The organism is Blautia pseudococcoides, from assembly GCF_001689125.2.
Classification (GTDB): Bacteria; Bacillota; Clostridia; order Lachnospirales; family Lachnospiraceae; genus Blautia; species Blautia pseudococcoides.
This window is the reverse complement of sequence record NZ_CP015405.2, coordinates 849387-907057: the sequence shown is the minus strand read 5'-3', so window position 1 is coordinate 907057 and position 57671 is coordinate 849387. Positions and strand designations below refer to the sequence as shown.

The window sequence follows — 57671 nt, the reverse complement described above, 5'->3', positions numbered from 1 at the left end:
ATGGAGATGATATGTGTTTGACAATTCTATCTGCGTTCCTATTTCATGCAGGTCCGTTGTGGCAACTGCTCCCTTGATCGCAGCCACTGTGCCCACGTTCATAAAGACAGGGGTCTCCACCGTGCCGTGCACTGTCTCAAAATGGGCGCGCTTTGCCATGCCTTCCTGTTTCAGTATCTTGTACATATAACAATTTCCTCTTTCTAAACGTAATCCTTTTGCCCGTAACTGTATATCTGATAAATGTTACGTCTGGCTTATTCTACCATAAGGGAAATGTAAACGCAACCGGCTGGAATATTTTCTTTTCCTCTTATTATATTTAACTAAAATAATCCAATTTCAAATTAGCAATTGTATTTTTAGGAATATTGTCGTATAATGTTAAATGATTTTCTATCGCACCATATAAATAAGAAGAAACGCATATATGACGGCATAAAATCCGTCCATTTATTATGAAGGAGGTCTCCTGACCATGTCAGCAGATAATAAAAATACTGCAGATGTATACCGTCTTGGAATTGATATTGGTTCCACCACAGTAAAAATCGCAGTTCTAAATGAAGAAAAAGAAATCCTTTTCTCCGATTATGAACGCCACTTTGCAGACATTCAGAATACACTGGCTGGACTGCTGGATAAGGCATATAAAAAATTAGGAGAATTTTTAGTCCTTCCGGTGATCACCGGTTCCGGCGGACTTACACTTGCAAAACATCTGGAGGTTCCCTTTGTGCAGGAGGTTATCGCTGTATCCTCCTCCCTACAGGAACTGGCTCCCAGAACCGACGTAGCCATTGAGCTTGGCGGGGAGGATGCAAAGATCATTTATTTTGAGGGCGGAAATATTGAACAGCGTATGAACGGCATCTGTGCCGGTGGAACCGGCTCTTTTATTGACCAAATGGCCTCCCTGCTGCAGACGGATGCCGCGGGCCTGAATGAATACGCCAAAAATTACAAGGCGCTTTATCCTATCGCTGCCCGCTGTGGTGTGTTTGCCAAGACAGACATCCAGCCGCTGATCAACGAGGGCGCTACCAAGGAGGACCTGGCAGCCTCCATTTTCCAGGCTGTGGTCAACCAGACCATAAGCGGCCTGGCCTGCGGAAAGCCAATCCGCGGCCATGTGGCATTTCTGGGCGGCCCGCTTCACTTTTTGTCTGAACTGAAGACAGCGTTTATCCGGACACTGAAGCTGGATGAGGAGCATACCATTGTACCTGACAATTCCCATCTGTTCGCAGCTATCGGCTCTGCGCTGAATGCGAAAAAGGTTGCGCCCGGCGTATCCGTAACTGCCATGCGTGACAGGCTGTCAGCCAATATACATATGGAATTTGAGGTCAACCGTATGGAACCTCTGTTTGCCTCCAGGGCGGATTATGACAAATTCAATGAGCGCCAGAGTCATTACAATGTGAAAACCGACGATCTCTCCGGCTACAGCGGAAACTGCTATCTTGGCATAGACGCAGGCTCCACCACAACAAAGGCAGCCCTGGTCGGGGAGGATGGTTCCCTGCTCTACTCCTTTTACAGCAACAACAACGGCAATCCCCTGGCAACCAGTATCCGTGCCATTCAGGAAATTTACAGCCACCTTCCCCGGGAAGCCAAAATCGCATACTCCTGTTCCACCGGCTACGGGGAAGCACTGATCAAGGCTGCCCTTCTTTTGGATGAGGGGGAAGTGGAGACCGTGTCCCACTACTATGCAGCCGCTTTCTTTGACCCTGAGGTGGACTGTATCCTGGATATCGGCGGTCAGGATATGAAATGCATCAAAATAAAGAACCATACTGTGGACAGTGTGCAGCTAAACGAAGCCTGCTCCTCCGGCTGCGGCTCCTTTATCGAGACCTTTGCCAATTCTCTGAATTACAGTGTACAGGATTTTGCAAAAGCCGCTCTCTTTGCAAAAAATCCCATTGACCTTGGAACCAGATGTACTGTTTTCATGAATTCCAAAGTAAAACAGGCACAAAAAGAAGGTGCGGAGGTATCAGACATCTCCGCAGGACTGGCATATTCCGTTATAAAAAATGCATTATATAAGGTTATCAAGGTTTCCGATGCCTCTGAGCTTGGAAAACACATTGTCGTACAGGGCGGAACCTTCTATAATGACGCTGTTTTGAGAAGCTTTGAGCGCATTGCCAACTGTGAAGCCATACGTCCGGACATTGCCGGAATCATGGGGGCTTTCGGTGCTGCCCTCATCGCAAGGGAGCGCTATACGGCAGGCCAGGAAACCACCATGCTTCCTATTGAAAAGATCAACAGTCTCCAGTATAAAACCACCATGGCAAACTGCAGGGGCTGTACCAATAACTGCCGTCTGACCATCAACAAATTCTCAGGCGGACGCCAGTATATTTCCGGCAACCGCTGCGAGCGGGGAATCGGCAAAGAGAAGAACAAGGAACATATTCCCAATCTGTTTGAATATAAATATAAAATGCTGTTCTCCTATGAACCGCTGACAGAGGATAAAGCTTCCCGAGGAAAGGTGGGCATTCCCAGAGTCCTGAACATGTTTGAAAACTATCCCTTCTGGTATACGTTCTTTACCAGGCTGGGATATCAGGTGGTACTCTCCCCCACCTCAACCAGAAAGATATATGAACTCGGCATTGAGTCCATTCCCAGTGAATCAGAGTGCTACCCAGCCAAACTGGCACACGGACATGTATCGTGGCTGATCAAACAGGGGGTCAAATATATCTTCTACCCCTGCATTCCGTACGAGAGGGAAGAATTTGAGGATTCTATTAACCATTACAACTGCCCCATCGTCACTTCCTATGCGGAGAATATAAAGAATAACATTGACGAACTGAATGATCCGGAAATCCAATTCCACAATCCGTTCTTAGCTATGACCAATGAGGATACCATCACAGAGCGGCTGCTGGAAGAGTTTAAAGACATTTCCTCCTCAGAAGTATCTGACGCCGCCCATGCCGCCTGGAAAGAAATGGCCAAGTGCAGAGAAGATATCCGCAGGAAAGGTGAGGAGACTCTCCGCTATCTGGATAAGACAGGAAGACGCGGCATCGTGCTGGCCGGAAGGCCATACCACATTGACCCGGAGATCCATCACGGTATCCCGGACTTGATCAACTCCTACGGTATTGCCGTACTGACAGAGGATTCTGTCTCTCATCTGGCACCTATCGAACGTCCCCTGCGTGTCAATGACCAATGGATGTACCACACCAGACTTTACGCTGCCGCCAACTTTGTGAAGGAAAAAGAGAATCTGGATTTGATTCAGTTAAACTCCTTCGGATGCGGACTGGATGCCGTGACCACAGACCAGGTAAATGAGATCCTGGCAGACAGCGGCAAAATTTACACCTGCCTGAAAATAGATGAAGTGAACAACCTGGGTGCAGCCCGCATCCGTGTCCGCTCTCTGATAGCTGCCCTCCGGGTCAAGGAAGAACAGCATATCAAACGGAAAATATCACCATCCTCCATCAAAAAGGTGGTATTCACACCTGAGATGAGAAAAAAATATACGATCCTGTGCCCGCAGATGTCACCCATCCATTTTTCCATCCTGCAGGCAGCGTTCAATGCCAGCGGGTACAATCTGGAAGTGCTTCCCAATGACAACAAGGAAGCTGTGGATGTGGGCCTCAAATACGTGAACAATGATGCCTGTTACCCCTCCCTGATGGTGGTGGGCCAGATTATGCAGGCACTCTTGTCCGGCAAATACGATCTGCACAAAGTGGCGATCATTATGTCACAGACCGGAGGCGGATGCCGTGCCTCCAACTATATCGGATTTATCCGAAGGGCACTTGCCAAGGCAAATATGTCCTACATACCGGTTATTTCCATTAATTTAAGCGGGCTGGAGGAAAACCCCGGATTTAAAATCACCGCAAAGCTGGCCTCCAGACTGGCGTTCGGCGCGGTGTTTGGAGACATACTTATGAAATGCCTCTACCGTATGCGCCCCTATGAAGCCGTCAAAGGCTCCGCCAACGCCCTGCACCGCAAATGGGAGAAGCGCTGCATCCGTTTCATAAGCGCCAAACACATTACTTTCGGGCAGTTTAACCGCATCTGCCGACAGATGATCCGGGAATTTGACACTCTGCCTATCACCGGTGAGAAAAAACCGAGAGTGGGGATTGTAGGTGAAATTCTGGTAAAATTCCTGCCTGCTGCCAATAACCATCTGGCAGAGCTTCTGGAAAAAGAAGGGGCAGAACCTGTCTGCCCGGATTTGATCGACTTTTTATGCTATTGCTTCTATAACCAGAATTTCAAGGCAAAATATTTAGGATTCAAAAAAACATCTGCAAAAACTGCCAATATGGGCATCAAAGCCATCGAATTTATCAGAGGAGCAGCCAACAAAGAGTTTGCCAAAAGCAAACATTTTACTCCATCTGCCAATATTAAAGACTTGGCAAAGATGGCAGCACCTATTGTATCCATCGGCAACCAGACCGGAGAGGGATGGTTTTTAACCGGAGAGATGATGGAACTGATCCACAGCGGAGCGCCTAATATTGTGTGTACACAGCCTTTTGGCTGTCTGCCCAACCACATTGTGGGCAAAGGTGTAATCAAAGCCATCCGTAAGGATTATCCGGATGCCAATATTGTTGCCATTGACTATGACCCAGGTGCCAGCGAGGTAAACCAGCTGAACCGCATTAAGCTGATGCTATCCACTGCATTCAAAAAGATGCAGTGACAAAAAGAAAAAGCCAGCGGGCTGCCATTCTGTGCAGCCCGCTGGCTTTTCTTACGATCTTGTCAGATGATCCTCAGTTTCTGGGCCAGCACTATAAGCTTTGTCCCTCCCGGCAGGGACAGAAGTTCCTGTCGGGATGGTTTTGCAATAAAGAGATAGGCAATGAAATACACAGCAGCAGCCAGCGCGATCGAAGGGATCAAGGCCAGCAGATTGGAGTGCGGCAGTGATTTTGCCAGTAATCTCACACCTTTGTACACGGCAAACGCAACGATCCCCATGGGAATCGTTGCCAAAAACGGAGGCAGGTAAGCATATTTCCACGGATTCTGATATCCCAGGTATTTCTTCAGGGCCCTGTCATTGAGTACACACATAACAATGGCATATACGATCATGGCAATGACCACGGCATAGATTCCCGCATTGGTAAAAAACAGCAGAACCGCCAAAAATACAATATCCACAGCCAGAGAAATTGCCGCGTTGATCATAGGGACATTAGCCCTTCCGATTCCCTGCAGAACCCCATTTGATATATTGGATGTACTGTTCAGGATAACTGTGATCACCCCAAGCACCATCAATTGTCCCGCTACGCCTTCTGTGGAAGGGAAAAGCAGAGCGGTTACCGGCTGTGCCAGTACGGCAAGCCCCACGGAAGCCGGCATGGAAATCAGCATACTGATCCATGTGGCATTATTTATTTTCTCAATGGCGCCTTTCACATCCCCTGTGGCATAATGGGCGGACACCTCCGGAATCATGGAGGTAGGAGCCGTACTAGCCAGTGTCAGGGGGATATTGATCAGTGTCATGAAAAATCCAAACTCTGCATACAGCACTTTTACCTGGCTGTTATCCATACCTCTGAAATCTGAAATGCTGGTGTACATCACACCATTGATATAACCATTCACATTATAAATAAAGGCGCTGAGAATGATAGGCGCCACGATCAGCACAATATTTCTCATGACCTGCTGATAGCTCTCATCCACAGAAACCTTGTCCCTGGCAATCCTGCGGTTGATCGTCTTCCTATTCACGCTGTACACGAACAGCATAAAAAGAAGCGCTGCCGTAACACCGGCTCCCGTACCAATGGTTGCCCCGGCTGCGCTCCATCTCTGCAGCGTATCTTCCCCTGCACCTGCAAAATGGTGAACCATAAAGTTTGCCATCAACAGTGCCACAACCGCAACCGCTATCTGTTCTACGATCTGAGAGATAGACGTGGGCATCATATTCCTGTAGGCCTGGAAATATCCTCTGAACACCCCAAGAATACCTGATATGAAAATAGTAGGGGCCAGCATCTGAAGCGCCAGTCTTGCATTTGCCACGCTGTCCGGTACCAGGATCGAAGCACCGAACACACATATAAGGGCAACAGCGCCTCCGGCTAACACTGCATATAAAAGAGCGCCCTTAAACACCCTCTGCGCGTCTCTGTATCTTTTAAATGCGATCCGCTCCGACATGATCTTGGATACAGCCTGCGGAATACTGAAGGATGCGATCATCAGCAGAATAAAATATACATTCTGCGCGAACTGGAAACAGGCAAAGCTCTCTCTTCCCAGGAGCGAAGACAGGGGACTTTTGTATATCATTCCGATAATCTTTGATATCAGCGCCGCAACCATTAAAAAAGACGCATTTTTCACTAATGTATTACTATTCTTTTTACCCATTTGTCCAAATTCCTTTATCTGTTTTCTATCTGCCAGTCAATTGGCTCCAGGCCATGTTCCTGCAAAAAGGCATTTGCCTTGCTGAAATGACGGCATCCGAAAAATCCGCGGAATGCAGACAGCGGGCTGGGATGAGGTGCTTCCAGGATCAGGTGGTTTGGATTGTGCAGCATACTCTTTTTCATCTGCGCCGGTCTTCCCCACAAAAGGAATACCATGGGACGGTCCTGTTCATCCAGAATACGGATCGCCGCATCCGTAAACTCCTCCCAGCCGATTCCTCTGTGAGAATTGGCCTGGTGTGCCCGCACAGTCAGAACTGTATTCAAAAGCAAAACACCCTGTTTTGCCCATTTCTCCAGATATCCGTTGTTGGGTATATAACAGCCGCAGTCTTCCTGCAGTTCCTGGTAAATATTCACCAGAGAAGGGGGGATTTCCACATCCGGCTTGACAGAAAAACACAGGCCGTGAGCCTGTCCGTCATTGTGATAAGGATCCTGTCCCAATATGACCACTTTTACCTGGTCTAAGGGGGTAAAATGAAATGCATTAAAAATATCATCCGGTGCGGGGAATACCTTTCTCATCTGGTACTCCTGCCCCACCTTGGCGAACAATTGTTTATAATATGTTTTTCCGAATTCCGGCTTCAAAGCCTCCAGCCAATCTCCCTGTAAAGGCGGCATAATCATCCCTCCTGCATTTTTATCATGTTCTCTAGTTTAGCAGAATCTATCGAAAAATGCAAGGAGGTGTCGCCAGTCATCATCTTTCTGTCATCACTTTGTTACTGTTCACGCGCCACTGTCCCGCGAGGTATTTTCAGACCGAAGGCATAAAAATCCCGAAGCAGCCAGCGCGATATGGAGCAGAATGCTTCATATCTGTGCATCGGGAAGCGTGTTGCTGAGAACGGAATGAACAGTAATATCACTTTTCTTCCAGTTCAAACCAGAATTCCACACCGTTGTCATAGTTGACCACGCCGAACTTCTGATGCATGCTCTCCATAATGGCCTTTACAATTGACAGTCCAATACCGCTTCCCCCGTACTCCCGGGTCCGTGCCTTGTCCACCTTATAGAATTTTATCCAGATTTTATCCAGTTCCTCCTCCGGGATGGGGCTTCCTGTGTTGAAGACAGAGAGACGCACATGATTTTCCCCTCTCATCATCTTCACCTCAATCTTCATTGCTCCATCCACATGGTTCAGTGCGTTGGACACATAGTTAGTCACCACTTCCTCCACCTTAAATTCATCTCCCCACACATACACAGGCTCAGACTGAGGGAAGGAGATCTGGGCACCTTTCTGGTCTGCCAAGAGCTGTGCAGACTGCACTACGCCTCTTACCAGGTCTGTCAGGTCGAACCGTTCCATGGCAGCCTGGTCATTGCCGAATTCCAGATGGTTGAGGGTCAGCAGTTTTTTTACCATATTGTTCATTTTAGCAGACTCATCCATGATCACATCACAGTAAAACTCCCTGCTCTCCGCATCGTCATTGATACATTCTTTCAATCCCTCAGCATACCCCTGGATCAGCGCAATAGGGGTCTTCAGCTCATGAGAAACATTGGAAAGGAATTCCTTGCGCATCTCATCAATCTGTTTCTTCTGCTCAATATCCTCCTGCAGTTCATTGTTGGCAGTTTTCAGTTCAGATATGGTATGCTCCAATTCCTCGGACATCTTGTTGAAGTTCTGGCCCAGCGTGCCGATCTCATCCTCGCCTCCTCCTTCATATCTGGCCTCAAAATCCAGATTACTCATACGCCTTGAGATTTCCGTCAGTTCCAGCAGTGGTTTCGTGATCCTCTTGCTCATAAACCAAATTGCGGCGCTGCTGATCATAATCACAAGAAGTCCTATATAAATATAGAATATATTCGAGATTTCCACACTGTCCCGGATACTTGCCATGGGCATACGGATCAAAAAGGCACACTTTCGGTTCTTCATCACGCCCCACATGTCCAGATAAACTACATTCTCTTTGTCGTCTGTATTCTGCTCCAGCGTGTAAGAATCATTGTCTGTAATGACTTCCCTGTTTTCCGGCATCATTCCCCAGATATATCCAAAAAGAAGCCTGGTAGCCAGCAAATCGGGATTTCGCCCGTCATTGGCTATGATAGTCCAGTCCTGTGTGCTCACATCCACAAGTACCCAGGAAATGTTTTTCTCAATACAAAGTCCCTGCAGGTGCGTCCTGCCCTCCGGGTCATTATAAGCCTGCTCATTTAATGCTTTATATACGGTTTCCAGAGAATCCGCCTTTCTGGAAATATAATATTTCTCCAAAAACAAGCGGTTCACCGCCGTAATAGATAAGAGCGATAAAAGCATAATTCCGATAAAAGATAATGCCAGACGCACCTTAATTGATTTTCTCATGTTTTATACCTCGAACTTGTATCCCATGCCCCAGATTGTTTTAATGTATTCACCCTTATCTCCCAATTTGCTGCGAAGCTTTTTTACGTGGGTGTCAATGGTACGGGCATCTCCAAAATAATCGTAATTCCATACAGAATTCAGAATTTTCTCTCTGGAAAGTGCTATTCCCTGGTTTTCCAGGAAATACGTCAACAGTTCAAATTCCTTATAGCTCAACTCCATGGACTGCCCGTCAATAGTGGCAATATGGGAAGCTTTATTCACCTCAATACCACCCGCCGACAAAACATCACTGTTTCCGCAGATATTGGTTCTTCTCAGAATAGCCTCCACTCTGGCAACCAGTATCTTGGGGCTGAAAGGCTTTGCAATATACTCATCCACCCCCAGCTCAAATCCCAAAAGCTCGTCCCTCTCATCCCCTCTGGCAGTCAGCATGATAATGGGAACCTTTGACTCCCTGCGGATCTCCCTGCACACTTCCCAGCCGTCCATCTTAGGCATCATCACATCAAGGATCAAAAGGGCAATATCCTTTGTAGCATAAAAAATATCCAGTGCCTCCTCACCGTCGCCGGCCTCCAGCACCTCAAAATCTTTCTTTACCAGGAAGTCCCGCACCAGCTTGCGCATCCTGCTCTCATCATCCACTACCAGTATTTTGCATTTTTCCATATCGGTTCCCTCTTTCTATCTCTGCAGACTTATCTGTCCGATTTACTCTATGATAACGGTACAGTTCCATTACGATCACTGACAAAAATCCATTTAAAAACCTTTGGCCATGGAATTTCTGCCTTGGAGCTGAATAGTTACATTCTATAATATTTAAATATATCAGAAAATTTTGTTGAATTTGTGAACAGTAGCACGTTTCGCGATACACAGAAATGGCATTTCATGGGCAGGCACCTACACAACAGCTCTGCCGCAGGTGATCAAAACGGCATTGACCCCGAAAACAATCTTTCCCACTAAATTGCTGCGGGATGAAAAACGGCCGCTGTGGTAACTGCCTCCGCCGGAGCTGCCACTGTATCCGCCCCTTTTATTTCTTTTTAATAAGTCTATCCCAGACATAAATATCTGTCAAGACTGGTAAACTTTTTTCATTTCTCCTTGACAAAATCATAATAAAGTGATATTCTATAATACACTTCCACAGTGAAGTCCAGAAATGGGCTTGTACTGGTTTCGACGGGGGTTTTGAAGTTGGGGAAGCCATCCGCAGACTCCGGGACTGCGTACCAACCTGGAACTTAAATATAAACGCAGACAATAATAATTTAGCGTTAGCTGCCTAATTGCAGCTTGTCGGCCCCAGGTCACCTGCTGCCTGGGAATCCGGCATCGACTTTGCAGGGCCCTTTACTTTCAAAGCTTTGAGAAAGTAAAAGATTTATGAAGCTACTAAGTACATCAGCCTGTCATCCGGCGGTTGTATAAGGGAATGTTAAAAGAATGACTGTGATGGGAGATGCCTCAAGGGATAGACTTTCGGACGCGGGTTCGATTCCCGCCAGGTCCACTATTTGTAAGCCGCCGTAAGCGGCTTGCCTGCACAGAGCCATTGAATCCGAATGAAGTTTGGATTCAATGGCTCTGTTCTACTTAAAACTTTAAATCCGAACTTTTCACAGCATTCGGGTCCCTTACATTTTACACTAATGACAAAGGGGTCCCCCGTGCGATGTTCACCGGAATATCTGGCTGCTGTTGATATCATATACAAAATGCGGAACCAGCCGATTGTCCACTATAGATTTTGACTCTCCATTCTGTACGGCACCCATTTTTTCATAAAATCCTGTGGCCTGATGGCTGGTGACAAAATGTATTGTTAGAATACCCTGTGCCTTGCACCAGCCAGTCATATGGTTCCACATCTGCTTTCCGTATCCTCTGCCAAGCTCCTGCTCCGCCACATAAAAGTATTCCAGCTCCCATTGGTCTGCATTCCGCCTCAGGCCCCAAAATGCAGCTGGGCTCCCGCCTTCCCGGCACACATAAACCGGATTTTCTAAAATAAACTGTTCTGTGATATTAAACTTATGGTCAAATACCTCCATAAATTCTTTTTTATATCCCCAGTGAGCTTCTGACTTCCACGCAAGGAGACGCAGACCCCGTGTATCTTCCGGCTTCGCCGGTACAAAATCTATGACCCTTTTGGCTGCTGCCATAATATCCCGCCTTTCCGCATTCCATAGAATACATGATGTACTTTTTTAATTCGATGATGCTACAAGGCCAATTTTACTATTGTAGGGTTCACCTGTCAAACACCAGCCGGTGCCTAAACGGTCCGGCAGGGTGCAAAAAAAGGGACCAGAGGTCTTTTTTTGTATTATAATGTCGAACTTTCCTTCCTTGACAGCTTTCTCCTCTATAATATTATAGAAAATATGAGGAGGGTAAATAAATATGCATACAAAGGATAGAATCATACGACAATTCGGCATCACATCAAAATATAAGGGGTACCGCTATCTGCTGGACGCCATTCATATTGCCGCCGAGAATTATGATGAGTGTCTTAAAGTGACAAAGGATATCTACCCTGTCATTGCCCATAAATATGGGGTTACCAAAGTCAGTGTGGAACGCGACATCCGGACTGTAATAGAAAAATGCTGGGATAATAATAAAGCATATCTGCAGGAACTATCCGGGTATAAACTCTCCAGATGCCCTTCAAACAGCGAATTCATTGACATTATTGCCTACAAAGTGTACTGTAGTAAATGAAATACCGCTGATTTCTCCATAACTAAAATAGTCCTGAATGCAAAAATAAATCTCACACCAATGCACATCACCTAAAAAGGGCTGTCTGCCGGATGATATGTGGTCTAATGCATCCTAAGTGGACAGCTCCCTTTCTGTTTGCATTCCCTTTTAGAACGTAATATAATGAAATCGAATCCAGCGGATTTCATAGCCGCTGACACAGGTAAGTCCCTGTCCGACACCTATTCTACAATATTTTGACAAGTCCTTACAGGATAAAGATAAATACAAATACAAAAGGAGGCAAAAATGGCTCTCATATTAATAGCAGAGGATGAAAAAGGTATGCAGGAAATCCTTACGGACTATATGCGCCACGGCGGACATACCTGCATAACGGCCGATGACGGTATAGACGCTGTGACAATTCTGAAAAACAATCCTGTAGATTTGGCAGTGCTAGATATTATGATGCCCCATCTGGACGGCCTCACTGTATGCCGGATCGCCAGGGAAATGTGTAATATTCCCATCATTTTTCTCACAGCAAAAGACAGCGAGACAGATAAATTAAAAGGCTATGAGTACGGAGCTGACGATTATATCACAAAGCCCTTCAGCCCTAAATTACTACTCGCAAAAATCAATGTCCTTCTGCGCCGGGCCATGTCCGTCAATCCCCATGATATTGTCACAGCCGGCGAAATTGTGATGCAGCTCTCCTCCCACACGGTCACCGTCTGCGGCAGGGACACAGTGCTCACTCATAAAGAATTTGAACTGCTGCGCCTCTTTATGCTGAATAAAAATCAGGTCTTTTCCCGTGAACAGCTTCTTAACCGTATCTGGGGATATGATTTTGAGGGAAATACCAGAACAGTGGATACCCATATGAAAACCCTGCGCCAAAAACTGGGCAGTGAAGGGCAGCATATTGTGACCCTTATCCGCTCCGGTTATAAATTTGAGGTATGACTATGGAAAAAATAGTGTCTGCATTTCGTTTGAACACCGTCCGTAAAAAAACCCTTCTGCTTTCAAAATTGGTGGGAGGAATCATTGTTTTATTCTACCTTTTTACTTCAGAGCTTTCTACAAACCGCAGCTTTGCTTTTCTGATATGGTTTTTTCTTATGGCAGCCGTTATCACAAGTATAGATCATCTACTGGGTCGTCTGATCTCTAAACCTTTAAATGAAATTAACCGGGAGGCCGAACGAATGGCTTGTCTGGATCTTACTGCCCGCTGCCAAATCAAGTCTAATGATGAGTTTGGCAGACTTTCACAGAACCTGAATACCATGTCCTCTAATCTGCAGGATGCTCTGCAGAAACTGGAGTATGCTAATATCCAGCTTGAAAAGGATGTACAGAAGGAACGGCTCCTGCAGGCTCAGAGAAAAGAGCTGACAGATAACCTGTCTCACCAGATGAAAACGCCCTTGGGACTTATACGTGCCTATGCAGAAGGATTAATAGACGTGGTGGATGATACAAAAAAACAGCAGTATATCCATGCCATATTATCTGCTGAGGACCGGATCAACCGTATGCTCGTATCACTGCTGGATCTATCTGCAATGGAAGCTGGTTCCGCAGAACTCTTAGATGAAACCTTTGATTTCATTGAACTGGCAGAGACATCGGCAGGCCGCCTTCTTCTTGACACCCCGGATGGTGATCACCGTTTTACTTATCAGCTTCCCGATCATCCAGTTCTGGTTCAGGCAGACCCCAAACGCCTGGAACAGGTACTGGACAATCTCTTTGAAAACGCCAGAAAGAATGTCCAAAAAAAGGGAGAAATCCGTCTTACAATAAGCTGTACGGAAAAAGAACTGCTCTTCTCCCTATATAATCAGTGCTGCCCGATCCCGGAAGCGGATCTCCCCAAAATCTGGTCCAAGTTCTACCGCGGACAAAATACTGCCGGCAGCGGCTCTGGCTTAGGTCTGGCAATTGTTGCTCAGGTTCTCTCTCTCTATCAGGCTCCTTATGGAGTACAAAATCTGGATAACGGGGTAGAATTCTATTTTTCTTTTCCCTTTATCACATAACCATCTGCAAGGCATAATTTCACATGAACTTCACAGCAGCCTCATACTGACTTCACCTTCCCTGTATAGACTCTCTTATACAAGGGAGGTGATTTTATGTTTTTAGGACTTGAATGGTATTGGTGGCTTATACTCTCTGTAATTTTCATACTCTCTATACCTCTTAAAGTTAAATTTATGAAATGGTGGAGCAAACGCCGTCCGGAACAAGAAAGACAGCAGAAAGATAAATGGGGGAAGGATCATGATTGACGTGAAAGACTTGCGCTTTTCTTACAAAAAGGCCCGGGAAACGCTGCATGGCCTTACATTCTCTGTGACTGGCGGAGAAATTTTCGGATTTTTGGGACCAAATGGTTCCGGCAAATCCACAACGCAGAAGATATTAACAGGAATCCTTGGCGGTTACCATGGTAAGGTGCTGCTATTCGGACAAAAACCAAATGAAGGCCAAAAGGACTTCCGGAATGAAATTGGTGTTCTTTTTGAATTTCCATATCTTTATACTAATTTGAGCGCTCTCGATAACCTGAATTATTTTGCCTCTTTCTTTCCGGCGGATAAACGAAGAGATGCAATGGAACTTTTAGAGATGTTGGAATTCAAAAAGGATTTTTTGAAAAAACCGGTATCCTCTTATTCAAAAGGAATGAGACAGCGTGTCAGTATGGCCAGGGCTTTGATGAATCACCCCAGGCTGCTGTTTCTGGATGAACCAACCAGTGGACTTGACCCCTCAGGGGCAGTTCTGTTTCGGAAGATCATTGAGGAGGAACGCCGAAAAGGCACTACGGTCTTTCTGACCACCCATAATATGATGGACGCTGACCTGCTATGTGACAGGGTGGCTTTTATTGCCGACGGTGAGATCAAAGCGCTGGACACACCTAAAAGGTTGAAAGAGCAAAAGAGCTGCAATATAGCGGAAATCGTATATACCTATGAAAACAAACGCTGTTCTCTCAGTCTTGAACTGCCCCGGCTGACCCAGGCTTTTCCATTTCCCCATGATAAGATCATAAGTATCCATACAAAAGAACCCACTTTAGAGGACATCTTTATCCAATATACAGGAAAGGGGCTGATATAATGGGACATGCTCTGTTGTCTTTGGTAAAAAAAGATCTGCGTCTGATGATGGCATCAAAGTTTTTCCTGCTGGCGCTTGGTTCCCTAATCCTCTATTCCTGCTATATTCATCTGGTCTATGTGCGCCTGGACCAGGGAATATACCCGGTATACCTCTATGATCCTCACAGCCTTCAATCTGTGGCCGCACCAAAAACCGTGAAAGCGGATACCCTAAAACAATTGCATGAGGCCTGTTCGGACGGCTATTCCGTGGGCATCGACGCTTCAGGCCAGATTCCGCGGATTTATATGGTATCTTCCGGTTTGGAGAGCACGGACAACAGCCGGGCGGCTTACGCAGTGTCACTGCTTTCTTCTACAGACCCAACAAAAGCTGAAATTATAGGATCTCATGACAAAGAGATGAAAAGCCGGCGGGAGATCACCTGCGAGTTTCTCTTTTTTGAATTGTCCGCTGTAGGTTTTCTTGGTCTTGCCTCAACACTTTACAAAGAAAAACAGATGGGTGTGATCCGGGTACACAGTACACTGCCGGTAAGCCGGGCAGCCTTTATTCTCACAAAACTGACACTCTTCGTTCTGGCAGACTTAATCTTCTCCGTTTTACTCACACTGATAAACCTGGGACCTTTGGAGGGATTTTCTGTACTGCCTGCAGTTATGGTCCAGGCAGGTATTCTTTCGGCTGTCATGGCACTTACAGGCTTCTTCTCCGCTATATGCCTGCAGGGTTTCCGACAATTTTCTCTTCTGTATCTTGTATTCGCCGTATTTATCACAACGCCTGTATTTCTCGCAGGACAGACGGGTATTTCCTGGGACTGGATCGTGTACCATCCTATGTATCACTTGTTTATGGCTATGAAATACGCATACTTCGGTGTAAAACCGGCGGGAATTCTTTACTATACTGCCTGTACAGCTGCCATTATCCTATTGTTTACAGCCGTTCGCCAGGCACTGGTTCGGGAAATGGCAAAGGAGGGATGACATTGCTTGGAATAAAATTTCAGTTAAAAAACATTCGCCGGGACAAAATGTGTATTCTGACCTTTCTCCTTCCTATCCTGGCCGGATCAGCTATCAACCTGCTGTCAGGCATTGGCTTTACCTCTGTCAGTGAAACTGCTTTCGCTGCCGTCAAAGGAAATCTCAGACCTGATACTGCCTCTTGGCTTCAGAGCATAGGCCGGGTGGAAACTTTTGAGAACATGGGGGATCTGAGGATTGCAGTCAATGAACCCTCCACACAGCTTATTGGAGTAATACAAAAAGGAAAAGACATTACAGCTATTCTTTCCGGTGACGAACTGGAAGTAAATACTGTTATAGGAAATACCCTCCCACAGCTATATAAGGAGCGCATAAAACTGTCCTCATATGAAAGGGATATTCAGCCGGGCAAAAGCAATGATAGTTTAAAATCACTTTTGACCGCCATTACATTGGTAACTGCACTGTTCATGGGGTGTACGTTCAATGCTATGAATATGATCAGTGAAAAAGAAGAAGGAATTGGATTTGTTAATGAAGTGATACCTATGACTAAGATGAACTATATGGTTCAGAAAATTTCTCTTGGGTATATGGGTGCCGTGCTGTCCGCTGTTCTCACAGTATTAATCTGTACACATATACAATCCAACATGATGCTCCCCTTGGTCTTGATCATTATTTTGTCCGCTTTCTTAGCTGCTCTTGTGGGATTATTCATTGGACACTTTTCAGATGGGCTTATGTCCGGGATTGTGTGTATCAAGATAATTATGATACTGTTTCTCGCACCTCCGGTGCTGTTTTATTTGATTCTTTCAAAAAACAGCGTTCTGTATACCTTAACGTATCTGCTGCCATCCAGTGCGGCTTTTTACGGAATTCTGGATCTCATAACCGGGTCTGCCAGACAAATACCAAAATACATCTGTGTGCTTCTGTTTCACTGCATTGTCTGGCTGACCGTATATCTTTTTATAAATCACCGCAAAAGTTCCTAGACAGGAAAACTTATATGCTTTACAGCGGCCGGGACAATCCCCGGCCGTTTCTTTTATCTGAAAATATCTTTTCTTAATTTATCTACTATTTCCTGGATACACCCATCCTCAAAGGGGGAACGCAGACCGGCTTTCTGAAGAAGATTTTCAAAATAATCTGAGGCTGATAGTCTGCAGAGCTTTAAATAACTCTTCCAAGCCTCCTCATAATTTTCCTGCATTTTATTTTTATATTCAAAGGCACAGAGCTGTGCGATCACATAGTCGATATAGTAGAGAGGAAAACTGTATATATGATGCTGTCTCTGCCAGTAACCTCCATCCGCATAGAACTGCAGGCTGCCGTAATCCAAATGAGGCTTATAGACATGTTCCAGTTCCTTCCAGACGGATTTTCTTTCAGCCGGCGTCATATCCGGTTTGTCATAAATCCGGTGCTGGAATTCATCCACCATGCATCCGTACGGGATAAATAGAACCGCATCCTCCAGATGCATTTCCTGATATGCCTTTGCCTCTTCTCCTGCAAAAAACAGTGAATACCAGGGCTCTGCAAAGAATTCCATAGACATGGAATGGATCTCTGCAGTCTCCATGCCGATATCTGCGTGTTCACGAATGAGGTCTTCGGATGCCAGATATCCCTGAAACGCATGACCACACTCATGGGTGATCACATTCACATCATCACTGGTTCCGTTAAAGTTGGCAAAAATGAACGGAGACTTATAGTCCGGTATATATGTCATATATCCGCCTACTGCTTTTGTCTTTCTTCCAAACACATCCAGCAATTCATTCTCTATCATAAAATCAAAGAATTCTCTGGTCTCTTTGGAAAGCTCCCCGTACATTTTCTGTCCGGCTTCCAGAATCTCTTCCGGTGTACCAAAAGGCTGGGGATTCCCTTCCGTTCCATACACCTGCTCATCTGAAAAATACATCTTTGTAAGCCCCAGACGCTTTCTCCTCTGCTCATACAGGCTTTCCGCGAACGGAACAAATACTTCCTTTACCTGCCGCCTTAAATTCTCCACCTGTTCTCTCTGGTAACTGTTCCTCTGCATGCGCAGATATCCCAGTTCTGTATAGGTTTCAAATCCCAGCTCTTTTGCCTGAAGCGCCCTGTTCTTTACCAGCTTATCATACAGTTCATCCAACCGGTCCCCAATACTCATAAAAAATGCATTCTGTTTTTCATAGGCCTTTCTGCGGACTTTGGGGTCTTTGTGCTTGAGGTAAGGACCTAACAGAGACAGATTTAAAGTCTCCCCATCCCAGTCTATTTTTGCACCGGCCAGCAGTTTTTCATATTCTGTCACCAGGGCATTTTCCTCCTGCATGAGGGGAATCACCGATTCACTCACAGAGCGGAAGGAAAGTTCCATATTTTTAAAAGCCACAGGCCCGATTATCTGCTCCAGTTCCTCCCGGTACAAAGAATGATACAACAGTTTCAAATATTCCACAGACAAGTTGCTGTAGGCAGGAACCTGCTCATCATAATAAGCCTTTTCTTTTTCATAAAAAGCATCTGTGGTATCCATACTGTGCCGGATGGATGCCAGGGTCACCTGTGTGGACACTTTATCTGAGAGCCGATAATACTTTTTATGGATTTCAAACTGTTCCTGTGCGCTTTTCGCCATTTTAAAGGCCTCCATCAGTCCCAGCAGTTCCTCTTTTACCTTATCAAAAACAATTCTCTCATAGGGCATGTCACAAAATTTCATATTGGTCTCCTCGCTTTTCACTGGATTTATTACTATGCGGTTCTTACAGGTTCTTTACTTTGAATTCCCGCTCAGCTTCTCTTTTCTGGTCCTTCTTGGCAATATCCTGTCTCTTATCGTACAGCTTCTTGCCTTTTGCGATTCCGATCTCCACTTTCACAAGGCTGCCTTTAAAGTAAACTTTAAGCGGTACCAGAGTATATCCTTTCTCTGCTATTTTTCCCGCGATCTTGCGTATTTCATACTGATGCAGCAAAAGTTTTCTGGTTCTGAGAGGGTCTTTATTAAAAATATTTCCCTTCTCATAAGGACTGATATGCATGCCATAAACAAAGACCTCACCCCGGTCAATCTGGATAAAAGATTCCTTGATGCTGCATTTTCCCATGCGCATGGACTTTACCTCTGTGCCTGCAAGCTCGATCCCCGCCTCATAGGTATCCTCTATAAAATAATCATGATAAGCTTTTTTGTTGTTTGCGATCAGACGAATCCCTGATTCTTTTCCCATAATTTTATTCCTTTCCTCTCACCATTTCTTCACTCTCCCCGGTTACTGGCGAAAAATCCACCGTCTTTGTGACAATATCCGCATTCTCTACCCGTATCTTTATCTTTTGTCCCATAACATATTGTCTCTTGGTGGTTTCACCGGTCAGACTGTAATGTTCCCTGTCAAAGACATAATAGTCATCTGTCAGGGTGTTGACATGTACCAGCCCTTCCACAGTATTGGAAAGCTCCACATATAGTCCCCACTCCATAACACCGGATATGGTCCCCTCAAAGATCTCTCCCAGATGGGCTGCCATATATTCTGCCTTCTTCATTTTCACCGTTTCCCGTTCCACTTCCTCTGCCCTGCGCTCCAGGGTACTGGACTGGTTGGCCACTGCATCCAAAAAATCAGCATAATGCTTTTTCTTCTCCTGGGTCATCCTTCCGTGAATGGTCTCTTTGATGATCCGGTGTATCTGCAGGTCAGGATATCTCCTGATAGGGGAAGTGAAATGGCAGTAATATCTGGCCGCCAGTCCAAAATGCCCGCTGCAGTCTGTGGTGTATTTTGCTTGTTTCATAGAGCGCAGAAGGAGTCTGGAAAAGAACGGCTCACAGTCCCTCCCCTCAATCTCATCCAGAATACGCTGTACTTCTTTTGGGTGTATCTCCTGTTTTGCCTTTTTCACTTTAATTCCCGTTCCGCGTACCATGCTAAGCACTGCTTCCATCTTTTCAGGGTCCGGATCATCATGTGTTCTGTATACAAACGGAATATCCCTGAAATAATACTCTTCCGCAACCGTCTCGTTTGCCAGCAGCATAAAATCTTCGATGATCTCCGTGGCCACGTTCTGTTCATAAGAATATATCTCCGTGGGCCTGCCATTCTCATCCAGTTTGATCTTGCTTTCCGGAAAATCAAAATCAATGGCTCCCCGCTTTCCTCTTCTCTTTCTCAAAATTCCTGACAGTTCCTGCATGAGAAAGAACATGGGCGCCAGCTCCGCGTATTCCCTGGTAACCTCCTCATCTTCATGAAGAAGGATCTTTTTCACATTTGTATACGTCATACGCCTGTCCACATGGATGACTGTCTCGGCGATCTTATGGCCGATCACATTGCCCTTTTTATCAATATCCATCAGACAGCTCAGTGCCAGGCGGTCTTCACCGGCATTCAGGGAACAGATACCATTGGACAGTTTCTTTGGCAGCATGGGAATGACCCTGTCAACCAGGTAGACACTAGTGCCTCTTTTCAATGCCTCTCTGTCAATCGCGCTGTTGTACTGCACATAATTACTTACATCTGCAATATGCACTCCCAGATGGTAAAACTCCCCTTCCTTGGTAACAGAGACCGCGTCATCCAGGTCTTTTGCATCTTCACCGTCAATGGTCACCATGGTCCAGTCTCTCAAATCCATGCGTCCGTAATAGTCCCCCTCATTGAGGATTTCTTTGATTCTCTCCGCCTGGTTCAATACCTTTTCCGGAAATTCCATGGGCAGGTCATAACTTCTGGCCACTGACATAACATCCACGCCTTTTTCGCCCTGATGTCCCAGGATCTCTTTTACTTTCCCTTCCGGATTCCTGCTTCTGGTGCCATAATTACGGATAGACGCAATCACCTTATCACCGCTGACAGCCCCCATAGAATGTTCCATGGGAATAAAGATATCCCTGGAGAATTTTCTGTTGTCAGGAACCAGAAAGCCGAAGCTGTCACTTTTCTCATATGTGCCCACAACCTCTTTCATTCCACGTTCCAAAACCTTGACCACTGCGCCTTCCCTGCGGCGTCCGTCACGCTCCTCTTTTAAGATACGCACCTGCACGGTGTCCTTGTGGAGCGCGTCGCCAGTGTGTTCCTCCGGAATATAAATATCTTCCGCCTCACCTTCCACTTCCACAAAGCCAAACCCCTTGGCATTGCCCACAAAAGTTCCAGTCAGATAGAATTCCCGTTTTCCTCTATTCTTTTTTTCATATTCACGGGTAGGTTCTTTTTCTTTCTTCACGCTTTCTTTTCTCACCGCCTCATAGCGGCCCCGCTTGTTGATGCTTATTTTGCCTTCCTCCAGCAGCATGTCCAGGGTTTTATGAAGCTCATCCCTTTTTCCTGCCGGAATCTGCAGAAGCACTGCCAGGTCCTTTGCCCGCATGGGCGTATACTCTTTGCAGCACATGATCTCATACAGCATCTTTCTGCGTTTTTTTACTTGTGCATTTTTTTTCAAATATTTACTCCTAACTTAAGGCGTGTTCCGCCTATAAAAATATGACACCCTTGCGTGACTGCAAGAGTGCCATCTCTTAAAATTTCAGATTCAAAACCAGTGCCAGAACGAAGAACAAAATCCCCATGATTTTTGTGGCTTTTACCAGTGCCCCTTCCATGGAACGGCCCTTGTTTTTACCCCAATAGGTATCAGCCATACCAGCAATTGTGCCCAGTCCCTGAGATTTTCCTTCCTGCATCAGAATAATAACGGTCAACCCAATACAATCAATAACGAACAAAATCGTCAGTACAATTCTCAAAATTTCCATGATTACACCTCCTAATCGTCAAACAAAATTAGTGTATCACAGTATTTCCGAGATTTCAACTGTTTTTCGGCGATTCCGACCTGTTTCTGGAAATATTTTGTTACGGTTCACAAGCATCTGCCACGGGAAAGGTTTTCTCCGGGGTGAACTGCCTCTTATCTCTCAAATGGTGTCTCGTAGCAGGCCTGTGCGTCGAGAGAATCCTCAATTCTAAGAAGCCTGTTATATTTTGCTGTACGTTCTGAGCGGCACGGGGCCCCTGTTTTGATCTGTCCTGCATTCACTGCTACCGCCAAATCAGCGATAAACGTATCTTCACTCTCACCGGAACGGTGTGAGATCACTGCTCTGTACCCTGCTTTCTGTGCCATCTCCACAGCATCCATGGCCTCTGTCAGTGTACCGATCTGATTTACCTTGACAAGTATGGCATTTCCCGCATTTAGCTTTATACCGCATTTAAGCCTTTTAACATTTGTGACAAACAGATCGTCTCCCACAAGCTGTACTTTTTCACCCAGTTCCTGGGTCATGAGCTGCCATCCATCCCAGTCATCTTCATTTAAACCGTCTTCGATCGAAACAATGGGAAACTGATCCAGCAGTTCCCTGTAGTATTCCACCATCTCCCTGGAACTCCTCTGTATTTCACTGCCGCTCATCTGGGATTCTCCAGGGAAATAATAACTGTCTTTTTCCTGGTCATACAGTTCGCTTGCTGCAGCATCCATGGCATAACAGATTTGTTCTCCCGGTGCATATCCGCACTTTTCCACAGCCTGATTCAGGATTTCAAAAACTTCCTGGGCACTGCTTAAATTTGGTGCAAAACCACCCTCATCGCCTACACCTGTAGACAGATCTTTATCTTTCAGTATTTTTTTCAATGCCTGATAAATCTCAGTACACATGCGCAGCCCTTCATGAAAACTTTCTGTTCCCACGGGCATGATCATAAATTCCTGAAAATCTACCGTATTATCTGCATGTTTTCCACCATTTAAAATGTTCATCATAGGTACTGGCATTCTTTTTGCATGGCAGCCTCCCAGATATTGATAGAGAGGAAGCTTCAGCGCTTTGGCAGCCGCCTTTGCTACAGCCAGTGATACGCCCAGAACCGCATTGGCGCCTATATGCTCTTTGTTGTCTGTTCCGTCTGCCTCCAGAAGAAGGCTGTCAATATGGCACTGCCTCAAAGCATTTTCTCCCAGAACCGCATCTGCCAGTTTTACATTGACATTGTTCACGGCCTTCTGGACACCCAGGCCTCGGTACCTCTTTTCTCCGTCTCTCAGCTCCACAGCTTCAAATCTTCCCGTGGATGCACCGGAAGGAACGATTGCCCTGCCTGTCACCCCGTCTTTTCCCACTATTCCTTCACCGACTGTCACTTCAACTTCCACGGTCGGATTTCCTCTGGAGTCTAATACTTCTCTGGCGTATACCTTTCGTATTGGTAAATAACGATACATGGCATTACCTCCTGCAATTTCTTCATACAAAACTAGTATTGTCTGGCTGAAGTAAAAATATGCCTTGACAAATTACTTTACGTTGTCAGGTTTTATTCTGTGTTTCAAAAATTTTCCATACATTTGCCGGGTCTGTCACATCCTTTTCCGTAAGATCTGTGGTCTGGATCGCAAAAGCCTTCAGATCAATATCCGTCTCCGCCTCCTCCATGGAAGTTCCGTCCGGCATCTTTTCACCTTCAATCACATTGGCAAATGTCACAGAACTGAATAGCTCCGGTGTTGTTACTCCTTTTGCCAGTGCAGTACAGACTGACTCTGTTCCATATACATATTTATACTCATGAGCCACAACTAAATTACTCTCATTTTTTACGTCTGCAGCAATTCCCATTTTTGTCCAGCCGCTGTTGACAGTCCAGGAATAGAGTTCCGTAAGTGCCTTTGGGTTTCTGCTGCCATCCTGATTTGCAGTGATAACATTGGCAACAGGCACCTGGACTGTGACAAAGACAAAGGCGTCATTTATTCCTACGTTTGTCACTTTTGGGTCCTTTATCAGTTTTTTATTGGGAGTAATATCCTGTTTTTCTTTGTCCGGTACTGCGTCCCACTTGGGTTCTGTCAGTGTGATATCCACTTTACCGATTGTGAGATGATTTTTCACCTGTTCTGTATCCGTAAAATATGCTGCTGCACTTCCAATCAGAAATATAGCTGCCAGTGCCAGGCATAAGATCACTGCTTGTTTCTTATTTTTCATTGTTATTTTTCTCATGGTATTTTCCTCCTGAAAATTTCGCTGTTTTTAGTAATATAAATAAAACCACACTGCCCACTGTAAAAAATACGGCAAACTCTCCTGCATTTCTCATAAATGCTTTTCCCACATACGGAACCGTAAACAAAACCCGGCCTTTTATCTGGTGTTCTCTCACCAAAGCCGGATCCGGCGTTTGATTGGCATCCCCCTTAGTCACCATTCCTGCTTCTGTCTTTCGGACGATCCGATGCAGGACTAATTCCCCGTCATTTCTCTTAAAAGCCAGAATATCCCCCTGTTCCATGCAGCTTGCATCTGCATGGAGATTTACCCAGGATATACTTCCTGTTTTTATAGCCGGTTCCATGGAACCGCTGACCACGACAAAAGGGCGTATCCCCATAATGCATAATAGAAGGTTAAGTATCAATACCAGGCATAGTGCCCAGTAAACGATCTCCCCAGCCAGATAACATGCCCTTTTCATGGCTTTCTCCATTTCCAGGCTGCAAAAGCTCCGGCTAAAGCCCCCAGACACAGAACTGCTGCCAGAATGACCGGTGCATCATCCCCTGTTTTCGGAGCATGTACAGTCTGTACCTCTTTTGACCAGTCCCCGTCTCCCACAGCCTCCACCGTCACTACGATATCCAGACTGTTTTCCGTATAATATTTTCTGATATTCCCTTTATCGTCATATTTTGTATTCCATTCCGGAGGGATCGTGAAAGAACGGAAGATATCTGTCTTCTCACCTTTTTTTAATTTTTTCTCATAGTAATACCAGCCGTCCTCACGCTTTTTCCAGCCTTTTGGCATTCCCTTTATCATATCCTCCGTGACAGGAATCTTCACTTTCTTACCCATGGAAACTTCAATCTTAGCTCTGATCTCACATGTATTCTGCAGATTGGTAACTCTGGGGATCTTCACGATCTCCTGTCCCGGCATCACAGCCTCCAAGTCTTGCCATGGCACCTCCCGGCCTTTTTTATCCAGGGTAAACTCTTCAAGCCTAATGTCCACTTTTCCCTTTGCCTTCTCCAATCCTGTCTGCCCGGCAAAGACAAGGCGGGGCAGGCTTAATCCCAAAAGCAGAAGGAAGAAACAAGATGTCTGAAAATATCTCTTTCTTCTCATACAATCCCCTCCTCTTTTCCCGCCTTCTGATTCTTTTCAAAATGTTTCCACGCTTCCTGCCAGGCCTCTTTTAAAAACTGCCCCTGCTGGTAGGATTCCGCATAGACATTCAGGGAGAAACCACGCTTTAGAAGTTCTTCCGGGGCATCTTTTGCCACTTCAATTTGTTTCAGCAGTTCTGTTGTGATCTCACCTATCTCCAGCGCACTTTTATAATAATAATATCCATCTTCCGCTTTTACCCAGTTTTCTGTGTCCGGTCCCAGGTTCAGATAGGGCAGGATTCCCTCATCATCCAGAAGAAGCCTGCACCGCACAAAGCAGCTTGATTTACCTTTATTGGTGATCTGCACACTTTTTGCTATGACCTCACCGGGCTTCAGTTCATCCGGTGGATGGAATTCCTCCGTTATCTCCAGATTGCTGTCTCCTGGCTTGATCCGGTTGCTGCGCGCGTCCTGGTCACTGAAATAGGCACTCCCCACGCCCACAGCTAACCCGGCTGCTGTCAGCAGAAGGATCAGCAGCAGCAGTGCCGCAGCTTCTCTCAGCATCTCTCTTTTCCTGACTTCACTCATTTTCTACCTTTTCCCTCTTCAAAATAATATTTTCACAGACAGATGTATCGGACCAATCCTGCCATTCATCTTTCTGGTTGATAAAGACTGCGTGACCAGCATCGTTTTGGATCAGATCAAATTCCACGGTATCCAGTGTTCTGACACCTCCTGATATTTCTGTAATATCTTTCAGTGAATACCGCATAACTTTCATCTCATGGGCAGTATATGTGCCGGCTGGCAGTTCCAAAAATGTGATGGTTCTGCGGACTTTGTTATCATTGTTTTTCTCCTGTTCCACATATTCTTCCGTAAATTCCGTAATGCCGTGAAGAATATGGGAGTTTCCTTCCAAATCCACCCCTTCTACTTCAAACAGAAAAATAGGATTGCCGTTTGCAAAATTTATTTCATCGGCATTTATCTCCTTCTCCAATACGATCTTTACTGTCCTAGGCGTATTTTCTGCGGTAAGCTCCACTGTTTTGCCTAAGGATTCCTTATTTATGGCAAACTCAATTTTTTTGTCAGACAGCTCATACCCATCCGGTGCCGTCTGTTCAATAAAGAAGTAACTGTTCCAGGGTAAATTATTGACGGTAATACACCCCTCCTCGTCCGTGGTATACTCTCCTACTTTTTGGTTTTTGCCTGTATACAGATAAAAAACCGCCCCTTTTAAGGTTTTGCCAGACTCTGAAGATATTTTTTTCAGCGTCACACTTCCCTTTTTCACAGGCTCCTCTGAGCGGACGCTTTTACGGTACACACTCTGATTCAAATCTGTATTTGTAAAGGTCACTGTGTAGGTTTTTTTATCCAGTTCATACCCTTTTGGGGCAGTGATCTCCTTTACCGTATAGGTTCCTGTGGCAAGGGGAACACTGGTCGCTTTTCCTGAAGAATTTGTGGTCATTTTATCTACCACGGTGCCGGCCTTATTTTTCACCTCATATACCGCACCGGCAAACTCAGCATTTCCCTGCGGTTTTGTCTCACCGGTTTCCTTGTCCGCTTTTTGAAGATCTATGTAGCAGCTCACCGCCTTTTTGGGGATCTGTGCCGTAACTGTTTTTTTATGGGCTGCAGACCCCCCGCCGCCCTCCAGCATGGTCACCATCTGGTATTTGGAATTATTGCTTTTATAGACCCAGCCCGCCAGATACAGAGAATGACCGCCTGATATGGAAGCTGTGACCTTAGCACCTTTTTCCTGCAGCAGCAGATATTGTGATTTTGGAATCCAGATTCTGAACGCTGACGCGTCACCGCTGTCTTTCCAGATAACTGTAGCACCGTTGTCCACGGTTCCTTTTTTGGAAGTGATATACTCACTGCAGTCTGTGAGCCCGTCTGACAGATTCTGGTTTATCCATTTTGTTATAAATCCCTCTTTGCCATTATAAGCCTGCGCGGTCCATGTAACACTTGTCTCGGACAAGGTATAGTCAAAGCTGCGCCAGCCATCGGCAAAAGGTGTATAATAGGGGGGATGATCTGCATCGTTCACCATCTTGTTTATGGTGTTATAGAATTGCTCTTTTTTTGATCCTTTGAGATGATTGTACAGAGTGTTCAGGGAGAATTCCCCGTTGACTATATGAATCGCATACTGAGTGGCCAGCGCATCGTATTTCCAGCCGTATCCTGTCCTGTAATTCGGCCACAGACTCTCTTTTCCCCAGTATCGGCAGCCCCAGTACATAAGATATGCAATAGAAGGTGAGACACGCCCTGCCCCATCCCAGGTGATCTGCCCTTCCGGCGCATTATGCTGATACTGCACACAGTATAAAAGACGCCATTTTCCCCGCATATCCGGGTTGTCGGTATCGCTGGAGTCCACATACTTGATAGATACGTTATAAGGATCATCCAGACTTAAAAGACCGGGATCTATAGAACCCAGGGATTCCTTCCAGCCAACCTGTATGGTGCTGGTCACTGCACTCCTCATGTGCATATCGGAAATTCTGGAATACTGGCCCGGTGCCGGTTCCTCCAGTGCCTTTTCCGGTGTATCCTGTTCCTCCTTATACTCTTCCTCCTTCTGGTTTTCTTCCTCCGTGTTCTTTTCCTCTGTGTTTTCTTCCTCCTGCTCGTTTCCCTGGCTTTCTTCCGTATTGCCGCTTCCGAAAGACTTATCGCCCTCCTCGGACTGTTTTGCCCCAGTGCCAGTTTCCGCACTTTCCGAACGATCCGGCTCCTTTGGCCTGCCTGGGTCTTCTGGACTTTCCACATCAACATGAGGCTCTGAATCTGCTGTTCCATTTAAATCATCCGGATTCTGCTCTGCCTTTTGCTCTTCTGCCTTCCCCTGTATCTGCGCAGACCTTACTTCTTCTGTCTTTCTCCGTATCTGTGCAGACCTTTCTTTTTCTGTCTTTCTCCGTATCTGCACAGACCTTCCTTCTTCTGTCTTTCTCCATATCTGTGCAGTCATCAGATCGACCTTGGCTTTCGCACAAATATTTTCCCTGTTTTTCTGTTTATATTTGGATTCCACGACAGGATTTTGGACGATTGCTCTCTTTTGTACAGTCTCCTGACCGGATATACAGAGCGCCCCCGATCGCAGCACTCCTGACCGACCGGAAATCTTCTGCATTCCGCCTGCCGCCAAACCTGAATGACAGGACACTTTTTGTGATCCTGCAGATGTACTTGGGACAGACTTTTCCCTTCCCCCTGTCTCCAGACCGGAATTCTGGCCTGTTCCTGACATCTGCCCGGATTCCATGTCTTTTTCATAACCTGGCGTTCTCTTATCACCTGTCTTGATACCGGAACTATATTCTGCTTCTTCCCCTGTGGCGCTGCACAATCTCCTTCTCTGACTGTTAACATGCTCTGCATCCTCCTTATGATATGCGATTTTCTCCCTTTCTACGGACTGCAGTCCGCGTTCCTGTACTCTGCCTTCCCTGAATGGAGGGCCTTTTCCCTCCGAAGCGGTCCGGATAGCCTGCCCCATTGCATCTGTATACAGAATCCCCCCGCCTTTTTCGACAGAAATCGCCTGTCCACAGACAGCATTGGAAAAAAGGACCGCAAGAAGCCCTGCTGCCAGAACCTTCTTCCAATTTCTCATAAAATAACGCCCCTTTCCGCATCAGGGCATAAAATCCCCTGTAAAGGCATTTTTACCCCTTCTGCTTTTTCTTTACATTTGGAAATTTCGGCCGAATGGCCTTTTCAGATTTTCGGAATCATTCCGAGATTTGAAATGTAGATAAATCATAGCACAGGAAATTGGCAAAAACAAGACGGAAACTTTCACAAATTCCCGCCTTGTTTTACCCTGCAATTTTGTACAAATATTTTTACTTATCCCCGTTAAACTCTTTTACCGCATCAATCATAGCAGCTATATTTTCAATGGGTGTGTTGGCCTGAATATTATGTATGGTGTTGAAAACATATCCTCCGTCCTTAGAGAATATCTCCAGCCGCTCCAGGACCTGCCTGCGCACTTCCTCCGGGCTGCCAAAGGGCAATACCTGCTGTGTATCCACACCGCCGCCCCAGAACACAATATCTTTGCCGTATGTATCCTTCAGCGTTTTGGGGTCCATTCCCTCCGCCGAACATTGTACCGGATTGATTCCGTCAAATCCGCCCTCGATCATGTAGGGCAGGATCGGGAAAATACCGCCGCAGCAGTGTTTCAGTGTTTTCCATGTTGTATGCTCATGCACCCAGTCATTCATCTTTTTATAATAAGGCATATACAGGTCCCGGAACACTTCCGGACTCATAAAAGGCCCTCTCTGGGTTCCAAAATCCGTACCGCAGATAAACAGGATATCAATATCTGAACCGAATGCTTCCCAGTATTTCCTGAAACTTTCAATGGCAATCTCTGTTCCCTTCTCAAAAACCTCCTCCACATATTCAGGATAGAGAAGGGGGGCCATATACCACTCCTGAATGCTTCTGATCCCCCTGGGATTCTTCAGGTTCGGTCCCGGTATATTATTAGCGTCACCCAGTCCAAAATAGCCAGGCCCCACCTGAATGGCTCTCTGTGACCCTCTCACTTCTGCCAGAACTTTTTTGTGGTAGGCGATCTGTTCATCTGTCACATGGGTATAATCTTCCACATTGTCGTCGGGATTGGCCTCGTCCTCATCAAATTCCGGTGTACGTGTCAGATTGTCAAAATAAAATCCATTAGCCGGCATATGACCGGACGGCAACAGGGTGTCATCCCCTTCCGGATATACAAAATAACCACCCTTTCCGTCATCCTTTACAACTGCGTTGGAAGGGATCAGAACCGTCTCACCGCGGTATTTCCACTCTTTCCAGTCTGTATTAATATGTCCGTAAGTATCTCCATAATTATAAAGCTGCTGCACATCACATCCCAGACAGTCTGCCAGATCAGGTTCCACAAAAGCTGTCATGGTGGACATGTCATTGATTTTCGGCGGACGGTACTCCAGCCCATAATATGCCCGCAGATCCTTCAGCACAATGGCATTGATCATGGAACAGCACATACCTCCAAAATCTACCGGCACCTTATCCGGCTGCCTGTGTTCAAACGCCGCACGGACTCTTTCTCTTGATGTCATAACACTTCTCCTTTCTCACAGTATAGAAAGCAAACCAAAAAATCAAAGTCCTCCTGCGCAGATACCAAAAACACTTCGCAAAACCATAACTGTTGACAACAGTTATAAGCTTTCTATTACTGTACACCCATCATCAAAATACTTTACCCTATTTTACTGTACATCCTAAGCGCACAATGTCCTCATTATAAACAAAACGTGCGCAGATAATAGTTGCCTGCAAGTCTCTGCATTTCCGTCTTGCTTGTTTCTAATTCCTAATATATACTATTCTTATAGCTTTTTCACTACTTATTCATGCTCATTAATATACATTTCATGCTATAAGGAGGCTGTCTATGATACTGGAAAAAATACACGAGGAAGGTATGATCCCGGGAGAGCGGGGAATCATGAGAAAAAAAGGTATTTACTTCCACTCTCCCTCCCCCTTTGCCAAGGAACATCTCTTCTGCGTCTACTGGGGAGCTGAATATCTCTGCGCGCCGCCCTACCAGGTCCGGCGGAGCGGTCTGCACTCTTACCTTTTCTTCTGCATCCTATCAGGAGAGCTGCACTTTACATACAGAGATCACTCCTTCACAGCCGCAACAGGGGATATTGTCCTTCTGGACTGTATGCACCCGCACCACTATTATACCTCAAGACAGGTCAGGTTCCAGTTCTTTCACTTTGACGGGAACATCACCCCGGATTACTGTGAACACCTCTACCAGAAAAACGGTGCCTTATTCCGGAATAAATCCGAGGCTGCCTTAACATTCCAGCAGATTTTGGACCAGCTCCGCCTTTCCCAGCCTGATGACCACCGTCTGTCTTCCATGGTCCACACTTTATTTGGATTCCTTGCTGCCAAGATCCGGAAGCCTCCCAGCCCATCCATCCAAAAAGCCTGCCGCTATCTGGAAACACACTTTCAGGAACCCGTGACCGTGGAGGACGCAGCACGCCAAACAGCCCTGAGCAAATATCACTTTTCACGGGTTTTTAAGGCCGAGACCGGCGCCTCCCCTCATGAGTACCTGTCTACCCTCCGCCTGCGGCATGCAAGGGAGCTGGTCATGGAAACCACCCTTTCCATAGACTCCATAGCGGCGGAATGCGGCTTTTCCGGCACCTCACACTTTATCCGGGCATTTAAAAAAGACCTGGATTTCACCCCTGCTGTTTACCGCAAATTTTTCGACCCCTCCGGATTTAAGAAGTCTCCCTGATTTGCATCCTGCTGCATAAGAAAGTTTGAAAGAACTTTCCCGCAGCACAAAAAAGAGCGCTGTTCCCCGCCGGCTGCTGTAAACCGGCTGCAAGAACAGCGCTCTTTAACCTTCAGTTGTATTTAGCGGATCATTTCTTGATCAGCAGGGATTTTCCGGTCATTTCTTTCGGCTGTTCCATCCCCATCATTTCAATCAATGTAGGTGCAATATCTGCCAGGCATCCACCCTCTCTCAGACCATAACCCGGCTCTGCATTGACCAGAATAAACGGCACCGGATTTGTTGTGTGAGCAGTAAAGGTTTCGCCCGTCACATAGTCTTTCAGCTGCTCCGCATTTCCATGGTCCGCGCAGATGAACATCTGTCCGCCCACTTCCTTCACAGCATCCACGGCTTTGCCCACACACGCATCCACTGCCTCCACAGCTTTGATAGCCGCATCTTCCACACCTGTATGGCCTACCATATCCGGATTTGCAAAATTGATGATGATCACATCGTATTTGCCGGAACGAATGGCCTCTGTCAGCTTGTCGCAAACTTCGTATGCGCTCATCTCCGGTTTCAGGTCATATGTGGCAACCTTGGGGGATTTCACCAGGATTCTGTCCTCCCCTTTGTTTGGCTCCTCCACACCGCCGTTAAAGAAGAATGTAACGTGTGCATATTTCTCCGTCTCCGCGATACGTGCCTGCGTCATGCCATTGGCAGCTAGGAATTCACCGAACGTATTGCTGATAGCTACCTTGTGGAAGGCCACGTCTTTATTTTGGATGGTGGGATCATACTCTGTGAAGCATACATATGTCAGATCCAGCCTCTTATCTCTTGCAAATCCGGTAAACCCGTCATCACAGAAAGCTCTTGTGATCTCACGGGCTCTGTCAGGACGGAAATTAAAGAAGATCACAGAATCTTTGTCCTTGATGATTCCAACCGGCTGGCCGTCCTTTACAATGGCTGTCGGCTCTACAAATTCATCTGTCTTCTCTGCCGCATAGGAATCTTTTACCGCGCAAACCGGGCACTCTGCCTGATTTCCTTCCCCTTTTGTCATAACATTGTATGCTCTCTCCACACGATCCCAGCGGTTGTCACGGTCCATGGCATAGTAGCGTCCCATAACAGATGCCACCTGTCCTACACCCAGCTCTTTCATCTTGTCATTCAGCTCTTTGATATATTCTTTGCCCGCTGTGGTGGGAGTGTCACGTCCGTCCAGGAAGCAGTGTACAAATACTTTGGAAAGCCCTTCTCTCTTAGCCAGCTCCAGAATACCATATACATGAGTATTATGGCTGTGCACACCACCGTCAGAAAGAAGTCCGAATAAATGCAGTGCGGAATCATTTGCCTTTGCATTGCGTACCGCTTTCAGCAGCGCTTCGTTCTGAAAGAAATCTCCGTCTTCAATCTCTTTTGAGATCCTCGTCAGTTCCTGGTAAACAATACGGCCTGCACCCATATTCAGATGTCCCACCTCAGAGTTTCCCATCTGTCCTTCCGGAAGGCCTACTGCCATTCCGCTTGCATTGCCTTTTACAAAGGGGCACTGGGATATTAACTGGTCCATAATAGGGGTCTTCGCCTCGCATACGGCGTTCGCATCACAATTGTCGTTCAGGCCATATCCATCGAGAATCATTAATACGGTTGGTTTTTTACTCATATTTTCTCTCCTTTATATGTCAAATTCCATTTCTGCGTCTTATACCTTTTTTATTTTAACAGAAATCTAGAATTTTTCAATCCTAATTACAAGATTTGGACGGATTTTGTTAAAAAAATGACAGATATCATATTGCATTTTGGTCCCACTGCACAGTGAACAATATCAAAAAAACGGGGCCTAAACAACAAAGGACAGGAAGATCTTAAATCCATCTCTCCTGTCCTGTCTCCAGTCATTATAATACTTTTGATAAAAATTCTCTTAATCTGGGATTTTTCGGGGTTTCAAAAAATTCCTTTGGATGGTTTTCCTCCTGGATTTTTCCCTCATCAATGAAGATCACCCTGGATGCCACCTCTTTGGCGAATCCCATCTCATGGGTGACAACCACCATGGTCATTCCGGACTCTGCCAGTTCTTTCATAAGCTCCAGCACTTCCCCCACCATTTCAGGGTCCAGGGCGGAAGTGGGTTCGTCAAACAGCATAACATCCGGGTTCATAGCCAGTGCTCTTGCGATAGCAATTCTCTGTTTCTGGCCGCCTGAGAGCATGTCCGGGTATGTGTCCGCTTTTTCCGGGAGTCCGACTCTTGCCAAAAGCTCATCCGCTTTCTGTGACGCTTCGCTCTGTGTCATGAGTTTTAACTTCACAGGGGCCAGCATAATATTTTCCTTTACTGTCATATTCGGAAAAAGATTAAACTGCTGGAATACCATGCCGATCTTCTGGCGGTGACGGTTGATATCAACCTTTGGGTCCGTGATATCTGTACCCTCAAACAAAATCCTGCCGCCTGTGGGCACTTCCAGCAGGTTCAGGGAACGAAGAAATGTGGATTTACCGGAACCGGAAGGTCCAATGACTGCAACCACTTCACCCTGACGGATATCCGTTGTTATGCCGTCCAGCACGTTATTCTCTCCAAAGGCTTTCTTAAGTCCCTGTACTTCCAGTAAAATGTTGTTATCGCTCATTGGTTCTCAACTTCCTTTCCAGCTTATTCATACATGCTGTTAAAATCATAACCAGTACCAGATAGATCAGCGCGGCTGCCAGCAGGGGCAGGTACGCATTGTAAGTACGGCTCTGGATCAGCATAGCGCCCTTTGTCAGATCCATCATACCGATGTAGCCCACAATAGAAGTCTCTTTTAATAGCACGATCATCTCATTGACCAGTGCAGGAAGTACATTTTTAAATGCCTGGGGCATAACAATGGACTTCATGGTCTGGGAATAGTTAAGCCCCAGAGAACGCCCGGCTTCAAACTGCCCCTGGTCTACTGACATAATACCGGAACGGACAATCTCCGCCACATAAGCTCCTGAGTTAATACCAAAAGCAAGGCCGCCCACCAGCACAGGGTTGATGGAAAAGCTGCCAAAAATAACAAAATTCATGATCAATAACTGGATCATGGTTGGCGTACCGCGGATAACCGTCAGATAAACTTTAAATACCCCGTTCAGAATCTTAAAAGAACCGTTTTTGTCATGGCTGGATCGCACAATGGCTACCAAAAATCCGATGATAATACCTATGATCACTGCCAGAAGAGTGATGAGCAGTGTATTTTTCAAACCTTCCAGCAGCCACATATACCGGTCATCTTTTATAAAGTTGTTATAAAGCTGTTGTGATATCCCTAATACACACATTTTTCCACCTGTCTTACTTTCTCCCGCAAGGAAAGCTGCCGGCAGGAATGTCAGCAGCTTTTCTTTTCAAGGGTCCTCTTTATTTCTTTACTATGATCACCTGGCTTGCATTTGCATAAGTATCTGTAAAATCAACACTTTCCAGACGTTCTTCATTTACAGTCATACCGGCTGCACCAAAATCTGCTTTTCCGGACTGTACTGCAGGAAGTATCGCGTCAAATTCCATATCGGAAACTTCCAGCTCATATCCCAGTTTGTCACAGATAGCCTGGGCAATATCCACGTCGATACCCACAATAGATTCACCGTCATGGTATTCCCACGGCTCAAATTCCGCGTTGGTCGCCATCACCAGTTTGCCCTTGGAACGGTCAGCATCCGCAGGTGATTCATATGGATTCTTGCCCGCCTCATCGCCAATGTAATTGTTTACAATATCGGAAAGAACACCTTCCTCTTCCAGTTCTCCCAGAGCTTTGTTGAAGGCATCTTTCAGCTCTGTATTTCCCTTTTTCATACTGATGGCATACTGCTCATCATCAAACTGATTCTCGATCATTTTCAGGTCGTCATTCAGCTCAACAAATTTCTTAGCCGGCTCTGTATCTATCACCACACAGTCAATCTGGCCTTTTTTCAACGCCTGGATCGCCTGAGCGCCTTTGTTATAGCGCTTTACTTCTTTTGCTCCAACAGAAGGTTCTGATACCGTAGTATCACCTGTTGTTCCAAGCTGTACGCCGATAACGGCATCCTTCAGATCATCTTTTGACTCAATTTTCTTTGTGCTGCTGCCGCATCCTGCCAGAGACAGTACCATGGCAGCTACCAAAGCTGCTGCTGCTAATTTTTTCATATTCCTCTCTCCTTATGCATTCATTTTTATGCATTTTTAATGTATATTATGTATTTTTATTCAACTGATTAGCATTATATCAGTTTTGCACGCAAATTTCAACAGAAAACCGCAAAAACAATATATGCGTTTACACCTTCCCGCGTCACAGCACTGCTGTTTCTTGTATATAAAGGCAAAATCCTGATTTCCGGACATAGTTACAGCCGGAGCATATAAACTCCGGCTGTTTTCCTAATACACTACGATCGGTGTATTCACCTCAATATTATTGTAAATCATTTGTACCGCATCAAACGGCGTGTTGACACAGCCATGAGAACCATTGCTCAGATAAATATCACCGCCGAAAGCATCCCTCTTCACCAGGTCATGGATTCCCACGCCGCCGTTGAATGGCAGCCAATAGGTAACCGGCTCTTCATAGTCAATACTTCCGTCCGGCTTTTTACCCACAAGAGTGAAAGGACTCTTTTTATCTTTCAGATTCCAGGCACCTCCTGCCGGTGTTGCATGTCCTGTGTTTGGATTACCCGTCACTACCGGAGTATCAACAACAAGGCTGCCGTTTTTGTAGAACCACATATGCTGCTGGGAAATGGATATCTCCACATAAGTGCCGTCAATCTCATTGCCGTCATGTTTCTGTGCCTTGTACAGCCAGGTCACTTCCAGAGTTGTACTCTGTCCGGCATTGAGCGTGTTCATCAGGGACTCTGTGGTCTTATCCTGCCACAACTGCCAGCCATAGTCGCCTCCGGTAAGATGAACCGTACTTCCGCCTGTAGTAACAAAGTCTCTTGCTTTTCCTTTTGTGTTGTATACTGTGGAAAGATCAATAATATATTGCTTCACAGTAGGCTCGTCAAAATAATAATTGCCAGCGTCGTCTTTTTTCAGCCAGGATTTCAAAAGGTCTCTGGTGATCGTTTCCTGTCCATGTCCAAAATCCAGAACGATCTGCATGGTGGTCAATGCATTCAGCTTATCTCTTTCCTGGGTCAGAGCCGTGTCATCCTGCCGTACAGCAGGTGCCTGATAACAGCCCGACTCCTCCAGGGAGACTTCCTCTTTCCGTCCGTTCACAGCATCCTTGACCGCCTTCACTGTCTTTTCCTGATCCAGGGTATTGCCTTCCACCTCTGGGACAATCTGATATGCTTCCCCGGTATCCTCCAGATAAGCATCCTGCGGCGCTGTCATATTTTCCGGCTTGAGACAGGCCAGGCTGCTGATAACCGTATCTAGACTTGCCTCGTCATAAGAATTATCCAGGCTCACCTCATAATTCTTATTTTTTGCCAGGCTGAATATCCACAGCCAGGAATTCTGGTCCTTCAAAAGCTGTTCTAATTCTCCGTCATCCTTATAAGTCAGCTTAATGTCAGCAGCCTGTACCACATCCTGCTTGTCATCCCGCTCTTTGATGGTCAGTGCATATGTTTCCGCTTCCTTTTTGATGATCTCCTTGATGTAGTCCACTGATTTTTCACTACAGTCATATCCATTGATGGTAGTTCCGCTGTAGAATTTGTCCCTGTAATAATACCCTACCGCACAGTAAATCCCTACCACTGCCAGCATCAGCACGATCAGCAATGCTATCAGTATTCTTTTGACAACCTTGCTTTTTCCCTTATTCTTTTTTTCCGTTTTTTTGTTTTCTTTTGTTTTTTTACTCATTTTCACACCCTTTTAATTATTAGACGCATTTCTCCCCTAAAAAGTTTCACACGGATTATTTTAACGCAAAATACGACAAAAAGGAAGAGGTTTCAGGCATACACTTGAAATTTTAGGAAATTTTCATTATGATGTTAATAAAACGAAACAGTTTTGGTAAAGAAATGAAATGTTTGGAGGAAAATCGCTGATGAACCAGACGGACGAATATAAAAATTGTTCACTCTGCCCAAGAAACTGCCATGTTGACCGTCACTTGCGCAAAGGTTACTGTCAATGTACCGACAAACTGATGGCGGCCAGAGCTGCCCTGCACCATTGGGAGGAGCCGTGTATCAGCGGTACAAAAGGCAGCGGCACTATTTTCTTCACGGGCTGTACGCTCCGCTGCTGCTTCTGCCAAAATTATTCCATAAGCAGCCAGGGATTTGGAAAAGAAATCTCTCCAGACAGACTGTCTGAAATTTTCCTGGAGCTGCAGGATGCCGGAGCCCACAATATTAATCTGGTAACACCCACTCAATATCTTCCCACCATCCTCCCTGCCCTTGACCGGGTAAAAAGCCGTCTTCATATACCGGTTGTCTACAACTGCGGAGGATACGAAAAGCAGGAAACCCTTGCACTTCTGGATAGCTATGTGGATATCTATCTGCCGGATTTAAAATATTATGACAGTGGACTGTCCGCGCGTTACTCCGGGGCATCCGATTATTTTTCCGTAGCTTCCAAAGCCATTCAAATTATGATAGATCAGAAGGGGGCACCTGTCTTTGACAAAGACGGCCTTTTGAGAAGTGGTGTCATCATCCGGCATATGGTTCTTCCCGGCAGCCGGAAAGACTCCCTCCGTCTGCTGCACTGGATAAAGGAAACGCTTCCGGATGACTGCTATCTCATCAGCCTGCTGAGCCAGTTTACTCCTTTCTATAAAAGCAGTGAGCATCCAAAGATCAACCGCAGAATTACCACATATGAATATGAAAGTGTACTGAACGAAGCCATCCGCCTTGGCCTCACCGACGGATATATGCAGGAAAAGAGCAGTGCCAAAGAGGAATATACCCCGCCCTTTGACCTTGAGGGAATCCAGGCCCCGGCTCTTCTCTGAAAAAAAGCCCTCCCTTTTACAGGGAAGGCTTTTCTAATGCTGCAATAGATTATTTGTAGTTGACGATCTGTCCAAAATCCGGTTTGAGGGAAGCGCCGCCTACCAAACCGCCGTCAATATCGTTCTGAGCGAACAGTTCCGGAGCTGTCTTAGCATTTACAGATCCGCCGTACTGGATACGGATAGCTTCTGCAGTTGCCTGGTCATAAACTTCAGCGATACATGCGCGGATGTCTGCACAAACTTCCTGTGCCTGCTCTGTAGTCGCTGTTTTTCCTGTTCCGATAGCCCAGATTGGTTCGTAAGCGATAACCGCTGTCTTAGCCTGGTCTGCTGTCACACCCTGAAATCCAACTTTAACCTGCTGACGGATAAAGTCCATGGTCACGCCCTGTTCTCTCTGCTCCAGAGTCTCCCCGCAGCACATGATCGGAGTGATTCCGTGTTCAAATGCTTTCAGCATTTTTTTGTTTACCGTCTCATTTGTCTCTGCGAAGTATTCTCTTCTCTCAGAATGACCTAAAACGACATATTTTACACCTGCGTCTGTGAGCATGTTGGGAGCGATCTCGCCTGTGTAGGCACCTTTCTCCTCATAGTACATGTTCTCAGCGCCAACCTGGATGTTTGTGCCTTTGCAAGCCTCCACCACCGGGATGATATCAATTGCAGGCACGCAGAATACTACGTCCACTTCTTCGTTTGCTACCAGAGGTTTTAATGTGTTTACTAATTCAACTGCCTCGCTGGGAGTCATGTTCATCTTCCAGTTACCAGCAACAATTTTTCTTCTTGCCATAATCCGATTTCCTTCTTTCTATATTCCCGCAAGCTGCGGGATATTTTATTTATCGTTAGCTGCTGCCACACCCGGCAGTTCTTTGCCTTCCAAGAATTCCAGGGAAGCACCGCCTCCTGTGGAGATGTGTGTCATCTTGTCCCCATATCCCAGGATATTGACAGCTGCTGCTGAATCACCGCCGCCGATAATGGTGGTAGCGTCTGTATCAGCCAGTGCTTTTGCAACTTCCTCTGTTCCATGAGCAAAATTGGGCATCTCAAAACATCCCATTGGTCCGTTCCATACTACAGTCTTGGCATCTTTCACAGCTTCACAGAAAATTTTCTCTGTCTCAGGTCCGATATCCATGCCTTCCCATCCGTCCGGGATCTCACCGCGTTTTGCCACCTGGATGTTGCAGTCATTTGAGAAGTCATCACCAATACGGTTGTCCACCGGCAGTAAAAGTTTTACGCCTTTTTCTTCTGCTTTTTTCATCATATCCAGTGCATACTGCAGATAGTCATCCTCACAGAGAGAGATACCAATGTGTCCGCCCATAGCCTTTGAGAACGTGTAGGACATTCCGCCGCCGATGATCAGGGTGTCCACTTTGTCAAGCAGGTTGTTGATAACAGAAATCTTGCTGGAAACTTTAGCGCCGCCTAAGATTGCAACAAAAGGTCTCTTAGGATTGTCCACTGCATTTCCCAGGAAGTCGATTTCTTTCTGCATCAGATATCCGACAACTGCGGTATCTACAAACTGTGTCACACCAACATTGGAGCAGTGTGCTCTGTGGGCAGTACCAAATGCATCATTTACAAATACATCGCACAGAGATGCCAGCTCTTTGCTGAATGCCTCTCCGTTCTTCGTCTCTTCTGCACGGTAACGTGTATTTTCCAGTAAAATAACATCTCCGTCTTTCATTGCCTGGGCAGCAGCCTTTGCATTTGGTCCGACTACTTCCGGGTCAGCGGCAAATTTTACTTCCTGTCCCAGTAATTCTGACATTCTCTTTGCAACAGGTGCTAAAGATAATTCCGGTTTTGCTTCTCCCTTGGGTTTGCCCAGGTGAGAGCACAGGATCACTTTTCCGCCATCAGCGATCAGCTTCTTGATAGTTGGAAGAGCTGCTACCAGACGGTTTTCATCTGTGATCTTACCATCCTGAAGGGGAACGTTGAAATCACAGCGGACTAAAACTTTTTTACCTTTTACGTTGATGTCATCAACTGATTTTTTGTTGAGCATTGGATGATGCCTCCTTTAATATTTGTTCTTGTAACAGTTCAGTATCCCCACAGTTGCAGGCAAAGATCCATGCATAATTGCCTTTTGCCATGGAATTTTGCTAGGCTGCGGAATGTTTCCTTACGGTCAACGCAGTGAATGGGCAGACCTGCTGAATCGTTACTTGTTCTTATCAAATAATACTTCCCATTTCTCGAATGGACGAAAGAAGCCCGGTCCAAAATAGACCGGACCCCTTAATGAGTCATTATTCATAACTATTCCATCAATGGTGTAGTTACGAGTATCCGCCCACTAAAACCGCTTTGCGATGGAGCGAGTACCTGCTGCCGCCACTCTTATGCACGGTCTGCGCAGTAAATACACAGGCCCGGCTGAATGGTTATCTTTATTCTTAATGATTATTTCTCTAATAATTTTCCGAAGTATTTGATTGTTCTCACCATCTGGCTTGTGTAAGAATTCTCATTGTCATACCAGGAGATAACCTGTACTTCTGTTGTGCCATTGTCTAACGGCATAACCATTGTCTGAGTTGCATCAAACAGAGAACCATATCTCATACCGATAACATCGCTGGATACGATTTCATCTGTGTTGTATCCGAAGGACTCTGTAGCCTGCTCTTTCATGATCGCATTTACCTGATCTACAGTTACTGTTCCGTCAACAACTGCTGTCAGAATTGTAGTAGAACCTGTTGGGGTCGGAACACGCTGAGCAGATCCGATCAATTTGCCGTTCAGTTCCGGGATAACCAGACCGATGGCTTTTGCAGCACCTGTGCTGTTCGGAACGATATTAACTGCTGCTGCACGGGATCTTCTTAAATCACCTTTTCTCTGCGGTCCGTCCAGTGTCATCTGATCGCCTGTGTAAGCATGGATCGTGCACATGATACCGGATTTGATCGGAGCCAGGTCATTTAATGCTTTTGCCATTGGAGCCAGGCAGTTTGTTGTACAGGAAGCAGCTGAGATGATGTTGTCATCTTTTGTCAGTGTCTCATGGTTTACATTGTAAACGATGGTCGGAAGGTCGTTTCCTGCCGGAGCGGAGATAACAACTTTCTTAGCACCTGCTTTGATATGTGCTTCTGCTTTATCTTTGGATGTATAGAAACCTGTACATTCCAGAACTACATCTACACCAATCTCTCCCCAAGGAAGTTCTTCAGCTTTTGCTTTTGCATAGATCTTGATCTCTTTTCCATCAACTGTGATGGAGTCTTCACCTGCTGTTACTGTATCGCCAAGTGCATATCTTCCCTGTGTAGAGTCATATTTCAGTAAGTGAGCTAACATTGTCGGAGATGTTAAATCATTGATCGCTACGATTTCAAATCCTTCTGCTCCAAACATCTGTCTGAAAGCCAGACGTCCAATACGTCCAAATCCATTGATTGCTACTTTTACTGCCATGTTATTCATTCCTCCTAAAAGTGTTTGTATTCCGTGAGGTTTCTATTAAGATTGTTAAAGAAACATCAACCTATTTGATATTGTACCTAATCTGAGACAAAAATTCAAGCATAAAATGAAAAATCGTTCCAGTTTTACATTCTCTTTATGTACAATTCCCTTTCTTTCCTATATAATTAGAGCAGCAAAAGAAAAGGAGATGTCATCTATGTACGCAGATCATCACATGCACACATCATTTTCCAGTGACAGTGAAGCCCCTATGGAACATATGGTTCTTGGGGCTATTCACAGAAATATGCCCAGCATTTGCTTCACGGAACATATGGATTTTGATTTTCCTCCCGGAGAGTTTGATTTTTTGGTGGATATGCCGGCCTACCAGGAAAAACTAATGGAACTCAAAAAGAAGTATGAGGATAAAATAGAGATATATTTCGGCATGGAGCTGGGACTTCAGCCCCATCTGACCGGAAAGCTGCCCGCCTTTACAGCCAGCTTCCCCTTTGACTTTATCATCGGCTCTGTACATGTTGCGGACGGATGTGACCCCTATGACAGGATATTCTTTGAAAACCGCAGTGAGGAGGAGGCTTACCGCAGCTACTTTACCTGTCTTCTTCATAACCTGAAAGTCCATTCCTGCTTTGATGTATGCGGCCATATTGACTATGTGGTGCGCTATGGCCCCAACCGCAACCTGTACTACTCCTACGAAAAATACAGAGATATCCTGGACGAAATCCTTTGTGTGCTGGTGCAGAAAGGCATTGGTCTGGAGTGCAATACAGCGGGCTTCAAATACGGCCTGGGCCACCCCAATCCCACAGAGAACATACTGATCCGCTACCGGGAACTGGGCGGCGAAATCCTGACCCTTGGCTCCGACGCCCATGCACCGGAACATATCGCCTATGATTTTGAACGTGCAGGAGCGCTTTTAAAGGAATGCGGATTCAATTATTATACTGTTTTTAAAAACAGAAAACCGGAATTTCTTCCTTTATAAGTATAATTCCGTTTCCAAAAAGCAGCAGTCCGGCAGTTGTGCAGGCCCGAAAACAGCTCCTCCCTTGGATCTTCCCTGTGCGGCTGCCGCATTGGCGCTTTATTATGGCAGCCATTTCAACTGACTGCCATATACGATTTTAGGTATCACAGTGCAGTAAATACTGTCCAGCTCTTCCCTGCAGCGCATTTGCCTATGCTCTTTTTCCATACAGTCCGCCTTTCCCAAAATCCTGTATTCCACGCCAAACAGGCGGCATATATTCCGGGAATCATAAAAACCATTCTTTACATAAAAACTATTCTTCTTCTGCGAACCTGTTTTTCCGTCTCCCGGGCTGCAAAAGATGGTTCTTCAGACTCTACCATGCCCAGATTCACACCAAATACATCCTGAAGTGCCCGAAGACACGCGCTTCCATATCCTCTGTCTCTCAGGGACGGCAGCACAGCCAGATGATCAATGAGATCTGTTCTGCTCTATGAGCGTCAAGATACTTTTCATCGGTTTGGGCTCTGCCCTTGCGTCCCCAGCATGTCCCGCCTTTTAAACTGATAGCAAACTTTAAGGAGACGAATCTAAAACCTGCCCGGAAAACAGAAAGCTAAAAAATCTGTTTCCCAGGCAGGTTCACCATATAGATCATTATAAAATAATACCGCCCCCGGCAACATATTCTCCGTCATAGAAAACAACTGCCTGCCCGGGCGTGACGGCTCTCTGAGGTTCATCAAAGATCACCCGGATCCTATCCTCATCCTCTCTGTGAATGACAGCGGGAGCACCTCTGTGATTATATCTTATTTTTGCCATAACACGCATATCCTCCCGCAGATCGGGAATGGACATAAAATTGATCCTGTCACAGACAAGTTCTCTTTGAAACAGATCCTCATTTTCTCCGATCACCACCTCATTGCTCTCAGGGCGTATCTCTGTCACAAAGACAGGATGTCCCATTGCAAGGCCCAGGCCTTTCCGCTGTCCAATGGTATAATGGGTAATCCCCTTATGGCGGCCGACCACCGTACCGTCTGCCAGCACATAATTGCCTTCTTCGATCTTATTCTGGGTATTTTCTTCTATAAACCCGGCATAATCCTTATCCGGCACAAAGCAGATTTCCTGGCTGTCCTTTTTTTTCGCCACAGGAAGGCCAATTTGTTCTGCGATCTTTCTGATTTCATCTTTTTCATAGACACCCACAGGCATCAGCGTGTGGGAGAGCTGGAACTGGGTCAGATTGTACAGGGCATATGTCTGGTCCTTCCCTGTGGCATCTGACATTTTCAGGGAGTATCTGCCGCTGTCCGTCTGCACGATTTTAGCGTAATGGCCTGTGGCGATATAGTCTGCGCCGATTTCCATACTCCTTTTCAGAAGGGATTCCCACTTCACATAGCGGTTGCAGGCAATACAGGGGTTGGGCGTCCGGCCGTCCAGATATTCCCCTATGAAATAGTCAATGACGTTTTCCTTAAACTCATTCTTAAAATTCATCACGTAGTAGGGAATCTCCAGCATATTCGCCACTCTTCTGGCATCATCCACTGCGCTTAAACCGCAGCAGCCGCCGTTCTCCTCCTGGACTGCATTGTCCTCATCCTGCCAAATCTGCATGGTGACTCCAATGACATCATATCCCTGTTCTTTCAGCAGATAGGCCGCCACCGAGGAGTCCACACCGCCGGACATCCCCACAACTACCTTCTTTTTTTTCATTAATACTCTTCCTCTACTTCCTCTTCGGAGATATCACTCTTGGGCTTATCCAGGCCCTCAATCTTAATTCCATGCTTTTCCGCATAATCCCAGAGAGCTGCGTGGATAGCCTCCTCCGCAAGCAGGGAACAGTGTACTTTTACGGGAGGAAGTCCGTCCAGGGCTTCCATGACCGCTTTGTTTGTCACCTGCAGGGCTTCCTGAATGGTTTTTCCCTTCACAAGTTCTGTAGCCATACTGCTGGTTGCCACTGCGGCGCCGCAGCCGAAGGTTTTGAATTTGCAGTCGTGGATAATGCCGTTCTCGTCAATATCCAGATACATTCTCATGATATCTCCGCACTTGGCATTGCCTACGGTTCCCACACCGCTGGCGCCTTCAATCTCTCCCACATTTCTCGGATTCTGAAAATGGTCCATTACTTTTTCACTGTACATAATATATTTCCTCCATAATTTGTCTGTTTTATTATTTTCTCAGGCCCTGCTCTGTTTTTGTTTCTGTTTTTTTACGAAATCCTCAAACAGCGGAGAAAGTTCACGCAGACGGTTTACAATCTCCTTTATCTGATCCAGTGTATAATCCAGATCTTCTTTTGTTGTCTCCTCGCTGATGGTCATTCTGAGAGAACCGTGGGCGATCTCATGAGGCAGGCCAATGGCAAGCAGTACATGGGACGGGTCCAGGGACCCTGAGGTACATGCAGAACCGCTTGATGCTGCGATCCCCTTCATATCCAGCATGATCAGAAGGGATTCTCCCTCAATAAACTGGAAGCTGACATTAATGTTATTTGGCAGACGCCTTTTTGCATCGCCGTTCAGGCGCACATAAGGAATCTCATTTAAAATTCTGCCGATAAAATAATCCCTGAGCTCTATCTCTTTCTTTGTGCGCTCCTCCATAGTCCTGGCTGCGCGCTCTGCTGCTACACCGTATCCCACAATAGCCGGCACATTCTCTGTTCCTGCCCTTCTCTTCCTCTCCTGGGCACCGCCATGTACAAAGCTGCGGATTTTCACGCCCTTGCGGATATATAGGAAACCAATTCCCTTTGGTCCGTTGATTTTATGGCCGCTGGAACTCAGCATGTCGATATTCATCTCATCCACGTGGATCGGAACCTGTCCGAATGCCTGTACCGCATCTGTGTGGAATAAAATATCGTGTTCTTTTGCGATCATACCAATCTCCTTGATTGGCTGGATGGCGCCGATCTCATTGTTGGCAAACATAATAGAGATTAAGATCGTCTCCGGTGTGATGGCTTTTAACAGATCATCCATTTTTACGATACCATTCTCATCCACATCCAGATATGTCACCTTTGCACCGCGTTTCTCCAGATATTCACAGGTGTGCAGAATGGCGTGATGCTCAATCTTTGTGGTGATAATATGGTTTCCTTTATTTTTATATGCCTCAAATGCCGCTTTCAGCGCCCAGTTATCTGCTTCGCTGCCGCCTGCGGTAAAATAAATCTCTTCTGCTTTTGCGCCCAGCACTTCTGCGATCTGTCCTCTCGCTTTGGTGATGGCCTCTTTACTCCTCTGTCCGATCTCATAGATGCTGGATGGATTTCCATAGCTTTCTGTGAAGTACGGAAGCATGGCATCTACAACCTCCTGTGCTGTCTTTGTTGTTGCTGCATTATCCAGATATATTGTTGTCTTCATATTTCCTCTCTCCTAATTGTCACATTTTTGCACCTGAATCTGCCCCTTATCCCGCATAATGCGGCTTTCCTCTACGAGCTGGTCCAGCATGATGGAATCTACGGTTTCTTTTATACTATTATTGATACGCTGCCATACATATCGGGTGACACATAAGTCAGCACCCTGACAGCTATGTTTTTCTCCTCCATTACAGGTAACGGCATCCAGACTGCCTTCCAGTGCCCGAAGGACATCCCCTACGGAGATTTCACCGGCAGGTCTGGCAAGCTTATATCCGCCCTGCGCACCGCGGACACTTACTACCAACCCGGCACTCTTCAACTTGCGCACCAGCTGTTCCAAATAACTGTCAGAAATATTCTGGCGGGTTGCAATGCTCTGTATGGAAACAGCCTCTGATTCACTGTACAAAGCCAAATCAATCAGGGCCCTCAAGCCGTACCTACCTTTGGTTGATAATTTCAAATCATCACCATCCTTTTCAAATTCCGACTGTTTTACTCGGATTTAACTGTAGAATATCATTCTTATCCTGTTCTGTCAAGATGCTTTTTGGAATATATTGTGAAAAAGGCTATAAAAGTTACTGTTGCTTTCTCTGCGGCTAGTAACTATAAAGGACTTCTTATGGATAACAAACATATTTTGCTGAAAGGAACACTTATCCTGACTCTGGCCGGTTTTCTGACAAAAATCCTTGGGTTTCTCTATAGAATATTCCTGTCGCAGACAATTGGTGCACAGGGGATGGGTATCTACCAGCTTATCTTTCCCATCCACACCCTCTGTTTTGCACTGACAGTAGGAGGGATCCAGACGGCGATCTCCCGCTTCGTGGCCGCCAGGGTTGCTCTGAAGGATGAACAGGGCGCCCGGGATATTTTTCTGATCGCCACTTCCCTGTCCATGGCTATATCCTTTGCCGTCACCTTTTTGCTGTACCGCCATGCCTCCTGGTTTGCCGTACATATCCTGCTGGAGGAGCAGTGTACAGATCTGCTGCGCGTCTCCTCCCTGTCCATTCCTATGGGCACCTTCCATTCCTGCGCCTACGGTTATTATATTGCCAGGAAGAAGACCGGGATTCCCGCATGGTCCCAGCTTGTGGAACAGACTGCCCGCATGAGTGCCACTTATCTTCTCTATTTAGTATGGACCGGGGAAGGCCACCCGCTCACACCTATGCTGGCAGTTGTGGGGCTTTTTGCAGGAGAACTGGTCTCCATGCTTTTTTCCCTGCTTTTTATTCTTTGGGATTACAGAAAGTATCATTACCAGATCAGCAATATCCATGCGCCCGGAAAAGATTTAAAAGACATTGTGTCCCTGTCCCTGCCGCTAACAGGCAACAGGCTGTTTATCAATATCCTTCACAGCATGGAATCTGTACTGATCCCCGGCCATCTGCGGCTTTTCGGCATGGACAGCGCCTCGGCACTCTCTGTCTATGGTGTACTGAATGGTATGGCGCTGCCGCTTATACTTTTCCCCTCTGCCATCACCAATGCCGTCTCAGCCATGCTCCTGCCCTCCGTGGCAGAAAACCAGGCAATAGGAAATTATAAAAAAATACGGAGTCTTATCTTCACTACCACACGTTACTGCCTGCTTCTGGGCTTTCTCTCCACAGCCGTTTTTTATTTTACCGGAGATTTTATGGGGCTGTTTTTATTTAAAAATGAGTTTGCGGGAACCTTTATCAAGACGCTCTCCTTTATCTGTCCCTGCCTGTATCTCTCCAGCACGCTCAGCGGGATCCTGAACGGATTGGGGGAGACAGGAAAATATTTTGCCCAGAACCTTCTTGGCCTTTCCATCCGTCTGCTTTTTGTATTCTTCATTATTCCCAAATTTGGCATTCTGGGATATCTGTGGGGCCTGCTGGTCAGTGAACTGGCAATCACCCTTCTCACTCTGTATTTCTTAAAGGATTACATGAAAACAGCGCCGGGTGAATAAACCCAGCGCTGTTTTAACAACTACTTTATCTGGTATGGGATAGCAATCACTTTACAGATTTCCCTGTACCTGAGCGGTGAAATTTTTACGCCCTCTCTGGCGTTGCTGGCATGCACCACTTTGCCGTCTCCCAAACTGATCGCCACGTGTTCCGGTACTTGATCCTTTCCGTAAAATACAATACTGCCCGGTCCCGGGGTTTCCCCGTCTGCTTCCTGCCCCTGTCCGGCCATGTCCTTCATATGGTCCGGAAGAGATATTCCAAACTCCTGATAAACAGCTTTCACAAATCCCGTACAGTCCGTTCCGCCTAAAAGATTCTTTCCATTATACATATACGGTTTGCCCACAAGTGATCTGGCATAAACTGCGGCCTGTTCCCCCAGCGTAAATTTATCTTCCACTTTCAGGTGAACTTTCAAACCTTCTGCCTTTATACCGGTGCCTGTAAAAAACAGCACTACAGGCACTCCAATGAGAAGGGCTGCCGCAAACGCACTGCCGGCGGTCCATTTTCTCACCTTCATGACAGCTCTCAGTCTGCCGGCCATCCATTTTTCAGAAAACCGTACTCCTGATATCTTCCCCCATTCCCTTTGTTCTTCCAGTCCCAGAAGAAGCATGGCATATTTCTCCCTCTGGTTCGGCCAACCGGTCTTTACCACCTTTTCATCACAGGCCAGCTCCATGTCACGCTGGGCCAGGAAAAAAAGGATCCACACCACAGGATTAATCCAGTGCACACAAAGGGCTGCTGCCAGAAGGTACTTTAACCCCACATCCATTCTTCTGATATGGATCCACTCATGTTCCAGCACATAGGCCAAAGCTTCCGGATCTAAAAAATGAAATCGGGAGGGCAGAAGAATGACCGGGCGAAGGATACCATAAGTCATGGGGGAGGAGATGGTATCCAGGGTTCTGATGCGGACCTGCCGCCTGCATATATGCTTTTTCTGCCAAGATCGTACCTCTTTGCTCCCTGTCGGCAGGGAAGTTTTCGCGTGTAGTACAAAGCGGATATGTACCAGAAGAAAAAAACAGGCCATCGCCACGGCACCTGTTATCCAAACACAAAATCCCACAGAAACCCCGCCTGCTTTGCCTGCTGCGGCTGCCTGCAAAACATCATGCCCCATTTGAACTGCCCCTGTGTCCTCTCCCGCCACGATCCCATGGCCTGAAAATATTTTATTGGACCGGATACTACAGCCGGTCCTTTGCCATAAGCTGTAGATATTCCATTTTGTCTCCACAGAAAAGGGAATCAAAAGCCTAAAAGCTGCCGCCCACCATAAAAAAACAAAGGTGCGCTTAGGAATCCGGTAGAGCAAAAGCATTCTGAGAAAAACTGCCGTCAAAACCAGCAGAGATGCCTGTGTACCCATTATCCCAATGTGCATAATACACCTCGCTCACCTTAAATCTTCAACCAGCTTTTTCAGCCTCTCAATGTCTTCACGTTTCAGCTTTCTGCTTCCCAGTATGGATGCAACCAACAAATCCGGGGAACCATCATACATCTTATCTATCAGTTCCTGCGTCTCAAACTCCCTGGTCTCCTCGATGGTGACCAAAGGCCTGCAGATAAAATTAGGTTCTATTCGTTCTATGGCCCCTTTGTCGATACACTTTTTGATCACTGTGTATGTTGTCGTCTTGCTCCATCCAACCTGTTCTTTCAGACACATGGCTATTTCCCTGGCGCTGATCTCTCCCTTTTCCCACAGCAAATCCATTACTTTCAGTTCCGAATCAAATAACTTTACTGTCATGGCAAAGCTTCCTTCCTGATATGTTTGTTACCTCTATTTTAACCTATCAGGCGTCTCACTGCAACTATTGGCATATAAGCGGCATTGTCACTGACTTTGATCCCTCCCTTTGGATAAGGCTGGCTATTGGCAGCATGTACGATCTGACCACCGCCCATATAGATCGCCACATGACCTGAATAGAGGATCAGGTCCCCCGGCTGTGCCTCCGCGTAGGATACCCCTCTGCCGCACTGCTCCTGATCTCCGGTATAGTGCGGAAGACTGATTCCGAAATGTTCATATACCTTCATAGTAAACCCGGAGCAGTCCACACCGTCTGTCAGGCTCTCACCGCCCCACACATAGCGTCTGCCCACAAACTGCAGTGCATAATTGACAACATCCTCACCGCTGATTCTTCCGCTTTCGGAGGTGTTATGCTCCTTAGTATCCGGAGAAGTGTCTGTATCAGATATCTCCGTGTTCTCAGACGTATCTGTACTTTCAGGCCCAGCCGAAGAATCCGGCTCATTTAAAACCGGCCCGCTTTCTTTGTTGCTGTTTGTACCAGAATCCATCACCTTTGGACCGGAGGACTGTTCCTCTGTGCTGCTTCTGGAATTCTCTGCTGCCTGTGATCTTGCTGCCTCCTGCGCCTGTTTTTCTGCCTCTTTCTTTCTGGCCTCCTCCAGACGCCTAAGTTCCTGGTTCTGCTCCTCTATCAGGACTTTATACTGGGATGCCTGGGCCTGCACTGCCTCAAGCTGTGTTTCATAGTCATCGGCCGCCGCCTTTTTCTCATCCAGGGATGTCTCTAAAGACGCCTTCTGCAGTTCCTGCTCATTTTTCATTACTTCCAGTTCCGCTTTCTCTGCAGTCAGCTTTTCAGATAATTCCTTAACCTGTCTGATCGTCTCTGCATATTCCTCCAGGCTTTTTCTGTCGTAGCCATACAGCTTCTCCGTATATTCCGCCTTGTTTAGAAAATCCGATAAATCCCCCGCTTCCAGAATGGAGAGCATCCATGCGGTTTGTCCGCCCTTTTCGTATATGTACTGGATTCTCTTTTTCATGGCCTTATACTGCTTCTGTTCTGCTTCTTCTGCCTCTCCAAGTCTGGTATGGGTCCCCTCTATCTCCGTCTCTTTTCCCGTGATCTGCTCCTTTAACAGGTCAATCTGCGCAAGGACCCTGACAAGCCTTTGATCCAGCTCGTCAACGGCAGAGAGTATCTGCTGTTTCCGGTATTCCAGATCATCTATCTTTTGATTTGCATCCGAAAGTTTTCTGGCATTCTCTTCTTTCTCTGCCTGAATCTCCTCTTCCCGGGCCGCCGATACAGACAACACCTGGCTGCCGCACAAGGTCAGAGCCAATAAAATGCAGACGAGTCTTTTTCTCATAATCCTGTTATTCCCTTCCATATTATTTGTTCTACTGCAATAGAATACATTTTCATTCTATTACAATAGAACAAATATGTCAAGATTTTTTAATATGTCTGTAACATTTTTCTTTCCTTCCGGCTCCGCCTGACAAAAACGCTCCTGTTCACCACCTCCCAGTCCATAGAGTTTTACTCCTTGCAGTTCTAATCTTCACCGCTTAAACGCTTTAAAGCAAAAAATTACTCAAAACTGTCGACAACTGGAAGGTTTTGTATTATAATAGTCAACTAGAAAGTCAAACAAAGGAGATAACTATGAGCTTCAAATTTGTAAAACAACTGCCCTCTCCGGATGAAATCAAGGCACAGGCCCCTGTATCCGAAGAGCTGAAACAGATAAAAGCTAAAAGAGACAAAATGATCTGTGATGTCATCACAGGCGCTTCCGACAAATTCCTTGTCATCGTTGGCCCCTGTTCCGCAGACAATGAAGATTCTGTATGCGACTATACCAACCGTCTCGCAAAGATCCAGAACAAAGTAGAAGACCGCCTGGTACTGGTTCCCCGTATTTACACCAACAAACCCCGTACTACGGGAGAGGGCTACAAGGGTATGCTGCACCAGCCGGACCCGGAGGCAAAACCGGACGTACTGGCAGGCATTCTTGCCATCCGCCATATGCATATCCGCTCCCTGCAGGAGACAGGACTCAGCTCCGCGGACGAGATGCTATACCCGGACAACTATCACTATCTGTCTGACCTGCTCTCCTACGTGGCAATCGGCGCCCGTTCTGTGGAAAACCAGGAACACCGTCTTATGGTAAGCGGCCTGGATGTTCCTGTTGGTATGAAGAACCCCACCAGCGGGGATTTCTCTGTTATGCTCAACTCCGTAGTTGCCGCACAGCAGGGCCATGACTTTATCTCCAGAGGATGGGAAGTCAAGACAGAAGGGAATCCGCTCACCCACACCATTCTGCGAGGTGCGGTGAACAAACACGGCAACACTCTTCCCAACTACCATTATGAAGATCTGCAGCTTCTTCTGGAAATGTACAATGACCGTGACCTGGAAAATCCCGCTGTCATTATTGATGCCAACCATGCCAACTCCGGCAAGAAATACGAACAGCAAGTCCGCATTATAAAAGAAGTGCTGCACAGCCGCCTGGTATCCCGTGATATCCGCCACCTGGTGAAAGGTGTCATGCTTGAAAGCTATCTGGTATCCGGCTGCCAGAAAATCGGTCCTGACCATATTTATGGAAAATCCATCACAGACCCCTGCCTTGGCTGGGAGGAAACAGAAAAACTTCTCTATACCATTGCAGAGCTGTGCTAAACCATAGAATGCAGGCTCCGTGAACGTTCTTCGGACATAAACAAAAGGCATTTGTATCCAACTTTAAAATAGGGATACAAATGCCTTTTTCGTAAATTTTTCCCAAAAAGAAAGGATCCGAAAACTCATCTCTTTTCGGGTCCTCTATTTTCTCGGATGTGCCTTCAGATACACATCTCTGATCTTGTTCACATTCATATTCAGATAAATCTGGGTTGTAGATATATCAGAATGCCCCAGCATCTCCTGTACACTCTTTAAATCCGCACCGTTCTGCACCAGGTGGGCTGCAAAGGAATGCCTAAGTGTATGAGGTGTTATATCCTGCTGAATCCCTGCAGAGGCTGCGTATGTCTTCAGCACCTTCCAAAATCCCTGCCTGCTCATGGGTTTTCCGGAACAATTAACAAACAGGCAGTCGCTTTCTTTATGGCTTAAAAGCTCCTCCCTCGCCTGCTCCAGATATTCCTTCACCGCCTTTTTCGCCGCGTTTCCAAAAGGTATTACCCTCTCCTTTTCGCTGGCCTCACAGGTGATATATCCCAGTTTTAAATTTATATTTTCCAACTTCAATCCAATCAGCTCGCTCACCCGGATTCCTGTAGCGTATAAAAGTTCCAGCATTGCTTTATCCCGGACACCCTTGGCTGTATTTTCCTTTGGCTGGTTCAACAACAAATCGACTTCTTCTACAGTAAGAATCCCAGGCATCTTCTTTTCAATCTTAGGCGCCTTCAGTATGTCTGCCGGATTCTCCAAAAGCAATCCCTGCTGACAGCAATACTGAAAAAAAGCACGCATTGACGCGATACTCCTGGAAATAGTGGAAGCGGCAAATTTCTCCCGCTCTAGATACATCTCAAAAGAATTCAGATTCGTGGCAGTCACATTCTGAACCCTGTCCACTCCTTCATTCCCCAGAAACTGTTCCATCTTTCGCAAATCCCGTTCATAGGATACTTCTGTATTTTTGGAAGTGCCTTTGGTGTTATGTAAATAGGCTATAAACTCTTCAATCTCGCACTTCATGTATGATTATCCCTCGTTAAGTTTTTTATTTCATTCCGCATTCCAAGTCCATAAGTTTTCCCAGAATGACACAGCATTTATCCGCTGTTCCATGAAAAAGGCCACACCTTTCCAAATCATAATGAAATTATATATCAACTTCCATAGAAAAAGCAAACGGATTTTTCCAAAGATTTTCTTGTTTTTCAGGCTTTTTTTACATTTCCACAACATATCGAAAAAGCACTAATTATGTCTACCAGATGTGGTAAAATTTTAATTGTTAATTTTTTGTTAATTTTTTATAAAAACCTCTCAATTACAAAACTCAACACATTTTGATTTACATAACTTTCCATAAAAAGGGCAAGCAGGAATAAGATACCAATACCTGTCATAAAAAACAGATACGCTCTGTAATCCGCCCTCACCCGGATTCCCTTTCCCCAATACTTCTGGCTCATCTGCACAATAAAGAAAAAAAACAGCAGCACAGAAGGCACATAAAAAATCCCCTGCGGAAAAAAACAGGCAAGCGCCGCTCCAATCCCCCGGATCCCATACTCCATCAAAAATACCGTCATCAAGTTCCCGCCCAAAAAACCCAGCCAAAGCAGACCTCCCAATACCAAGGGAATCCCAAAAGGTGTCACACCACTGATCATATAAAGCAGAAACCAAACCCCTCTTCTCTCAAACAACCGCAGAAAAATCCCGCTCCCCGAAATACTCCCCGCCGCCCGGTCCGCCATATAAACCCCCAGCAGACTAGTCTGATACCCGGCATAATTCCTCAAAAAATTACTACACAGCACCCCCACCACAAATCCCCCCAAATACAGAAGGAAAAACACATTCAAATATTTTTTCATAATCTCACCCTATATATTCTATGCCCCTCCCACCACACTTAGTACCCACCTACTTCTACTGCTTCTCTCTTTCCACAGACGCTCCCCACCACACCGACCCGTTTACCGTCCCTCCCCAAACAAAAAAAATGCAGAACCCCGCAATGACATAAAAAAATATCATCGCAGCATTCTGCACCTCTCTCAGTCCAGCCTACTTTGCATAATCTACAACGCGGCTCTCCCGAATCACATTAACCTTAATCTGTCCCGGATACTCCAGTTCAGCTTCAATCTGTTTTGAAATACTCCGTGCCAGCAGCACCATATCGGAATCTGTTACATGTTCCGGTACTACCATCACTCGAATTTCCCTACCTGCCTGAATAGCAAAAGATTTGTCCACTCCTTTGAAAGAGTTTGTTATGTCTTCTAATTGTTTTAATCTGTTGGTATATGTTTCTAAAGTTTCTCTTCTAGCACCAGGTCTTGCTGCGCTGATCGCATCAGCAGCCTGTACAATACAAGCCACCAGTGATGTAGGTTCCGTGTCCCCGTGATGGGATTCCACGGCGTTGATAACAACCTGGGACTCTTTATATTTTCTACATAAGTCAGCACCAATCTGAATATGGGAACCTTCCACTTCATGATCGATGGATTTTCCGATGTCATGTAACAGACCTGCACGTTTTGCCATGCGAATGTCTGTCCCAACTTCACCCGCCAAAAGGCCGGCAAGCTGTGCCACCTCAATAGAATGCTTTAATGCATTCTGGCCGTAGCTGGAGCGGAATCTCATACGTCCCAGCAGACGGATCAATTCCGGATGAATACCGTGTACGCCAACTTCCAGGGCAGCGGATTCACCTTCTTCTCTCATCATGGTCTCTACTTCTTTTTGTGCTTTTTCTACCATCTCTTCGATTCTGGCCGGATGGATTCTTCCGTCCACAATCAGTTTTTCCAGCGCAATACGTGCTACTTCACGCCGGATCGGATCGAAACCGGACAATACGACTGCTTCCGGGGTATCATCAATAATAAGATCTACACCCGTAAGTGTTTCCAGAGTTCGGATATTGCGTCCTTCCCTTCCGATAATACGGCCTTTCATTTCATCGCTTGGAAGCTGTACAACAGAGATTGTAGCTTCCGACACATGGTCTGCCGCACATTTCTGAATGGCTGTCACCACGTATTCCTTGGCCTTCTTATCGGCTTCCTCTTTTGCCTTGCTCTCCAATTCCTTGTAGAGCTTTGCAGTGTCAATTTTTACTTCGTCCTCAACAGTTTTTAACAAATAATCTTTTGCTTGTTCGGAGGTCAGACCGGAAATTCTTTCCAGTTCTTGTACTCTCTGGTCATGTAATTCATCGACTTTCTTTTCTTTCTTTTTTAGCTCAGTTTCTTTTGCTGTATAATCTGCTTCTCGTTTTTCCAGGGCATCGGCCTTTTTGTCTACTGCTTCTTCTCTGGATAAAACACGCTTCTCATACTTCTGAAGTTCTGCACGTCTCTCTTTTGTCTCTTTCTCCAACTCGTTTCTTGTACGGAGATTTTCTTCTTTTGCTTCTAAGAGAGCTTCACGTTTCTTCGTTTCCGCAGTTTTCAATGCTTCATCTATAATGCTTCTTGCTTTTACTTCTGCTGTTCCGATTGTTTCAGCGTCTTTTTCCGTTTTTTTCTTAACCGAAATGTTGGCTGTAACAGGAACCGCGATCAGCAGCGTGATTACCACAGCAACAATTGCAACTATTACATAGATTGCCACAGGAGCACCTCCTTATTTAATTTTCATTGTACAAATACAACAGTTTAATTTTATACTGTTTTTACTGAAAAGTCAACATAAAACCTTTTTTTCTAAAAGACAAGTATGTGAAATCTGTCCAAGATTTTTCAGCAAAAATCTTCTTTTTCTTTTAATACGGACAAAATATCAGAGGAGGAAAAACCTTTTCTCATTAAATAGCCGTAGATTCTCTGCTGTTCTCTGTCATCCATGGGGCCGTCACCCCTTCTTCTCTTCCTCACCAGCTCCCGGATGGTGTCCCTGCAGTCACCCAGTTCTGCCTCATCAAGGACTTCCTCTATGATGTTTCTTTCCACACCTTTTTGGGCCAGTTCCATTTTCAGCCGTGCTTTCCCTCTGCCCTCTTTTTTACATTCCACATAATGTCTGGCATATCTTTTGTCATCCAGATATCCAAATGATTCCACATACGCAAGAGCCTCCACCACGGCATCCCTGGGATACTCACTTGACTGCAGCTTTTTCTCCAGCTCTGCCCTGGTCCGGTCCATGCTTTCCAAAAGATGCATAGCACGCAGTTTGGCACGCTTTGTGAGCACCTGTCCCACAAGCTCCTCATAAACCGGCCGGGAGATTTCATGCCCCTCTTTTATTCCATAGCGAGACAGCTCGCCTTTGTATACAACAAAGGCGGGCTGTCCGTCAAGCTCGATTCTATATTTTTGTTTTGTTACCGCCTGTATTTTTGTGACAAGCATTATATTTCCTCATTATGACCGTTCAGTACCTTCACGGTTACAGGCAAAAATCCATACAGAATCGTCTTCCGCGATGAAATTGCCTGGCTCCTGAACGTTTTTTTACGGTCAGCGCAGTAAATGCGCAGACCTGGTCAATAGTTACTCCTCATTTCCTTTCTTTGCACTCTGGACAGCAGATATCTCCGCGGCTTTCAGATCCGGTGCTTTGGCTGCAGAAACTTTGGCATCAGCCTTCTTTTCTTTTGTATCTTTGCTGCTCTCTTTTTCTGTCTTTCCTTCTGTGAGTCCGTAGTGTTCCCGGACTTTTGCTTCCACTTCTTCTGCCACCTCTGGATTCTCTTTCAAATACTGTTTGGCATTCTCGCGTCCCTGGCCAATCTTTCCATCCTTATATGCATACCAGGCGCCGCTTTTGTTTATGATTCCCAGATTTGCCGCCAAATCCAGAATATCCCCGGCTTTTGAGATTCCCTGGCCGAACATGATATCAAACTCCGCCTCTTTAAACGGAGGTGCGATCTTATTCTTAACCACTTTGATCCTGGTACGGTTACCCACAATCTCACCGCCCTGCTTCAGGGCCTCAATTCTTCTCACATCCAGACGGATGGAGGAATAGAACTTCAGGGCACGTCCGCCTGTAGTGGTCTCAGGATTACCGAACATTACGCCCACCTTCTCACGAAGCTGATTGATAAAGATAACGATACAGTTGGATTTGCTGATGACCGCTGTCAGTTTACGGAGAGCCTGTGACATCAGA

The 57671-nt window shown here is 46.0% G+C and carries 50 protein-coding genes and 1 other RNA gene (2 of these 51 cut by a window edge); 14 read left to right on the top strand and 37 right to left on the bottom strand.

Features of this window, described 5'->3' with window-relative positions:
- Positions 1-186: the beginning of a tRNA guanosine(34) transglycosylase Tgt gene (tgt, locus tag A4V09_RS04155; protein WP_065541233.1), read on the bottom strand. 951 nt of this gene lie to the left of the window's left edge; the window shows 186 of its 1137 coding nt (coding positions 1-186); its start codon is at positions 184-186; its stop codon lies beyond the left edge, outside the window.
- A gap of 292 nt (positions 187-478) precedes the next feature.
- On the opposite strand from tgt, the gene A4V09_RS04150 reads away from it, so the two are divergent.
- Positions 479-4726: a 2-hydroxyacyl-CoA dehydratase gene (locus A4V09_RS04150; protein WP_065541232.1), complete on the top strand. Its 4248-nt coding sequence runs from the start codon at positions 479-481 to the stop codon at positions 4724-4726.
- Between the two features lie 62 nt (positions 4727-4788).
- On the opposite strand, the gene A4V09_RS04145 is transcribed toward A4V09_RS04150, so the two are convergent.
- The 4 genes from A4V09_RS04145 to A4V09_RS04130 all read right to left on the bottom strand — a co-directional run bounded on the left by A4V09_RS04145 (position 4789) and on the right by A4V09_RS04130 (position 9504).
- On the bottom strand, positions 4789-6423 hold the full coding sequence (locus A4V09_RS04145) for a putative polysaccharide biosynthesis protein (RefSeq protein WP_065541231.1): 1635 nt from the start codon (positions 6421-6423) through the stop codon (positions 4789-4791).
- A 14-nt stretch (positions 6424-6437) separates the two neighbouring features.
- Positions 6438-7112 (bottom strand): uracil-DNA glycosylase, encoded by a 675-nt coding sequence (ung, locus tag A4V09_RS04140; protein ID WP_065541230.1) that lies wholly within the window; start codon positions 7110-7112, stop codon positions 6438-6440.
- Positions 7113-7356: 244 nt separating this feature from the next.
- The gene (locus A4V09_RS04135) at positions 7357-8826 is read right to left on the bottom strand and encodes a sensor histidine kinase (RefSeq protein ID WP_065541229.1); all 1470 of its coding nucleotides are present in this window, start codon (positions 8824-8826) and stop codon (positions 7357-7359) included.
- 3 nt (positions 8827-8829) lie between these two features.
- A complete protein-coding gene (locus A4V09_RS04130) occupies positions 8830-9504 on the bottom strand; it encodes a response regulator transcription factor (RefSeq protein WP_065541228.1) in 675 nt (224 codons plus the stop codon).
- A 504-nt stretch (positions 9505-10008) separates the two neighbouring features.
- Between A4V09_RS04130 and ssrA the strand changes: the two genes are divergently transcribed.
- Positions 10009-10360, top strand: a transfer-messenger RNA (tmRNA) gene (gene ssrA / locus A4V09_RS04125).
- Between the two features lie 163 nt (positions 10361-10523).
- On the opposite strand, the gene A4V09_RS04120 is transcribed toward ssrA, so the two are convergent.
- Complete coding sequence (locus A4V09_RS04120) at positions 10524-11012, bottom strand: GNAT family N-acetyltransferase (RefSeq protein WP_065541227.1); 489 nt, start codon at positions 11010-11012, stop codon at positions 10524-10526.
- Positions 11013-11253: 241 nt separating this feature from the next.
- On the opposite strand from A4V09_RS04120, the gene A4V09_RS04115 reads away from it, so the two are divergent.
- From A4V09_RS04115 to A4V09_RS04090, 7 genes are all read left to right on the top strand, one after another.
- Entirely contained in the window at positions 11254-11577 is a 324-nt protein-coding gene (locus tag A4V09_RS04115) for a sporulation initiation factor Spo0A C-terminal domain-containing protein (protein WP_065541226.1), read from the top strand.
- Positions 11578-11868: 291 nt separating this feature from the next.
- A complete protein-coding gene (locus A4V09_RS04110) occupies positions 11869-12534 on the top strand; it encodes a response regulator transcription factor (protein ID WP_065541225.1) in 666 nt (221 codons plus the stop codon).
- A 2-nt stretch (positions 12535-12536) separates the two neighbouring features.
- Positions 12537-13616, top strand: a complete 1080-nt coding sequence (locus tag A4V09_RS04105; RefSeq protein ID WP_330396506.1) for a sensor histidine kinase — start codon at positions 12537-12539, stop codon at positions 13614-13616.
- Positions 13617-13712: 96 nt separating this feature from the next.
- Positions 13713-13868: a hypothetical protein gene (locus A4V09_RS24825; RefSeq protein ID WP_171285896.1), complete on the top strand. Its 156-nt coding sequence runs from the start codon at positions 13713-13715 to the stop codon at positions 13866-13868.
- Complete coding sequence (locus A4V09_RS04100; protein ID WP_065541223.1) at positions 13861-14706, top strand: ABC transporter ATP-binding protein; 846 nt, start codon at positions 13861-13863, stop codon at positions 14704-14706. The genes A4V09_RS24825 and A4V09_RS04100 overlap by 8 nt, the downstream gene beginning before the upstream one ends.
- Positions 14706-15698 (top strand): ABC transporter permease, encoded by a 993-nt coding sequence (locus A4V09_RS04095; protein ID WP_065541222.1) that lies wholly within the window; start codon positions 14706-14708, stop codon positions 15696-15698. The genes A4V09_RS04100 and A4V09_RS04095 overlap by 1 nt, the downstream gene beginning before the upstream one ends.
- A complete protein-coding gene (locus tag A4V09_RS04090) occupies positions 15695-16702 on the top strand; it encodes an ABC transporter permease (protein WP_242963950.1) in 1008 nt (335 codons plus the stop codon). Before A4V09_RS04095 ends, A4V09_RS04090 begins: the two co-directional genes overlap by 4 nt.
- 53 nt (positions 16703-16755) lie before the next feature.
- Here A4V09_RS04090 and A4V09_RS04085 read toward each other — a convergent pair whose 3' ends face one another.
- The 11 genes from A4V09_RS04085 to A4V09_RS04035 form a co-directional block, all read right to left on the bottom strand.
- On the bottom strand, positions 16756-18435 hold the full coding sequence (locus tag A4V09_RS04085; protein WP_065541220.1) for a M3 family oligoendopeptidase: 1680 nt from the start codon (positions 18433-18435) through the stop codon (positions 16756-16758).
- Between the two features lie 43 nt (positions 18436-18478).
- Positions 18479-18946, bottom strand: coding sequence for an SsrA-binding protein SmpB (gene smpB / locus A4V09_RS04080; protein ID WP_033141140.1), 468 nt, complete (start codon positions 18944-18946; stop codon positions 18479-18481).
- A gap of 4 nt (positions 18947-18950) precedes the next feature.
- Positions 18951-21179 carry a ribonuclease R gene (rnr, locus tag A4V09_RS04075; protein WP_198168570.1) on the bottom strand — a complete coding sequence of 743 codons (2229 nt, stop codon included), beginning with the start codon at positions 21177-21179 and terminating at the stop codon, positions 18951-18953.
- A gap of 76 nt (positions 21180-21255) precedes the next feature.
- Positions 21256-21492 (bottom strand): preprotein translocase subunit SecG, encoded by a 237-nt coding sequence (gene secG / locus A4V09_RS04070; RefSeq protein WP_018596465.1) that lies wholly within the window; start codon positions 21490-21492, stop codon positions 21256-21258.
- A 155-nt stretch (positions 21493-21647) separates the two neighbouring features.
- Entirely contained in the window at positions 21648-22967 is a 1320-nt protein-coding gene (gene eno, locus A4V09_RS04065; protein ID WP_065541219.1) for a phosphopyruvate hydratase, read from the bottom strand.
- 85 nt (positions 22968-23052) lie between these two features.
- Positions 23053-23745: a TasA family protein gene (locus A4V09_RS04060; RefSeq protein ID WP_065541218.1), complete on the bottom strand. Its 693-nt coding sequence runs from the start codon at positions 23743-23745 to the stop codon at positions 23053-23055.
- Entirely contained in the window at positions 23720-24217 is a 498-nt protein-coding gene (locus tag A4V09_RS04055) for a signal peptidase I (protein ID WP_065541217.1), read from the bottom strand. Before A4V09_RS04055 ends, A4V09_RS04060 begins: the two co-directional genes overlap by 26 nt.
- Positions 24214-24870 carry a hypothetical protein gene (locus A4V09_RS04050; RefSeq protein ID WP_065541216.1) on the bottom strand — a complete coding sequence of 219 codons (657 nt, stop codon included), beginning with the start codon at positions 24868-24870 and terminating at the stop codon, positions 24214-24216. The genes A4V09_RS04055 and A4V09_RS04050 overlap by 4 nt, the downstream gene beginning before the upstream one ends.
- Positions 24867-25448 (bottom strand): hypothetical protein, encoded by a 582-nt coding sequence (locus A4V09_RS04045; protein WP_065541215.1) that lies wholly within the window; start codon positions 25446-25448, stop codon positions 24867-24869. The genes A4V09_RS04050 and A4V09_RS04045 overlap by 4 nt, the downstream gene beginning before the upstream one ends.
- Positions 25441-28521 (bottom strand): MSCRAMM family protein, encoded by a 3081-nt coding sequence (locus A4V09_RS04040; RefSeq protein WP_065541214.1) that lies wholly within the window; start codon positions 28519-28521, stop codon positions 25441-25443. The genes A4V09_RS04045 and A4V09_RS04040 overlap by 8 nt, the downstream gene beginning before the upstream one ends.
- A 232-nt stretch (positions 28522-28753) precedes the next feature.
- Positions 28754-30010 (bottom strand): uroporphyrinogen decarboxylase family protein, encoded by a 1257-nt coding sequence (locus A4V09_RS04035; protein ID WP_065541213.1) that lies wholly within the window; start codon positions 30008-30010, stop codon positions 28754-28756.
- Between the two features lie 338 nt (positions 30011-30348).
- Here A4V09_RS04035 and A4V09_RS04030 point away from each other — a divergent pair, with 338 nt between their 5' ends.
- Positions 30349-31224, top strand: a complete 876-nt coding sequence (locus tag A4V09_RS04030) for a helix-turn-helix domain-containing protein (protein WP_065541212.1) — start codon at positions 30349-30351, stop codon at positions 31222-31224.
- 130 nt (positions 31225-31354) lie between these two features.
- Here A4V09_RS04030 and gpmI read toward each other — a convergent pair whose 3' ends face one another.
- The 5 genes from gpmI to A4V09_RS04005 form a co-directional block, all read right to left on the bottom strand.
- Positions 31355-32896: a 2,3-bisphosphoglycerate-independent phosphoglycerate mutase gene (gpmI, locus tag A4V09_RS04025; RefSeq protein WP_065541211.1), complete on the bottom strand. Its 1542-nt coding sequence runs from the start codon at positions 32894-32896 to the stop codon at positions 31355-31357.
- Between the two features lie 238 nt (positions 32897-33134).
- A complete protein-coding gene (locus A4V09_RS04020) occupies positions 33135-33875 on the bottom strand; it encodes an amino acid ABC transporter ATP-binding protein (protein ID WP_065541210.1) in 741 nt (246 codons plus the stop codon).
- On the bottom strand, positions 33865-34560 hold the full coding sequence (locus A4V09_RS04015) for an amino acid ABC transporter permease (RefSeq protein ID WP_065541209.1): 696 nt from the start codon (positions 34558-34560) through the stop codon (positions 33865-33867). The genes A4V09_RS04020 and A4V09_RS04015 overlap by 11 nt, the downstream gene beginning before the upstream one ends.
- Before the next feature lie 79 nt (positions 34561-34639).
- On the bottom strand, positions 34640-35419 hold the full coding sequence (locus tag A4V09_RS04010) for a transporter substrate-binding domain-containing protein (protein ID WP_065541208.1): 780 nt from the start codon (positions 35417-35419) through the stop codon (positions 34640-34642).
- 234 nt (positions 35420-35653) lie between these two features.
- Positions 35654-37102: a L,D-transpeptidase family protein gene (locus A4V09_RS04005; RefSeq protein WP_065541207.1), complete on the bottom strand. Its 1449-nt coding sequence runs from the start codon at positions 37100-37102 to the stop codon at positions 35654-35656.
- A 190-nt stretch (positions 37103-37292) separates the two neighbouring features.
- On the opposite strand from A4V09_RS04005, the gene A4V09_RS04000 reads away from it, so the two are divergent.
- A complete protein-coding gene (locus A4V09_RS04000) occupies positions 37293-38213 on the top strand; it encodes a radical SAM protein (protein WP_065541206.1) in 921 nt (306 codons plus the stop codon).
- A gap of 49 nt (positions 38214-38262) precedes the next feature.
- Here A4V09_RS04000 and tpiA read toward each other — a convergent pair whose 3' ends face one another.
- The 3 genes from tpiA to gap all read right to left on the bottom strand — a co-directional run bounded on the left by tpiA (position 38263) and on the right by gap (position 41672).
- Positions 38263-39012, bottom strand: coding sequence for a triose-phosphate isomerase (tpiA, locus tag A4V09_RS03995; RefSeq protein WP_065541205.1), 750 nt, complete (start codon positions 39010-39012; stop codon positions 38263-38265).
- A 45-nt stretch (positions 39013-39057) separates the two neighbouring features.
- On the bottom strand, positions 39058-40251 hold the full coding sequence (locus A4V09_RS03990; RefSeq protein WP_065541204.1) for a phosphoglycerate kinase: 1194 nt from the start codon (positions 40249-40251) through the stop codon (positions 39058-39060).
- Between the two features lie 401 nt (positions 40252-40652).
- Entirely contained in the window at positions 40653-41672 is a 1020-nt protein-coding gene (gene gap, locus A4V09_RS03985) for a type I glyceraldehyde-3-phosphate dehydrogenase (RefSeq protein WP_065541203.1), read from the bottom strand.
- Positions 41673-41880: 208 nt separating this feature from the next.
- Between gap and A4V09_RS03980 the strand changes: the two genes are divergently transcribed.
- On the top strand, positions 41881-42681 hold the full coding sequence (locus A4V09_RS03980; protein ID WP_065541202.1) for a histidinol-phosphatase HisJ family protein: 801 nt from the start codon (positions 41881-41883) through the stop codon (positions 42679-42681).
- A 645-nt stretch (positions 42682-43326) separates the two neighbouring features.
- On the opposite strand, the gene mnmA is transcribed toward A4V09_RS03980, so the two are convergent.
- Genes mnmA through A4V09_RS03960 form a run of 4 tightly spaced genes read right to left on the bottom strand, consistent with a single transcriptional unit; the run spans position 43327 to position 46547 of the window.
- On the bottom strand, positions 43327-44403 hold the full coding sequence (gene mnmA, locus A4V09_RS03975; RefSeq protein ID WP_065541201.1) for a tRNA 2-thiouridine(34) synthase MnmA: 1077 nt from the start codon (positions 44401-44403) through the stop codon (positions 43327-43329).
- Complete coding sequence (nifU, locus tag A4V09_RS03970) at positions 44403-44840, bottom strand: Fe-S cluster assembly scaffold protein NifU (RefSeq protein ID WP_065541200.1); 438 nt, start codon at positions 44838-44840, stop codon at positions 44403-44405. The genes mnmA and nifU overlap by 1 nt, the downstream gene beginning before the upstream one ends.
- Positions 44841-44879: 39 nt before the next feature.
- Positions 44880-46079, bottom strand: coding sequence for a cysteine desulfurase NifS (gene nifS, locus A4V09_RS03965; protein ID WP_065541199.1), 1200 nt, complete (start codon positions 46077-46079; stop codon positions 44880-44882).
- Between the two features lie 12 nt (positions 46080-46091).
- A complete protein-coding gene (locus A4V09_RS03960) occupies positions 46092-46547 on the bottom strand; it encodes an RrF2 family transcriptional regulator (protein WP_065541198.1) in 456 nt (151 codons plus the stop codon).
- 162 nt (positions 46548-46709) lie between these two features.
- On the opposite strand from A4V09_RS03960, the gene A4V09_RS03955 reads away from it, so the two are divergent.
- Positions 46710-48041, top strand: coding sequence for a polysaccharide biosynthesis protein (locus A4V09_RS03955; RefSeq protein WP_065544626.1), 1332 nt, complete (start codon positions 46710-46712; stop codon positions 48039-48041).
- A 20-nt stretch (positions 48042-48061) separates the two neighbouring features.
- Here A4V09_RS03955 and A4V09_RS03950 read toward each other — a convergent pair whose 3' ends face one another.
- Genes A4V09_RS03950 through A4V09_RS03940 form a run of 3 tightly spaced genes read right to left on the bottom strand, consistent with a single transcriptional unit; the run spans position 48062 to position 51201 of the window.
- Positions 48062-49444 (bottom strand): M56 family metallopeptidase, encoded by a 1383-nt coding sequence (locus tag A4V09_RS03950; protein WP_065541197.1) that lies wholly within the window; start codon positions 49442-49444, stop codon positions 48062-48064.
- A 12-nt stretch (positions 49445-49456) separates the two neighbouring features.
- Positions 49457-49816, bottom strand: a complete 360-nt coding sequence (locus A4V09_RS03945; RefSeq protein WP_065541196.1) for a BlaI/MecI/CopY family transcriptional regulator — start codon at positions 49814-49816, stop codon at positions 49457-49459.
- Between the two features lie 38 nt (positions 49817-49854).
- Complete coding sequence (locus A4V09_RS03940; protein WP_065544625.1) at positions 49855-51201, bottom strand: C40 family peptidase; 1347 nt, start codon at positions 51199-51201, stop codon at positions 49855-49857.
- Positions 51202-51500: 299 nt separating this feature from the next.
- On the opposite strand from A4V09_RS03940, the gene A4V09_RS03935 reads away from it, so the two are divergent.
- A complete protein-coding gene (locus tag A4V09_RS03935) occupies positions 51501-52532 on the top strand; it encodes a 3-deoxy-7-phosphoheptulonate synthase (RefSeq protein WP_065541195.1) in 1032 nt (343 codons plus the stop codon).
- 144 nt (positions 52533-52676) lie between these two features.
- Here A4V09_RS03935 and xerD read toward each other — a convergent pair whose 3' ends face one another.
- From xerD to recA, 5 genes are all read right to left on the bottom strand, one after another.
- On the bottom strand, positions 52677-53561 hold the full coding sequence (gene xerD, locus A4V09_RS03930; RefSeq protein WP_065541194.1) for a site-specific tyrosine recombinase XerD: 885 nt from the start codon (positions 53559-53561) through the stop codon (positions 52677-52679).
- A gap of 281 nt (positions 53562-53842) precedes the next feature.
- The gene (locus tag A4V09_RS03920; RefSeq protein WP_065541192.1) at positions 53843-54412 is read right to left on the bottom strand and encodes a stage II sporulation protein M; all 570 of its coding nucleotides are present in this window, start codon (positions 54410-54412) and stop codon (positions 53843-53845) included.
- 193 nt (positions 54413-54605) lie between these two features.
- Positions 54606-56165 (bottom strand): ribonuclease Y, encoded by a 1560-nt coding sequence (gene rny / locus A4V09_RS03915; RefSeq protein WP_065541191.1) that lies wholly within the window; start codon positions 56163-56165, stop codon positions 54606-54608.
- A gap of 128 nt (positions 56166-56293) precedes the next feature.
- A complete protein-coding gene (locus tag A4V09_RS03910) occupies positions 56294-56905 on the bottom strand; it encodes a regulatory protein RecX (RefSeq protein WP_065541190.1) in 612 nt (203 codons plus the stop codon).
- 141 nt (positions 56906-57046) lie between these two features.
- A protein-coding gene (gene recA / locus A4V09_RS03905) for a recombinase RecA (RefSeq protein ID WP_065541189.1) crosses the window boundary here: on the bottom strand, positions 57047-57671 show its 3' portion. Its footprint extends 509 nt past the window's final position; the window shows 625 of its 1134 coding nt (coding positions 510-1134); its start codon lies beyond the right edge, outside the window — the gene reads right to left on this strand; the stop codon is at positions 57047-57049.

Coding starts and splice junctions, on each gene's coding strand:
- A4V09_RS04095 (WP_065541222.1), top strand. CDS start 14,706: ATGGGACATGCTCTGTTGTCTTTGGTAAAAAAAGATCTGCGTCTGATG.
- A4V09_RS03920 (WP_065541192.1), bottom strand. CDS start 54,412: ATGAAAAAATATTTGAATGTGTTTTTCCTTCTGTATTTGGGGGGATTT.
- A4V09_RS04120 (WP_065541227.1), bottom strand. CDS start 11,012: ATGGCAGCAGCCAAAAGGGTCATAGATTTTGTACCGGCGAAGCCGGAA.
- A4V09_RS04085 (WP_065541220.1), bottom strand. CDS start 18,435: ATGAAATTTTGTGACATGCCCTATGAGAGAATTGTTTTTGATAAGGTA.
- A4V09_RS24825 (WP_171285896.1), top strand. CDS start 13,713: ATGTTTTTAGGACTTGAATGGTATTGGTGGCTTATACTCTCTGTAATT.
- A4V09_RS04045 (WP_065541215.1), bottom strand. CDS start 25,448: ATGAGTGAAGTCAGGAAAAGAGAGATGCTGAGAGAAGCTGCGGCACTG.
- A4V09_RS03950 (WP_065541197.1), bottom strand. CDS start 49,444: ATGCACATTGGGATAATGGGTACACAGGCATCTCTGCTGGTTTTGACG.
- A4V09_RS04130 (WP_065541228.1), bottom strand. CDS start 9,504: ATGGAAAAATGCAAAATACTGGTAGTGGATGATGAGAGCAGGATGCGC.
- A4V09_RS04010 (WP_065541208.1), bottom strand. CDS start 35,419: ATGAAAAAATTAGCAGCAGCAGCTTTGGTAGCTGCCATGGTACTGTCT.
- A4V09_RS04035 (WP_065541213.1), bottom strand. CDS start 30,010: ATGACATCAAGAGAAAGAGTCCGTGCGGCGTTTGAACACAGGCAGCCG.
- A4V09_RS03980 (WP_065541202.1), top strand. CDS start 41,881: ATGTACGCAGATCATCACATGCACACATCATTTTCCAGTGACAGTGAA.
- A4V09_RS04135 (WP_065541229.1), bottom strand. CDS start 8,826: ATGAGAAAATCAATTAAGGTGCGTCTGGCATTATCTTTTATCGGAATT.
- nifU (WP_065541200.1), bottom strand. CDS start 44,840: ATGTACAGTGAAAAAGTAATGGACCATTTTCAGAATCCGAGAAATGTG.
- A4V09_RS03935 (WP_065541195.1), top strand. CDS start 51,501: ATGAGCTTCAAATTTGTAAAACAACTGCCCTCTCCGGATGAAATCAAG.
- gpmI (WP_065541211.1), bottom strand. CDS start 32,896: ATGAGTAAAAAACCAACCGTATTAATGATTCTCGATGGATATGGCCTG.
- secG (WP_018596465.1), bottom strand. CDS start 21,492: ATGGAAATTTTGAGAATTGTACTGACGATTTTGTTCGTTATTGATTGT.
- mnmA (WP_065541201.1), bottom strand. CDS start 44,403: ATGAAAAAAAAGAAGGTAGTTGTGGGGATGTCCGGCGGTGTGGACTCC.
- eno (WP_065541219.1), bottom strand. CDS start 22,967: ATGTATCGTTATTTACCAATACGAAAGGTATACGCCAGAGAAGTATTA.
- A4V09_RS03990 (WP_065541204.1), bottom strand. CDS start 40,251: ATGCTCAACAAAAAATCAGTTGATGACATCAACGTAAAAGGTAAAAAA.
- xerD (WP_065541194.1), bottom strand. CDS start 53,561: ATGAAGTGCGAGATTGAAGAGTTTATAGCCTATTTACATAACACCAAA.
- nifS (WP_065541199.1), bottom strand. CDS start 46,079: ATGAAGACAACAATATATCTGGATAATGCAGCAACAACAAAGACAGCA.
- A4V09_RS04145 (WP_065541231.1), bottom strand. CDS start 6,423: ATGGGTAAAAAGAATAGTAATACATTAGTGAAAAATGCGTCTTTTTTA.
- A4V09_RS03955 (WP_065544626.1), top strand. CDS start 46,710: ATGGATAACAAACATATTTTGCTGAAAGGAACACTTATCCTGACTCTG.
- A4V09_RS04000 (WP_065541206.1), top strand. CDS start 37,293: ATGAACCAGACGGACGAATATAAAAATTGTTCACTCTGCCCAAGAAAC.
- A4V09_RS04030 (WP_065541212.1), top strand. CDS start 30,349: ATGATACTGGAAAAAATACACGAGGAAGGTATGATCCCGGGAGAGCGG.
- A4V09_RS04090 (WP_242963950.1), top strand. CDS start 15,695: ATGACATTGCTTGGAATAAAATTTCAGTTAAAAAACATTCGCCGGGAC.
- A4V09_RS04150 (WP_065541232.1), top strand. CDS start 479: ATGTCAGCAGATAATAAAAATACTGCAGATGTATACCGTCTTGGAATT.
- A4V09_RS04100 (WP_065541223.1), top strand. CDS start 13,861: ATGATTGACGTGAAAGACTTGCGCTTTTCTTACAAAAAGGCCCGGGAA.
- A4V09_RS04105 (WP_330396506.1), top strand. CDS start 12,537: ATGGAAAAAATAGTGTCTGCATTTCGTTTGAACACCGTCCGTAAAAAA.
- A4V09_RS04115 (WP_065541226.1), top strand. CDS start 11,254: ATGCATACAAAGGATAGAATCATACGACAATTCGGCATCACATCAAAA.
- A4V09_RS04040 (WP_065541214.1), bottom strand. CDS start 28,521: ATGAGAAATTGGAAGAAGGTTCTGGCAGCAGGGCTTCTTGCGGTCCTT.
- A4V09_RS04015 (WP_065541209.1), bottom strand. CDS start 34,560: ATGTGTGTATTAGGGATATCACAACAGCTTTATAACAACTTTATAAAA.
- tpiA (WP_065541205.1), bottom strand. CDS start 39,012: ATGGCAAGAAGAAAAATTGTTGCTGGTAACTGGAAGATGAACATGACT.
- A4V09_RS04050 (WP_065541216.1), bottom strand. CDS start 24,870: ATGAGAAGAAAGAGATATTTTCAGACATCTTGTTTCTTCCTTCTGCTT.
- A4V09_RS04055 (WP_065541217.1), bottom strand. CDS start 24,217: ATGAAAAGGGCATGTTATCTGGCTGGGGAGATCGTTTACTGGGCACTA.
- smpB (WP_033141140.1), bottom strand. CDS start 18,946: ATGGGAAAAGAATCAGGGATTCGTCTGATCGCAAACAACAAAAAAGCT.
- gap (WP_065541203.1), bottom strand. CDS start 41,672: ATGGCAGTAAAAGTAGCAATCAATGGATTTGGACGTATTGGACGTCTG.
- A4V09_RS04110 (WP_065541225.1), top strand. CDS start 11,869: ATGGCTCTCATATTAATAGCAGAGGATGAAAAAGGTATGCAGGAAATC.
- A4V09_RS04020 (WP_065541210.1), bottom strand. CDS start 33,875: ATGAGCGATAACAACATTTTACTGGAAGTACAGGGACTTAAGAAAGCC.
- A4V09_RS03945 (WP_065541196.1), bottom strand. CDS start 49,816: ATGACAGTAAAGTTATTTGATTCGGAACTGAAAGTAATGGATTTGCTG.
- A4V09_RS03940 (WP_065544625.1), bottom strand. CDS start 51,201: ATGAGAAAAAGACTCGTCTGCATTTTATTGGCTCTGACCTTGTGCGGC.
- A4V09_RS03910 (WP_065541190.1), bottom strand. CDS start 56,905: ATGCTTGTCACAAAAATACAGGCGGTAACAAAACAAAAATATAGAATC.
- A4V09_RS04005 (WP_065541207.1), bottom strand. CDS start 37,102: ATGAGTAAAAAAACAAAAGAAAACAAAAAAACGGAAAAAAAGAATAAG.
- A4V09_RS04060 (WP_065541218.1), bottom strand. CDS start 23,745: ATGAGAAAAATAACAATGAAAAATAAGAAACAAGCAGTGATCTTATGC.
- ung (WP_065541230.1), bottom strand. CDS start 7,112: ATGCCGCCTTTACAGGGAGATTGGCTGGAGGCTTTGAAGCCGGAATTC.